This is a genomic window from Bartonella sp. AA78NXGY (assembly GCF_042197005.1).
GTDB lineage: Bacteria > Pseudomonadota > Alphaproteobacteria > Rhizobiales > Rhizobiaceae > Bartonella.
The window spans coordinates 1-57,671 of record NZ_JBHIRI010000002.1 but is presented as its reverse complement, the minus strand read 5'-3'; the positions used below and the strand labels follow the sequence as shown (position 1 = coordinate 57,671).

At 36.7% G+C, this 57,671-nt stretch carries 45 protein-coding genes and 7 pseudogenes (1 of these 52 running past the window's edge); 18 read left to right on the top strand and 34 right to left on the bottom strand.

Annotated elements, in window-relative coordinates; genetic code table 11:
• Positions 1 to 452 carry the 3' portion of a superoxide dismutase gene (locus tag ACFINL_RS01500; RefSeq protein ID WP_375628283.1) on the top strand. The gene continues 151 nt to the left of window position 1, outside the view, so only the last 452 of its 603 coding nucleotides appear in the window; the start codon falls outside the window, past its left edge; the stop codon is at positions 450 to 452.
• An 82-nt stretch (positions 453 to 534) separates the two neighbouring features.
• Here ACFINL_RS01500 and ACFINL_RS01495 read toward each other — a convergent pair whose 3' ends face one another.
• Positions 535 to 2,628, bottom strand: coding sequence for a S9 family peptidase (locus tag ACFINL_RS01495; RefSeq protein WP_375649323.1), 2,094 nt, complete (start codon positions 2,626 to 2,628; stop codon positions 535 to 537).
• A gap of 855 nt (positions 2,629 to 3,483) precedes the next feature.
• Here ACFINL_RS01495 and ACFINL_RS01490 point away from each other — a divergent pair.
• Positions 3,484 to 3,921, top strand: a complete 438-nt coding sequence (locus ACFINL_RS01490; protein WP_012754848.1) for a MucR family transcriptional regulator — start codon at positions 3,484 to 3,486, stop codon at positions 3,919 to 3,921.
• Positions 3,922 to 4,019: 98 nt separating this feature from the next.
• Here ACFINL_RS01490 and ACFINL_RS01485 read toward each other — a convergent pair whose 3' ends face one another.
• Together ACFINL_RS01485 and ACFINL_RS01480 are read right to left on the bottom strand one after the other, a co-directional pair.
• The gene (locus ACFINL_RS01485; RefSeq protein WP_375645521.1) at positions 4,020 to 4,430 is read right to left on the bottom strand and encodes a SufE family protein; all 411 of its coding nucleotides are present in this window, start codon (positions 4,428 to 4,430) and stop codon (positions 4,020 to 4,022) included.
• A gap of 108 nt (positions 4,431 to 4,538) precedes the next feature.
• Positions 4,539 to 4,912: pseudogene (locus tag ACFINL_RS01480) on the bottom strand (DUF5330 domain-containing protein).
• Positions 4,913 to 5,962: 1,050 nt separating this feature from the next.
• On the opposite strand from ACFINL_RS01480, the gene ACFINL_RS01475 reads away from it, so the two are divergent.
• The gene (locus ACFINL_RS01475; protein ID WP_375649318.1) at positions 5,963 to 6,796 is read left to right on the top strand and encodes a peptidoglycan-binding domain-containing protein; all 834 of its coding nucleotides are present in this window, start codon (positions 5,963 to 5,965) and stop codon (positions 6,794 to 6,796) included.
• Between the two features lie 1,753 nt (positions 6,797 to 8,549).
• Here ACFINL_RS01475 and ppdK read toward each other — a convergent pair.
• The 3 genes from ppdK to ACFINL_RS01460 form a co-directional block, all read right to left on the bottom strand.
• Positions 8,550 to 11,216, bottom strand: coding sequence for a pyruvate, phosphate dikinase (gene ppdK / locus ACFINL_RS01470; protein WP_375611144.1), 2,667 nt, complete (start codon positions 11,214 to 11,216; stop codon positions 8,550 to 8,552).
• A 174-nt stretch (positions 11,217 to 11,390) separates the two neighbouring features.
• Complete coding sequence (locus ACFINL_RS01465; RefSeq protein WP_375611143.1) at positions 11,391 to 12,047, bottom strand: DsbA family protein; 657 nt, start codon at positions 12,045 to 12,047, stop codon at positions 11,391 to 11,393.
• A gap of 82 nt (positions 12,048 to 12,129) precedes the next feature.
• Positions 12,130 to 12,630 (bottom strand): DUF721 domain-containing protein, encoded by a 501-nt coding sequence (locus tag ACFINL_RS01460; protein ID WP_375649312.1) that lies wholly within the window; start codon positions 12,628 to 12,630, stop codon positions 12,130 to 12,132.
• 203 nt (positions 12,631 to 12,833) lie between these two features.
• Between ACFINL_RS01460 and mutY the strand changes: the two genes are divergently transcribed.
• Complete coding sequence (gene mutY, locus ACFINL_RS01455) at positions 12,834 to 13,892, top strand: A/G-specific adenine glycosylase (RefSeq protein ID WP_375620664.1); 1,059 nt, start codon at positions 12,834 to 12,836, stop codon at positions 13,890 to 13,892.
• A 756-nt stretch (positions 13,893 to 14,648) separates the two neighbouring features.
• On the opposite strand, the gene ACFINL_RS01450 is transcribed toward mutY, so the two are convergent.
• Complete coding sequence (locus tag ACFINL_RS01450) at positions 14,649 to 15,737, bottom strand: site-specific DNA-methyltransferase (protein WP_375613050.1); 1,089 nt, start codon at positions 15,735 to 15,737, stop codon at positions 14,649 to 14,651.
• A 370-nt stretch (positions 15,738 to 16,107) separates the two neighbouring features.
• On the opposite strand from ACFINL_RS01450, the gene ACFINL_RS01445 reads away from it, so the two are divergent.
• The 7 genes from ACFINL_RS01445 to ACFINL_RS01415 all read left to right on the top strand — a co-directional run bounded on the left by ACFINL_RS01445 (position 16,108) and on the right by ACFINL_RS01415 (position 26,944).
• Positions 16,108 to 16,803: an HAD family hydrolase gene (locus ACFINL_RS01445; RefSeq protein WP_375649303.1), complete on the top strand. Its 696-nt coding sequence runs from the start codon at positions 16,108 to 16,110 to the stop codon at positions 16,801 to 16,803.
• Positions 16,804 to 18,785: 1,982 nt separating this feature from the next.
• The gene (locus ACFINL_RS01440; protein WP_375611139.1) at positions 18,786 to 19,142 is read left to right on the top strand and encodes a hypothetical protein; all 357 of its coding nucleotides are present in this window, start codon (positions 18,786 to 18,788) and stop codon (positions 19,140 to 19,142) included.
• 188 nt (positions 19,143 to 19,330) lie between these two features.
• Positions 19,331 to 19,696 (top strand): hypothetical protein, encoded by a 366-nt coding sequence (locus ACFINL_RS01435; RefSeq protein WP_375611138.1) that lies wholly within the window; start codon positions 19,331 to 19,333, stop codon positions 19,694 to 19,696.
• A gap of 209 nt (positions 19,697 to 19,905) precedes the next feature.
• On the top strand, positions 19,906 to 20,268 hold the full coding sequence (locus ACFINL_RS01430; protein ID WP_375611137.1) for a hypothetical protein: 363 nt from the start codon (positions 19,906 to 19,908) through the stop codon (positions 20,266 to 20,268).
• A gap of 637 nt (positions 20,269 to 20,905) precedes the next feature.
• On the top strand, positions 20,906 to 22,303 hold the full coding sequence (thrC, locus tag ACFINL_RS01425; RefSeq protein ID WP_375611136.1) for a threonine synthase: 1,398 nt from the start codon (positions 20,906 to 20,908) through the stop codon (positions 22,301 to 22,303).
• A gap of 83 nt (positions 22,304 to 22,386) precedes the next feature.
• Positions 22,387 to 23,661, top strand: coding sequence for a M16 family metallopeptidase (locus ACFINL_RS01420; protein ID WP_375611135.1), 1,275 nt, complete (start codon positions 22,387 to 22,389; stop codon positions 23,659 to 23,661).
• A 397-nt stretch (positions 23,662 to 24,058) separates the two neighbouring features.
• A complete protein-coding gene (locus tag ACFINL_RS01415) occupies positions 24,059 to 26,944 on the top strand; it encodes an EAL domain-containing protein (protein ID WP_375606401.1) in 2,886 nt (961 codons plus the stop codon).
• Positions 26,945 to 26,986: 42 nt separating this feature from the next.
• Here the strand turns inward: ACFINL_RS01415 and ACFINL_RS01410 are convergent, their stop codons facing one another.
• Positions 26,987 to 27,571, bottom strand: a complete 585-nt coding sequence (locus tag ACFINL_RS01410; protein WP_375611134.1) for a YqgE/AlgH family protein — start codon at positions 27,569 to 27,571, stop codon at positions 26,987 to 26,989.
• Positions 27,572 to 27,642: 71 nt separating this feature from the next.
• Between ACFINL_RS01410 and ACFINL_RS01405 the strand changes: the two genes are divergently transcribed.
• Positions 27,643 to 28,521 (top strand): protein-disulfide reductase DsbD domain-containing protein, encoded by an 879-nt coding sequence (locus ACFINL_RS01405; protein ID WP_375611133.1) that lies wholly within the window; start codon positions 27,643 to 27,645, stop codon positions 28,519 to 28,521.
• Positions 28,522 to 28,547: 26 nt separating this feature from the next.
• Here the strand turns inward: ACFINL_RS01405 and rnhA are convergent, their stop codons facing one another.
• The 4 genes from rnhA to cyoE all read right to left on the bottom strand — a co-directional run bounded on the left by rnhA (position 28,548) and on the right by cyoE (position 32,153).
• Complete coding sequence (rnhA, locus tag ACFINL_RS01400; protein ID WP_375611132.1) at positions 28,548 to 29,015, bottom strand: ribonuclease HI; 468 nt, start codon at positions 29,013 to 29,015, stop codon at positions 28,548 to 28,550.
• Positions 29,016 to 29,020: 5 nt separating this feature from the next.
• Positions 29,021 to 29,980 (bottom strand): homoserine kinase, encoded by a 960-nt coding sequence (locus ACFINL_RS01395; RefSeq protein WP_375611131.1) that lies wholly within the window; start codon positions 29,978 to 29,980, stop codon positions 29,021 to 29,023.
• Positions 29,980 to 31,035, bottom strand: coding sequence for a 4-hydroxy-3-methylbut-2-enyl diphosphate reductase (gene ispH, locus ACFINL_RS01390; protein ID WP_375611130.1), 1,056 nt, complete (start codon positions 31,033 to 31,035; stop codon positions 29,980 to 29,982). Before ispH ends, ACFINL_RS01395 begins: the two co-directional genes overlap by 1 nt.
• Before the next feature lie 182 nt (positions 31,036 to 31,217).
• On the bottom strand, positions 31,218 to 32,153 hold the full coding sequence (gene cyoE, locus ACFINL_RS01385) for a heme o synthase (RefSeq protein ID WP_375611129.1): 936 nt from the start codon (positions 32,151 to 32,153) through the stop codon (positions 31,218 to 31,220).
• A gap of 343 nt (positions 32,154 to 32,496) precedes the next feature.
• Between cyoE and ACFINL_RS01380 the strand changes: the two genes are divergently transcribed.
• Together ACFINL_RS01380 and tldD are read left to right on the top strand one after the other, a co-directional pair.
• Positions 32,497 to 33,036, top strand: a complete 540-nt coding sequence (locus ACFINL_RS01380) for an invasion associated locus B family protein (RefSeq protein ID WP_375649296.1) — start codon at positions 32,497 to 32,499, stop codon at positions 33,034 to 33,036.
• A 110-nt stretch (positions 33,037 to 33,146) separates the two neighbouring features.
• Positions 33,147 to 34,571, top strand: coding sequence for a metalloprotease TldD (tldD, locus tag ACFINL_RS01375; protein ID WP_375611127.1), 1,425 nt, complete (start codon positions 33,147 to 33,149; stop codon positions 34,569 to 34,571).
• Positions 34,572 to 35,129: 558 nt separating this feature from the next.
• Here tldD and ACFINL_RS01370 read toward each other — a convergent pair.
• The 8 genes from ACFINL_RS01370 to ACFINL_RS01335 form a co-directional block, all read right to left on the bottom strand.
• Positions 35,130 to 36,383, bottom strand: coding sequence for a class I SAM-dependent RNA methyltransferase (locus ACFINL_RS01370; protein WP_375638051.1), 1,254 nt, complete (start codon positions 36,381 to 36,383; stop codon positions 35,130 to 35,132).
• On the bottom strand, positions 36,380 to 37,123 hold the full coding sequence (locus ACFINL_RS01365; protein ID WP_375613026.1) for a TlyA family RNA methyltransferase: 744 nt from the start codon (positions 37,121 to 37,123) through the stop codon (positions 36,380 to 36,382). Before ACFINL_RS01365 ends, ACFINL_RS01370 begins: the two co-directional genes overlap by 4 nt.
• 16 nt (positions 37,124 to 37,139) lie before the next feature.
• Positions 37,140 to 39,047 carry a 1-deoxy-D-xylulose-5-phosphate synthase gene (gene dxs, locus ACFINL_RS01360; RefSeq protein WP_375649291.1) on the bottom strand — a complete coding sequence of 636 codons (1,908 nt, stop codon included), beginning with the start codon at positions 39,045 to 39,047 and terminating at the stop codon, positions 37,140 to 37,142.
• 239 nt (positions 39,048 to 39,286) lie between these two features.
• Positions 39,287 to 39,541: an exodeoxyribonuclease VII small subunit gene (locus ACFINL_RS01355; protein ID WP_375611123.1), complete on the bottom strand. Its 255-nt coding sequence runs from the start codon at positions 39,539 to 39,541 to the stop codon at positions 39,287 to 39,289.
• Between the two features lie 7 nt (positions 39,542 to 39,548).
• The gene (ribB, locus tag ACFINL_RS01350) at positions 39,549 to 40,652 is read right to left on the bottom strand and encodes a 3,4-dihydroxy-2-butanone-4-phosphate synthase (RefSeq protein ID WP_375638049.1); all 1,104 of its coding nucleotides are present in this window, start codon (positions 40,650 to 40,652) and stop codon (positions 39,549 to 39,551) included.
• Between the two features lie 15 nt (positions 40,653 to 40,667).
• On the bottom strand, positions 40,668 to 41,756 hold the full coding sequence (gene aroC, locus ACFINL_RS01345) for a chorismate synthase (protein ID WP_375611121.1): 1,089 nt from the start codon (positions 41,754 to 41,756) through the stop codon (positions 40,668 to 40,670).
• A gap of 148 nt (positions 41,757 to 41,904) precedes the next feature.
• Entirely contained in the window at positions 41,905 to 42,723 is an 819-nt protein-coding gene (gene fabI, locus ACFINL_RS01340; RefSeq protein WP_273787904.1) for an enoyl-ACP reductase FabI, read from the bottom strand.
• 127 nt (positions 42,724 to 42,850) lie between these two features.
• Positions 42,851 to 43,756: a DnaJ C-terminal domain-containing protein gene (locus ACFINL_RS01335; protein ID WP_375620646.1), complete on the bottom strand. Its 906-nt coding sequence runs from the start codon at positions 43,754 to 43,756 to the stop codon at positions 42,851 to 42,853.
• A 325-nt stretch (positions 43,757 to 44,081) separates the two neighbouring features.
• On the opposite strand from ACFINL_RS01335, the gene pdxH reads away from it, so the two are divergent.
• Positions 44,082 to 44,705, top strand: coding sequence for a pyridoxamine 5'-phosphate oxidase (gene pdxH / locus ACFINL_RS01330; RefSeq protein ID WP_375628318.1), 624 nt, complete (start codon positions 44,082 to 44,084; stop codon positions 44,703 to 44,705).
• A 239-nt stretch (positions 44,706 to 44,944) separates the two neighbouring features.
• On the opposite strand, the gene ubiA is transcribed toward pdxH, so the two are convergent.
• Complete coding sequence (gene ubiA, locus ACFINL_RS01325) at positions 44,945 to 45,949, bottom strand: 4-hydroxybenzoate octaprenyltransferase (RefSeq protein ID WP_375628320.1); 1,005 nt, start codon at positions 45,947 to 45,949, stop codon at positions 44,945 to 44,947.
• Between the two features lie 90 nt (positions 45,950 to 46,039).
• Between ubiA and purD the strand changes: the two genes are divergently transcribed.
• Positions 46,040 to 47,314: a phosphoribosylamine--glycine ligase gene (gene purD, locus ACFINL_RS01320; protein WP_375638048.1), complete on the top strand. Its 1,275-nt coding sequence runs from the start codon at positions 46,040 to 46,042 to the stop codon at positions 47,312 to 47,314.
• Positions 47,315 to 48,399: 1,085 nt separating this feature from the next.
• On the opposite strand, the gene ACFINL_RS01315 is transcribed toward purD, so the two are convergent.
• The 3 genes from ACFINL_RS01315 to ACFINL_RS01305 form a co-directional block, all read right to left on the bottom strand.
• Positions 48,400 to 48,927 carry a DUF6101 family protein gene (locus tag ACFINL_RS01315; RefSeq protein WP_375638047.1) on the bottom strand — a complete coding sequence of 176 codons (528 nt, stop codon included), beginning with the start codon at positions 48,925 to 48,927 and terminating at the stop codon, positions 48,400 to 48,402.
• Between the two features lie 144 nt (positions 48,928 to 49,071).
• Complete coding sequence (locus ACFINL_RS01310) at positions 49,072 to 50,481, bottom strand: FAD-binding oxidoreductase (RefSeq protein WP_375611115.1); 1,410 nt, start codon at positions 50,479 to 50,481, stop codon at positions 49,072 to 49,074.
• Between the two features lie 2 nt (positions 50,482 to 50,483).
• The gene (locus tag ACFINL_RS01305; protein ID WP_375613034.1) at positions 50,484 to 51,446 is read right to left on the bottom strand and encodes an L-threonylcarbamoyladenylate synthase; all 963 of its coding nucleotides are present in this window, start codon (positions 51,444 to 51,446) and stop codon (positions 50,484 to 50,486) included.
• Between the two features lie 278 nt (positions 51,447 to 51,724).
• On the opposite strand from ACFINL_RS01305, the pseudogene ACFINL_RS01300 reads away from it, so the two are divergent.
• Positions 51,725 to 52,005, top strand: a pseudogene (locus ACFINL_RS01300) (type II toxin-antitoxin system RelB/DinJ family antitoxin).
• 9 nt (positions 52,006 to 52,014) lie between these two features.
• On the top strand, positions 52,015 to 52,287 hold the full coding sequence (locus ACFINL_RS01295) for a type II toxin-antitoxin system YafQ family toxin (protein WP_375640341.1): 273 nt from the start codon (positions 52,015 to 52,017) through the stop codon (positions 52,285 to 52,287).
• 61 nt (positions 52,288 to 52,348) lie between these two features.
• On the opposite strand, the gene ACFINL_RS01290 is transcribed toward ACFINL_RS01295, so the two are convergent.
• The 10 genes and pseudogenes from ACFINL_RS01290 to ACFINL_RS01245 form a co-directional block, all read right to left on the bottom strand.
• Positions 52,349 to 52,567, bottom strand: coding sequence for a hypothetical protein (locus ACFINL_RS01290; RefSeq protein ID WP_375611113.1), 219 nt, complete (start codon positions 52,565 to 52,567; stop codon positions 52,349 to 52,351).
• Positions 52,560 to 52,766 (bottom strand): hypothetical protein, encoded by a 207-nt coding sequence (locus ACFINL_RS01285; protein WP_375611112.1) that lies wholly within the window; start codon positions 52,764 to 52,766, stop codon positions 52,560 to 52,562. The genes ACFINL_RS01290 and ACFINL_RS01285 overlap by 8 nt, the downstream gene beginning before the upstream one ends.
• Positions 52,699 to 52,925: pseudogene (locus tag ACFINL_RS01280) on the bottom strand (hypothetical protein). Before ACFINL_RS01280 ends, ACFINL_RS01285 begins: the two are co-directional and overlap by 68 nt.
• Positions 52,922 to 53,277 (bottom strand): annotated as a pseudogene (locus ACFINL_RS01275) (lysozyme); the annotation flags it as partial. The pseudogenes ACFINL_RS01275 and ACFINL_RS01280, both read right to left, overlap by 4 nt.
• Positions 53,272 to 54,284 (bottom strand): annotated as a pseudogene (locus tag ACFINL_RS01270) (hypothetical protein); the annotation flags it as partial. The pseudogenes ACFINL_RS01275 and ACFINL_RS01270, both read right to left, overlap by 6 nt.
• A 755-nt stretch (positions 54,285 to 55,039) precedes the next feature.
• Positions 55,040 to 55,489 (bottom strand): hypothetical protein, encoded by a 450-nt coding sequence (locus ACFINL_RS01265; RefSeq protein WP_375649282.1) that lies wholly within the window; start codon positions 55,487 to 55,489, stop codon positions 55,040 to 55,042.
• 180 nt (positions 55,490 to 55,669) lie between these two features.
• Positions 55,670 to 56,071, bottom strand: coding sequence for a hypothetical protein (locus tag ACFINL_RS01260; RefSeq protein ID WP_375649274.1), 402 nt, complete (start codon positions 56,069 to 56,071; stop codon positions 55,670 to 55,672).
• A pseudogene (locus ACFINL_RS01255) lies at positions 56,068 to 56,787 on the bottom strand (filamentous hemagglutinin); the annotation flags it as partial. The gene ACFINL_RS01260 and the pseudogene ACFINL_RS01255, both read right to left, overlap by 4 nt.
• A gap of 63 nt (positions 56,788 to 56,850) precedes the next feature.
• A complete protein-coding gene (locus ACFINL_RS01250) occupies positions 56,851 to 57,255 on the bottom strand; it encodes a hypothetical protein (RefSeq protein WP_375637312.1) in 405 nt (134 codons plus the stop codon).
• Positions 57,252 to 57,671 (bottom strand): annotated as a pseudogene (locus ACFINL_RS01245) (filamentous hemagglutinin); the annotation flags it as partial. The gene ACFINL_RS01250 and the pseudogene ACFINL_RS01245, both read right to left, overlap by 4 nt.

Below are 57,671 nucleotides of genomic sequence, written 5' to 3'. Positions count from 1 at the left end.
AAAGCCTTGAAGATATTGTTAAAAAAAGTTTTGGAAAAAATATTGGTTTGTTTAATAATGCAGCGCAGTATTACAATCATAACCACTTTTGGCTTTGGATGAAAAAAAATGGTGGTGGCCAAAAACTTCCTGAAAAGTTAGCAAAAGCTATTGACGCTGATCTAGGTGGTTACGACAAATTCCGCGCTGATTTTATTGCTGCTGCTAGTGCCCAATTTGGTTCTGGATGGGCGTGGGTTGCTGTTAAAGATGGCAAGCTTGAAATTATGAAAACGCCTAATGGCGAAAATCCCTTAATTCACAATGCTCACCCTATTTTGGGTGTCGATGTGTGGGAACATTCCTATTACATTGATTATCGCAATACTCGACCGAAGTACCTCGAAGCCTTTGTAGACCATTTAATTAATTGGGACTATGTTTTGAAACTTTATGAAGAATGTGAATTTTAAACTGTCTCAATAATTTTTTAGTGTATGAAAGTCCCTATAATCCAATAAATTATCGGAGACTTTCATACCAAAATATTATGGATTAGCAAAAGTCTTTTCCTGCTATCTTTAGAATATATGCATAGATATAGGCAACTTCTTCTAGCTTTGAAAAACGTCCAGCTGCACCAGCGTGCCCTGAATCCATATTAATACGTAATAAAATTGCATTATCGTCTGTTTTTAGGTCTCGTAATTTTGCCACCCATTTTGCAGGCTCCCAGTAAGTTACACGAGGATCTGTTAATCCTGCCATCACAAGTATAGGGGGATAGTTTTGAGCTTTGACATTATCGTAAGGTGAATAGGAAGCAATAAGCTTATAATCTTCTTCTGATTCAAGAGGATTCCCCCATTCGGCCCATTCTGGAGGAGTGAGTGGCAATGAAGCATCTAACATTGTCGCTAAGACATCAACAAAAGGCACATTTGCTACGATCCCAGCAAAATCCTGTGGAGCTATATTGGCAATGGCTCCCATCAACATCCCCCCTGCTGAACCACCATGAGCAATCAGCCGGTCGTGAGAAGTGAATTTATTGTTTACAAGGTAACGCCCACAAGCAATAAAATCTGTAAATGTATTGTGCTTAAAGAGATGTTTTCCTTTCTCATACCATTCTACTCCCTTTTCTTTTCCTCCGCGAATATGAGCAATAGCGTAAATAAAACCTCTGTTTACTAGAGAAAGTACATTACTATTGAAACTGGCAGGTATAGAGATCCCATAAGCACCATAACCGTAAAGCAGACAAGGCGCACCACCATCAAGGGGAGTATTTTTGTGATAAAAAAGTGAAATAGGAATCTTCTCACCATCGTCTGCTATTGCTGTAATACGTCGTGTTACATATGCATCTTTATTATGCCCAGAGGGAATTATTTGCGTTTTTAAAAGCATTCGTTTACAATTTTTCATCTCATAATCAAACACTTGATCAGGTGTTGTCATAGACGAATAGGAAAAACGAATAGTTGGACTGTTATATTCTGCAACTCCTTGCAGACCTAAAGAATAAGCCTCTTCAGTAAAAGCAATGGAATTAACTTGTTTAGTGGTACGTTCCATTACTTTTATACGTGGAAGCCCCTCAAAACGTTCGATCCAGACAAGAAAATCTTGATAAGCATCATGGGATAATATTAGGCACCCAAGCTGATGTGGAACAAACTCAGACCAATTTTCTGATTGTGGAGATGTATATGGCGCTACCATAATTTTGAAATCTTTTGCATTATCTAAATTGGTCAGAATATAAAAGACATCACCACCTTCTGTAAGTGAATATTCAATACCTTTTTGTCGTTTCCGTACACATTGGGGAATAGTAAAAGGCGCCTCAGCAGGAATTAACCAGATCTCGGATGTTTCATGATCATGAATATTAATATAAATAACATCATTAAGCTTAGAACCGCTTACATCTAAGAAAAAACCTGGATTGTCTTCACGAAAAATAAGCTTATCTTGTGATTGATCTGTGTTTAATTGGTGATAATAGAGCTCTGAAGGTCGGTGGTTTTTATCCATCTTAGTATAGAAAAAACCTTCAGATCTAGCATCCCATACAATTTGACCAGATGTATCAGTAATTGTGTCCATACAGTCAGACAATGTCTCAAAATTACGAATTTTAGCTGTATAGAATTCTGATCCTTTGTCATCATAGGTCCATACCACATGTGTATGGTCAGGAGATTCTTGAACTGAACCAAATTTGAAATATTCTTTGCCTTCTGCCAAGACATCACCATTAAGGTACACGTTTTTTTCTCCGCCATTCCTTGGTGTCCGAAAATAATGTGGTTGTTGGCCTCCGGTAACATAAGAGAATCCGTAAGCAAAAGGACCATGTTTTATAGGAACAGAACTATCATTCTCTTGGATCCTGTTTTTCATTTCGATAAAAAGCAAATCTCGTAATGGTTTTGTATCAGCCATTTGAGCTGATTGATAAGCATTTTCTTTTTCAAGATAATGTCGAATATTGGGATCAAGACAGTTAGGATCTTTAAAAACATCTTGCCAGTTAGACGCACGTAGCCAATGATAGGGATCATCACGAAAAATACCATGATATATTTCCTTATGAGTGATTCTAGATGCTTTGGGAGGAATTGCAAAAGTGCGAGTCATACACAATCCTATATTAAAATATGTTAATAGCTTCGTTTATATGTTAGAATCACAATGATTGATGCAAGTGTAAAAATCTATAAGTTCTATTCACTTGCAAAAATAGCACCATGATAATTTTTAAAACTAATACCTTTCTGTTCATTACATATCACAGCTATTGTTTTCTAGGGATATAACACCACTTTTATAATGAAAGTGACTGGTAAAACAATTAAACTATTAGAAAAAGAATTGATTTTTTTTGAAACAGTATAATCGCATAATTTTACAGAGATGAATAAATATATCTAAAATATTATTATTGCTGTATAAAAAATAAAAATATCCTACCTCCTTTTAATGAATAGTTTTATATTAAAAATAATACTATTATGTCATTTTTATAATATAGTATGTTTTTTATTATTAAATTTTGTAAATATAAAAAATAAAAACAAATTTAAAACTTATTAAAAATAAATTTACTAAACTATAATTATTCAAAATAAAATATAATAATTTATATATTATATTTTTATAATTAGTAATTTTATTTTTACGTTCTCAAAAAAAATAAATAAATTTTATCATATATTTTTTTATATTTGTGATGTATTATATATTATGTATGATATGTTATAGGATAAAAATATATTTTAGCATGTAATAATTTCGTTTTTCTTATTGTATATTATGACAAAAAATGGGTTTTTATTTGATTTTTTTGTGTTTTGGCAATTTTATAGAATAATTGAATTGACAAAAAAGATTTTTGTACAATATGAAACTCATGTGCATGAGATCTTTATATCATGAGTATATGCACTATATCTCGATTTTGAATTACTCAATTTTAAATTAAAGGAAACAAGAATGGAACATCGTGCAGTCTTAGAGACTGAAAGCAATTTAGTTATTACATTGGTTGCTGATATTGTTGCTGCCTACGTGAGTAATAATTCTATTCGACCGACTGAAGTGCCAAGTTTAATTGCTGATGTCCATGCTGCTTTTCGTAAAGCAGGGAATCTAGAGTTAACAGAAGTCGAAGTTGAAAAACAAAGGCCTGCCGTTAATCCGAAGCGTTCAGTATTTCCTGATTATCTCATTTGCCTTGAAGATGGAAAGAAGTTTAAATCTCTAAAGCGTCATCTCATGACACATTATGGAATGTTGCCAGAAGAATATCGTGAAAAATGGCAGTTAGATAGTTCTTATCCTATGGTGGCGCCTAATTATGCAAAAACACGATCGGCTTTGGCCAAAGAAATGGGGCTTGGACGCAAAAGCAAACGGAAAAAAACTAAATAATCTTATTTTGCGAAAAAATGGTTTCGTGTATAAAGTTGATTTTAGTATACATGTTTTGTGTGAAGCTTTTGTATATATAGCAATTTCTACCAAGGGGATTACATATAGCTTTCGTTACGAATCCGTTTAATCATTGATTTCAAACCATTTGATCGTTGTGGTGTAAGATTTTCATTTAAACCAAGTTTTTCAAAGAGCTCTTGAGCATCAGAATTGCGAATTTCAGAAGCTTTTTTGCCTGAATAAAAAGCAAGAAGTATGTAAATGAGTCCACGCACAATATGAGCATCGGAATCACCTTGAAACGTCAATATTGGATCTTTTGAGTTATTACGTGAAGATAAAAGCCACACTTGGCTAACACAACCAGGAACTTTGTGAGCATCATTTCGAGCGCTTTCTGGAAAAGGTGGCAATTCATAGCCAAGCTCGATGACATAACGATAACGATCTTCCCAATTATCCAAAAGCGAAAAGTTCTCTATAATATTACCGATTTTTTCCGCCATTATTTTAGTCCTGTTTCGTTTGAATAATCATTCTTGAATACACTTATAAAAAATAAATATTTATTCTTCCTAACATAAATAACACGAAGAACGTTAAAAATCCTTATTTCAAGATAACATTGCATAGTTTTGTAAGAACTCTTGTATTTCGATTTTGTAAGAAACATTAGGGGAAGTCTCTGATATCATTTTTTTCCTAATATGTTCCCTAAATATTCATAAGCAGCTCTTGCACCGTAATATGCGCGCTCGCCAAGTGAACTTAAAAAGGATTTTCCTACTCTGCAGGTTTTTATATTACGGTCACAAAATGCGCCTAAGTCATTTAAGGCTTCCTTAAAAGCAATAATCACATCGCTCGTTGTTGTCTCATTATTTTGGGGGCTAGAAGAATGGTTACTGCTTGGATCTGCTACAAAAAATGAAATAATGACAAAAATAAAAAATAAAAAAAATGATAATTTGATTAAAAAACGTATCATGGACAATCAATGTACCGCAGTGGTAAATACAATAAAAGGGGCATTTTATACACTGTTGCTTTATAAACAATTTATAAAATGTGTTTTTTATAAAATTGAGTATTCATGTATTGGATCTATATCATTGGCTTTTTTATAAATATGGCACAATTCCGCTGTATAAAATGGGATACATTGTCTATTCAGTAAAAAAATAACATCAAAATTATACACTTACAAGCTGGTCATGTTAATGAACATACTATGATAAAAAATGAGAGAGATAATCATGTTGTGTACATAATTATTTTAAATAATAGTCCACCATCTTAGCTTAGTTGAAAAGGCTAAAAAGAGTAAACTCTGTTATTCTGACTCTAGTGTCGATAAAATATTTATATTATCTATAAAATTTTTACTGAAATGTTATGAAAATGGTCAACCTGTCGATAAAAACATCAAAAAACAATTGCATCTCTTACGATTACATCTCAAGCCAGTTTTTTCTATAACATTGTAAACATCAATTTAATTAATACTTATGAAAATTATTTAATAGAAGGAATTTATACCAAAATATAATAATATTAAGAGATAATTATTATTACCAAACCGTTTATGGATAAGTAACCATCTATATGTAAATTATAAAGAATAGATAATGATTGTCATCTTTTTAGCGTTATAGGCAAATATTTTCAATTTTATTTTAAATAATAGGCAAACATATGCCCCAAAATGAAGAATAACGTGGCATTATTGTTTAGATAATTATATGTGATAATGTAGTTTGCAAACACCAAAATGATCTTGAATGCTAATCATTTGGTGCTCTCTTTATACACATTAAAGATTTGTATAAAATAAAATGAATAAACGTTGATAAGAACTCTTGTTGATTTATCAACTTATAAATTGATATAATGAAGCTGCTCGTTCTAGGAGTTTGAAAGGAAAAATCAATAATGTCAATGCACTTCTCTCTGGCTGGAAGTAAAAACTGATTCATATTCGTTTCCTAATTTATATTTGTTTCTTTGTAAAAAATAAACGCAACTGAAAATAAAAGTAATGGCAACAAAACGAAAGACCTACCGAAAAAAAACTGTAAAACACCGTAAATACTATAGTAGTATTGTTATAACACTTCTTCTTATAATTTTTCATTTTATTTTTTGGAGTGCAAAAACTATTTATTTCTATACACGAAAAAATACTTTATTTTTTGTTGGATCTTTTCTTTTTAGCATTAGTTTTTTATTTATTTCATTTAATGCTTTATTTTCGCAAATGACAACGCATCAAAATATTTTAACTCAAATGAAATTTTCCTCTGTTCAAAGTATAGGTAAGAGCTCTACTTTATCGGAAAAAGAAGAAAAATCACAAGAACTCTCCCGTGTAACTTCTGTACATTCTCAAAGTCATAAGTACACAAATTCACCTTTACCCTCTCAATCAGCAAGCATGCTGGAAAAGCAAAAAGAACTAGCAAAATTAGGACTTTATGATGGACCATTAGATGGACTGGAAGGACCTAAAACACGCCGAGCCATCACTTTGTGGAAACAGCAAACTGCTCAGAGAATGCAAAAGAATGTTCTATCTAATCCCGCAGCAGATGAAATCGCGATATTAATTAAGCAAAGCGAAATAGAAACAAACAATACAAAAAATATGACACACTTAAAAGAAGCTATTTTAGAGCCTTCTGTTGAAGATATTATACAAGTGCAAAAAGCTTTACATATTTTTGGGAATGAGGAGGTTATTGTCACAGGAATAGAAGATCAAAAGACGATAGAAGCCTTAAAACAGTTTCAAAAAATATTTGATCTTCCTGTAACAGGTAAAATTAATCACACAATTTTAATGAAAATGCGTGAAATTGGTTTATTAAATTGAAGCTAATCATAATAATCTCTTAATTTATAATGATAATTCATCTTTCGTTTGTTTAATGCTCCCCTCAAACATTCCTTCATCTCAAGCCCTCTTATTTTCAATCAATCAGAATGGTTTTCTTACACATTACATATTGAGCCGTATAATTTGCTTCAAAAAAACCACAACCGATTGCAGAAAAAAGAATATTACAAAATAGCAAACGCGCTTGTTCTAGCATTTTTATTGCCTCTGATGATAAAAGGACACGAAATTTTTGTAGTATCACGTAAACCTTTCATATTATCGAACCACGAATTGTCCATATATTATCGTCAATTTGATCTTTATAAATATGATGCAAAGAATTTGTGCAAACACCTGTAAGGATAAGTAGACGTAAAGCTAATTGTGTTATGGTTGTTGTTTTGCAAAGTGTCTGATAAAAAACCGGCCTTCTCTCTAATCTATTGCTGGAAAGTTATGTGTTTTATGACATTGTCTTCTTAAGAGAGCGTGTGCGTTTAGTATTGTCTATAAATCAACATCCAAACTTACCGCAGCAGTATGTTTGAAAAAAATGTTAAGACAGTTTAGTACTTCTCTCAGCTGTTATAGCTTTTATATGCCAAATGGAGGCAAGAATATTGCGCATCTCTGTTTGTATAATCTCTTAAAACAGGAAAACAGCCTAATTTGGGAAGAATATGAAATTTTAAGGTAAACACCATTTTTCATCTTTGCCATTTCCTTTTAATTCAGCTTTACGCCTTTCAAAGACATCTAAAGCAATATCTTTAAAATAACGGAAATTACCTATTGCCTCATGCTCTTACTTTATCACATGTCTTTTTGGTCTCACTCCCCCTCACCTAAAACAAAATGTCCCAAACGGAATATACTTGGATTGCCATTCACGGGCTTTCTTAAAAAACATCTCTAAAGCACCCAAAACCACTTCGCAACAACACCCGTGAATAATAATAGCAAGGCCCCCCCCCCCCACAACAACTGCGCGACAGCGCACATCATCTTTACGCTTGTGAAGAAGCAAGCCGGCACCATTACACACTGTACCTACCTTCAATTTGTGATAGCTCTCACTTGAGACGTTTCATAAGAGGCATATCCTTGCTTTATTTTTTTACCTACAGACGCTCATCCCGCCTGTAACATACAAAAAACATGGTTTTGATTGATTCATTATAAAAGAAGTCGAAATAAGAAGATCTTATGATATTTACAGCTTTCATTCAATATGAGAAATAAAAAATTATCTTTATAAATCAATAGATTGTGTAACTTTGATATTCCTTTATAAATGTAAAGATGGGAGTGCATAATGGAGTTTATAAATTTGGGAAGATTTTTATAAACTTACGGGGAGTTTTACATAATCCCCATTCCACGAATATCAATGTGAAATGGGGCATCACTGAGAAATGTCTATCTCAAACAGCATGATGCGCAAAAAAATGCATTTGTTTGCAGTATTCTACTTTGCGTGAGGAGCTCATTCCCCTATAAAAAAGCAAACGCGTAAATTGACTGCACAATAACACGTTTCTCTCTATCAAGAGGTTCGCCAATAAAAAGTGCATTAATAATACATCTTTGTCTATCCTGTGCTTTATATTTTCTCTCATAAACCTCTAACGCGTAACACAACTTATCGTGCATTTTGGAAGCATTTTTATTCCCTTTATTAAAGAAAATAAAAGAATATATAAAAATTTATTTCAGTAATAACGATACAACAAAAAATATTAACCCATTACATCCTTTTTGCTATTGCGGCCTGAGCTGCTGCTAAACGAGCAATTGGCACTCGAAAAGGAGAACACGAAACATAATCTAGGTTATTTTCTTCGCATAAAGCAATAGAGGCAGGATCGCCTCCATGTTCACCGCAAATTCCCAATTTTATTTTTGCACGCTTTGAGCGTCCACGCTGTGCAGCAATGGTAATAAGTTCCCCTACTCCATCACGGTCAATAGACACAAAAGGATCTTGCTCTAAAAGACCTTTTTGAAAATAGGTTGCCAAAAAAGGAGCTGCATCATCACGGGAAATCCCAAAAGTAGTTTGTGTCAAATCGTTTGTTCCAAATGAAAAAAATTCAGCAGTTTCAGCAATTTCATCTGCTCGAAGCGCCGCTCTTGGAAGTTCAATCATCGTCCCAACCATATATTGAATAGTGCTTCCCTTTTCTTTCATCACTTCCTCAGCAACCTGATCAATACGCGCTTTCACAAAATCGAGTTCAGATTTAAGCGCAACCAGTGGCACCATAATTTCAAGCATAACAGGAGATCCAGATTTTTGGGCAGCTTCTGCTGCTGCTTCAAAAATCGCCCGCGCTTGCATTTCTGCAATTTCAGGATAAGTAATAGCTAAACGGCATCCTCGTAATCCAAGCATAGGATTAAATTCGTGCAACTGCTGAGTGCGTTCAGCAAGCACTTCAGCAGAAACACCCATAGCTGTTGCAACATCAAGAATTTCTGCTTTCGTTTTAGGCAAAAATTCATGTAATGGTGGATCTAGCAAGCGGATAGTAACAGGTAAACCACACATAATTTCAAATAATTCACTAAAATCTGAACGCTGCATTGGCAAAAGCTTATCTAGTGCTTTACGACGACCACTTTCATCATGACTTAAAATCATTTCACGCATGGCAACGATACGTTCATCAGAAAAAAACATATGCTCCGTACGGCAAAGACCTATACCTTCAGCCCCAAAAGAGCGCCCCATACGGGCATCAGATGGTGTATCAGCATTAGCGCGAACTCTTATACGTCGCATCCCATCAGCCCATTCCATTAATTTTGCAAAGTCTCCGCAAAGCTGAGGCTGCAACATTGCAACTTTCCCTTTGAAAATTTCTCCACTTCCACCATCAATTGTGATAACATCACCTTTTTTTAGGCTTTCTCCTGAGGCAAACAACGTATTTGTGTTATAATCAATCCGCACACTGCCAGCACCAGAAATACATGGTTTTCCCATCCCCCGCGCAACAACAGCAGCATGACTTGTCATACCGCCACGCGTTGTTAAAATTCCTTCTGCAGCATGCATACCATGAATATCTTCTGGGCTTGTTTCTACTCGGACCAAAATAACTTTGCGACCTTCCGCCGACACAGTTTCTGCCTCTTCTGAAGTAAAAACAATTTCACCAGTTGCGGCTCCAGGAGAAGCAGGTAAACCACGTCCTATAACAAAACGTTCTGCTTTGGGATCAAGTGTTGGATGCAAAAGTTGGTCAAGCGACTTTGCATCAATACGCATCACAGCCTCTTCACGGTTTATTAACCCCTCCTCAACCATTTCAATCGCCATCTTGAGAGCCGCACGAGCCGTGCGTTTTCCTGAACGAGTCTGAAGCATCCATAATTTACCTTTTTCAATGGTAAATTCGAGATCTTGCATATCCCGATAATGCTGCTCAAGATTCTGCGCAATCTGACATAATTTCAAAAAAGCCTCAGGCATAATTTTTTCTAACGACGGTCTATTTGAACCAGCAACAATACGCGCATTTTCTGTAATATTTTGAGGTGTTCGAATGCCCGCCACAACATCTTCCCCTTGCGCATTAACTAAAAACTCACCATAAAGTTCTTTTTTCCCTGTCGATGGATTTCGTGTAAAAGCAACGCCCGTTGCCGAATCTTCTCCCATGTTACCAAAAACCATAGCTTGCACATTAACTGCCGTTCCCCAACTTTCAGGAATGCTATGTAAACGGCGATAAGTAACTGCACGTGCTGTCATCCAACTTGAAAAAACAGCTCCAATCGCCCCCCATAACTGTTGTTCAGGATCTTGTGGAAAAGGGGTTCCTAATTTTTCTTCAACATAGGCTTTATAAGAAATAATAACATTCTTCCAATCATCTGCTGTCATTTCTGTATCAATAGTGTAACCATTGCATGCTTTTACTTCATCAAGAATCTCTTCAAAATACGAATGGTCTAGCCCCAAAACAACGTTAGAATACATTTGGATAAAACGCCGATAACTATCATAAGCAAAACGTTCATTATTGGCTTGTAAAGCAATTGCTTTTACAGTTTTATCATTCATGCCAAGGTTTAGCACTGTATCCATCATCCCTGGCATAGAAGCCCTAGCCCCTGAACGAACAGACAGCAAAAGTGGTCTTTGTTCATTCCCAAATTCACGTCCTGTTTGTTCAGCAACGTATCTTAGTGCTTGCTTAACAGATTCCTGTAGCTCTTCTGGATATGATTTGTCATGGGCATAATAAAAATTACAAACTTCTGTTGTCAGGGTAAATCCGGGTGGTACGGGCAAACCAAGATTACTCATTTCTGCCAAATTAGCCCCTTTACCTCCAAGAAGGTTACGCTCACTTGCACTTCCTTCTGCCTTTCCATCTCCAAAACTATAAACCCATTTTTTCACTGTACAAATCCTCCCATATCAGCTTCAAAACATCATTCAACCCAGGCTCACTTAAAAGCAATTATTTGATTCAAAATTGGCTCAACGATATCGCTTCATAAATGCATAATATTAATCCTTCCAAAAGAGATAATGACCAAAAGTATCACTATCCATCTTCTGGAAGATTAAGATTCAGTTTTTTAGAAAACTATCAATCACCGAAAAAAATTCTTCTACTTTCATGGCACCTTCATATTTACTACCATTAATAAAGAAAGTAGGTGTTGCTGTGACACCAAGCTCTTTACCGCGTTCAAAAGATGCATTTACTTCATCTAAAATGGACTGATTTTTCAAACACGCAGTAAAACTTTCATCTGTAAAACCAGCCATTAAGCCAATTTTCTTCAATGGTGTTAGAGCATTTTTTCCGAAAGCCCATTCATTTTGTTTTTGAAATAAAACTTCTATCAAAGGAAAATAGCGATCTTCCGGTGCACACCGTGCCAACATAAAACCTGCTGTTGCCCGAGGATCAAAAGCATATTCTCGGAAAATAAGTTTTACTTTTCCTGTTTTGATATATTTTTTACGAATTTGGGGAAGTATATCATTATAAAAATGCGCACAATGGGTACATGTCAACGAAGCATACTCAACAATGACGACTGGTGCATCCGCCTCTCCCTCAAAGCGATCCTTTACTTTACCCGATTGGAGAAGCTCTGCCATATCAACAGTTGCCACTGATTTGGGATCACGCGCTAAAGCAACTGTTACACTGTTTTGTACAATCGTTATGAAGAGAAAAATTATCCCGAAAGATAAAAAAGAACGATATTTTACCATAAATAATACTTTTCTGTTGTTATTAACGAATAGGAATCCAATGCTTTCTCATATATTAAAGAAAAATATATAAAATATCTTTCTATTTATTATTTTTTTCCCAAAAAATGCAACAGCCAAGTTGGTAAAGTGCTTGGTGCAAACTTTTATCTTCAATTCCTTCAAGCATTTTTTCCACGTATTTTTTGTCTTGTTCACTCAAAGGCGGTTTTAGAGGCAAGTGATTCATAAAAACCGACATACTCCTTTGCTCAATCTTGATGCGATCAATAGCAATATAGCCAAAAAATCCGTTAATTCTATGAAGTAATTCCTCTGTTTCATGCATCAATTTTAACGCAGCAAATCCTTCACATGCGACAACAAGTGTTGCTGGCTGAAAAACTTCATCTTGATCTGCACGACGTTTCCAAATAATTTTAAGCGGCATTGTATGTTCACTGATATCATAGCCTGCAATCTGTGGCCAATGTTCTATAAGCGCTACATTAAGCCCTGTCCGTTTGCGTAAAACTGGATCAAGTATTTTGTATACCGCCTCAGAAAGAGAATAAAAGATACGTTTTTTAAGTTGTTTTCTCATTTTTAGATCATTGTTCAAGCGCTTACTAAATTAAAATCATTTGTTTCATCTAAAAATTGTTGCCTCCTCAATTTATGAAATATCAACAAAATAAAAAGCCTTTTCTCACCAGAGCCTTGACAATAAAAGAGCAAAAAACATGAATTACAAAATAAATAATTTTTTCTTTTGCATTTTATATCTCCCTATGCTTGAAAGCAATCATGTATGAAATTTCTTCGCACCTCCTTGCTTGGTACGATCAAAATCACAGACATCTTCCATGGCGGATTACCCCCGAAAAGCAAAAACAAGGTATCCGTCCTGATCCTTATCAAGTTTGGCTTTCTGAAATCATGCTTCAACAAACAACCGTTGAAACAGTTAAGCCTTATTTTAAAAAGTTTCTAAAACTATGGCCTGATCTTTCCTCTTTAGCAAAAGCCTCCCAAGATGATATCATGAAAGCATGGGCTGGACTTGGTTATTATTCACGCGCACGTAATCTTAAAAAATGTGCGCGACAGCTTGTTGAAAACTACGCGGGACAATTTCCACAATCTGTAAAAGAATTGCGAACTCTAGCCGGTATTGGAGATTATACTGCCGCAGCCATTGCTGCGATTGCTTTTAACCACCCTGTAGCAGTGGTTGATGGTAATGTTGAACGTGTGGTAGCGCGACTTTTTGCTATCACTTCAATACTGCAAAAAGCAAAAGTTGAAATTAAAGAAAAAACACAAAAAATTACTGCTTTAAATCGTCCTGGTGACTTTGCTCAAGCAATGATGGATTTGGGAGCAACAATTTGTACTCCACGCAAACCATCTTGTTATACCTGCCCTCTTCAATGTTTATGCAAAGCAGAAAAGATGCAACAACCGGAGTCTTTTCCAGTTAAAGCCCCTAAAAAAGAACGCCCTTCAAAAACAGGTATTGCTTTTGTGGTCCTTAATAAAAAGAAACAAATTTATTTGGAAAAACGACAGACGCAAAAGCTCCTTGGTGGAATGACCCAAATTCCTAACAATATTGGCATAAACAACGAAAATGGACTACAAAACGCACCCTTTACTGCCAATTGGCAATTCAAAGGACAAATTACGCATGTTTTTACTCACTTTTCTCTAAAACTTGATGTTTACTATACCGAAGATGTTCATGAAATGAATTGTGAAAATGGTTGGTGGTGTAACATTCAACATCTTGCCGAAGAAGCATTACCTACTGTTATGAAAAAAGCCATTTCCGTAGCACTTCCCAATTCTTTTAGATTTAAATAACCTTCCCTATTCATAAAAATGTTTTCTAATGGAGACTTTTGTATCTCTAGCGATCATTTACTAATCTGTAAAAGAAAAATTTTAAAAAATGAAATAACCAATTTTTTCTACAGACAAAAATTAAGGAGGGATAGAAACGCTTAGAAGCTTTAGATTTAAATTTCAGGATCTATCCTTTTTTCGCTTATGACGGAGCAAGTTAGCACCATCGTTATATTTACCAGCCCCCTCAACATCCCTTGATACGTGAAACGGATTATAAGAGGTACTTTTAGTTCTTTCGTTAACAATTTTTATTCACACGCCAACCCCGTTTATGACATGCAAGAAAGTAATTTTCATCGATTCAATATGGAACAAATTTGAAATAAGAAAACTTGACGATATTCCGAGGGCAATTCGATATGAGTTGCGCTAAATTATATTTATAATCAATATATTATATGCACTTTACAGATGTACGTATTCAAAAAAGCACTTAATTTTGAACTTCTGAATGAACCTTTTAATTCTGATATTTCATTTTTATAAGCTTATATTGAAATTTTACTGTTTTGGAACTAAAACGAGAACATAGAGTGAAAATTTCTCATTTTAATTTCTTCTAAAAGAAGCATAAAAATACTCGCTTGTCGCTTACAAGCGAGATTAGTGTGTCAATAAAAAACATCTAATAAAGGCATAAAACGCCCTCACGTCCATCTCAATCAAGATCAGGTACATTGGTGGTCAATAGAATGAAGCGATCAGCTTAGTTCATAAAACACCCGTTTTTAACATTTGTGAACGTATGATCATTCTTAAATGATCTATGGACTTCAACCGTCCATTTTCCTCATAATACCAAAAGGTCCAACCATTACAACTCTGCGAATCTTGAGCCTTTCTTCCCATTGCGTGAATTGAGCCCGCTTCACCACCATGCATAATCGTACCATCAGCTCTTACAATAGCAGATACTTGCTTCTTACGATCATACAGAACTTCTCCAGGATAGAGTAAACCTGCTTCAAGCAAACTGTTGAATGCTACGCGCGGTTCTGCTTTTTTTCTATCCAAAATCGCTAGTTCTGGTTGCGCTAAAGGTTGAACCGCCGCAATTCTCTCACATGCTGCATCGATGTAATCTTGCTCGCGTTCAATCCCAACAAAATCACGCCCTAAAAGCTTGGCAACAGCACCTGTTGTTCCCGAACCAAAAAACGGATCGAGAATAACATCACCAGGTTTACTAGAAGCCATAATAATACGCGCTAATAACGCTTGCGGTTTTTGTGTTGGATGTAATTTACGCCCCGAATCATCCTTTAAACGTTCAGCTCCAGTGCAGAGAGGGAAAAGCCAATCTGAACGCATTTGTAGATCTTCATTTGCCGCTTTTAAGGCATCATAATTAAATGTGTACTTTTTATCTTTTTGATCTCGCACGGCCCAAATAAGCGTCTCATGAGCATTTTGAAAACGGCGCCCTCGAAAATTAGGCATCGGATTATTCTTGCGCCAAATAATATCATTAAGCATCCAAAAACCTAAATCTTGTAATGCCGTCCCAACCCGAAAAATATTATGGTAAGATCCGATAACCCAAAGTGTTCCGTTGGGTTTTAATACACGACGACAAGCAAGCAACCATGCACGAGTAAAAGCATCATAAGCAGCAAAACTCTCAAACTGATCCCATGCATCATCAACCGCATCAACAAGCGAATGATCTGGACGGTATAAAGCTCCATCCAATTGCAAATTATAGGGTGGATCCGCAAAAATCATATCAACAGAATGTTTTGGAAGTTTTTCTAAAACGGAAACACAATCTCCTTTAAAAATTTTATTGCGCCATGGCATTTGTGAGGGAGTACGAAGGAAATCTTTTTGAAGCTGAATAACTGTCATGAAAAACCCAACAAAATTAACTGAATTTGCCCTATAATCAACCAAAATAGTTTATAGGCCCGCATTACCAATCTATATTTACAAAATAGCGTAAACGTATCGTTAAAGTTCTACAAAATTGATAATTGTTTTTGTTTTTTTAGTAAAAAAACTTTCATATGAATGAAACCTTAATTTTCTTTTTTTCAATGTACTGTTCCCATATCTTTTATTTCGTAAAAGAATTAAGAATCATTTTCAAAGCGTATTTTTATGAAATAAGATCTTCTCAATATCGTTTTCATGAAAGTTGTCCATCTCGTAACATGTAAAGGAATATCTTATGCCTCAGATAGATCTTATTATTTTTGATTGTGACGGAGTTCTCGTCGACTCTGAATATCTTGCAGCAAAAATTGGATCTCAATTGCTCAAACAAACAGGATATGAAATATCACCCGAAGAATTGAGTGAGCGTTTTGCAGGGCTTATCTTTCGCGATATTCTTAAACACGTTGAACAGGAAACAGAAAAACCTATTTCTGCTCATCTCATAGATCAAATGACTAATATTTTTCGTACACAAATAAAAACTAAATTACGGGCGATTGATGATGTAAGAGAAGCTGTAGAAATTATCCAAACACGCTATCCCTACTGTATCTGCTCTAATGCAAAAAGCGTAGATATAAAAGAGATGCTCACCACGGTTGATCTCTATGACCTTTTTGAAGGTAAAATATTTTCAGCACCTGAATTTGGAACAAAAAGAACGAAACCGGCCCCTGATGTTTTCCTTTTTGCCGCACAACAATTACAGGCAGAGCCCCAAAACACTATCGTTATAGAAGATTCACTTCATGGTGTACACGCAGCCATAGCAGCAGGTATGCGTGTCATCGGCTTTACGGGAGGATCACATAGCTATCTTGGCCACTCTAATGCACTTGCAGAAGCTGGTGCAGAAACAGTTATTGCAAAACATGCTCATTTAGGAGAAGTCTTAGAAGCAATGGCAGTATGGCGAGATCTATTATAAAAAATCTCTTGAATATATCAATTTGTAAACTCTTGTAAGAAGCATTTTTATTCAAATGTCCTGCTCTTCTCGCTGCTCCTTTTATAATAACTTCAATAAATGCGCAATTCACGACACGGGTGAATTGCATCTCAATGTGAAGGAAAAATATAGCACCTCATTGAGATCATAAGTCTGTTAACCATTGCACGTACTTAAAAAAAAGCAAAAAACAGGGGTGCAAACTCATAAAAATTAAACCCTGCTTATCTATCTCAAATCCAATATCCCACTCCCAACCACAGCAGCCTATCCTGATAAATTATTATTTTGTCAAAAAAGAAATATTACGATGCCTTGCTCGATAAGATGTGAAAATTGCTAACCTCTTTCATCTGATCAAAAAAACACACACTATGGTAAAATTGTAAAGGATGTGCATATTGATCATGGAAAAAATATTAAAATTCGCGGAATCTATGGAACACAAGACTTTATTGAAAATGACAAATGCGTCCTTGTTGAGTTACAAAGGCTTATATTTACTCAATCCAAATCTCATAAACTTGTTGAAGGCTTATTTACTTTGCTGCTTAAATAGTATTTTAACAGCATCAATTGGTACAACCTCCCTAAGATTACAAAAAACAAAAAGAATACACTCTTATGAAGATGTGCATTTTATAAAAAACATTTCATACCAAGTAATTTACAGACAATATATTGATTTATAATCATAATTTATCATTATTCAAATTAAGCAAAAAAACCGAATATTGTAAGATTCTCTCATTTCAAACCTAGATATGCTGAATTAAATAAATAAAGAAATAAAAATGCCTTTTAATGAATCATCTCAAAAGGCAAAAATTGTAGCAACATTAGGAGCGAGAAAAGTGTATGGCAATGCCATCTTTCTTCTTTATAAACGTCAAAAATTCTGATGCCCTAAGAATTTTATATTATGGGGGCTTTATCATCATATCTATCATTGCAAAATAGGCTTGAGTACCTTGAGAACGGTTTCTTTAAAAAAGCACATAAATATGAAACATATAATCATGTTAAACAAGCGACAGAGATACCAATAGTTGCTTAAAATTTTCCGAAAGCACTTAATAGACTTTTTAAATAAGCAATGAAATCAGATCTTTTCAAAAGTAATCCACTTTCTAAAAATAAAAGCGGCTTTTCAGTTTGGAAAGAAGAAAGTGTTGAAAATATTATCTAATGCTGATCTTTCGGCACTCATAAATATGTCTAAATTATATTCTTCTATACACTGCCTTGCATCATAGTAATATGCCGTTCACATTAGCGATAAAAAGATAATATCATTTATCTCTATCCAATTCGAGCTCTACTTTACACTATGAGAAAATTGTACATTTTTTAGTATCTATAACATATTATTATCTATAAGATAAATGTATATATTTAATAGTAAATTAAGAATTATTATTCTGCTATCACGATGCAATTAAATAACCATTGAATAATATCTATATAACACACATTATACAATAATGACTATCTATAATAAATACTATAAATAATAAAATTTTATCGTGTCCATTCATATTTTAATTGTTAATAATATTTTTATAACTACATCATAATTTTCATGTTTTCTATTATACTATCGATAATAAATAAATTTTTATATATTTAATAATTAAAAATTTTGATCAATTTTATTATCTATAAATGTATTTAAAAAATATATTAATATCGTTTTATAAAAATTATACGATAAACATATGTTGCTTTATATATAACACATAATAAAATATTGTATAAATTTTTTAAAAATATAATTTGTAATTATTACTGTTACTTTTTTACAATAAGGTTTATAAAAAAATTATAGGTATATTTTTATATGTATTTTTATTATTGACTAAAAATACATATTGAACTATATGACTTGTATATAGTGTGAGATACATAAACATTATGTATATTTATTACATATATAAATTAAAAATATTTGAGGTAAAGTTATGGTAAAAATATTTAAAAATTATATTTTAAGCATTTTTATAGCGAGCACTTTTTTTATTTCACAAACTGTAAATGTTAATGCAAACTATTTGAAAAACGATACTCCAAAAGAGGAACTTTCTGTTTTCCCAATGGAACAAGTAAAATATGCGAAATCCGATGTAGTTTCTACGACTGCTTTCTATGCTCCGTCTGTAAATTATCAAACAGAACATAGAACAATAGGTGAAGGAAAATTAGAAAAGGTCTTTGAGCCTATGACTGTAAGAGGGGGACTATTGTACGCTGGATATGCAATAAGTTTTATAGGATCGATAATAAATTGGATAAATGACATAGTATTGATGTTCAAGTAATTCAATCTATTGTAGAAATATAGAATACATAGCTTCATTATGTTATTATTAATTATTATAAATTTATTAAATAATGAAGCTTCTATTACTATAATTATAAATTCTGTAAATTACATCCAAAAATCCAAAGTATAATTTATATACACACACATATATATATATTGAATACTATAAAGTATTTGAGGTAAATGATGATTAATTTTTTTAACAATAATATGTTAATTATTTCTATGATATCTGTTTTTTACATTTCACAGACTGTAAGTGTACATGCCAACTATTTGCAAAACAATATTCATCGTGAGAATATTTTTATTTCTGTAACAGAACAGAACAGAAAGGATGCAATCAGTACGATTGCTCTCTATACACAAAATCTAAATCGTTGTATGGAAAATGAAATTACCGTCGAAGGAAAATTTGAAAAGGTTGTTGAACCTCTTACACTCGGGGCTTTTGGTATGGGGATGGCACTTGGATATGCATCAAGTACGATAGGCATGTTTTTAGGATGGCTAATAAGTAAAATAATATTGTATTTTAAATCTCGTTAAAATTGAACTTTCATCAGAATAAGACCTTCTCATATGAAATATAAACTATGAACATATTCTGTGTTTATCCATTGTTGATGATAAAAACTAATGAATTATCACACTAAGAGTGAAAAAAGCTTTAAATGCTTCTGTTTCTCTCAATGTGCACTAATTCTGCCGATGCATCTATTCAATTCAGATTAAAATAAAAGTATTGGTGGTAAACTATGATTAAAGTATTGAAAACTTACATATTAAATATTTTTATAGCAGTTGCTTTTTTGCTTTCACAAGTTATAAATGTTCATGCCAATCATTTGAAAAATGATACTCAATGGGAAACTGTCTCTCTAATAGAACAAGGAAAGAAAAAAGCTATCGATATAGCTGCTCTTTATGTCCCAAGTTTCACTCATAGAGCAAAAAGTGAATCTGCCTTTGAAGGAAAATTTGAGAAAGTGTTTGAACCAATTACGCTAGGAGTTTTTTCTACAGTAGGAGCTTTGGGTTTTGGATTCTTGACTGGATCTGTTATGGCCATATTTAGTGGGATAATCGGATGGGCAATAGGAAAAATTAAAGGCAAATAATTCAAAGATACTTAGTTATTTTTTTCTATTTAAAATGAAAATACTTTACAGCCTGCTTCCCATCATTTAGCAGGCTGTTGTATGTTTTCTATGGATAACCTTTAGGTTACCATACTGTATAGCACAAATATAATATCTATTATTATACAAAGTAATAAATTAAGCTAAAAAAGATTATTCAAAGTATAGATTTGCGCACGAAATGCCATAAAATTACCTTATAAATCTTCCAATGTGAGTCTTGGGATGTATCATTTTAACATTTCGTTTAGCAGATTTAATTTTTACAGAGTATTAAGAGTATAAAATAACTATGAATGATTGATTTTTATACAAAAGTTCTTCAGTAAATACTATTCTATCTATTTAATTTTATTATTTAAGAAGGTGTACAAGTGAAGATACGTTTTAAAATCTAAGTGAATGAATAATAGAGAGAAATTTTTGACTGTAACAGATTTTCTGTGAACATTTGGCGTTTATATCTCAAAAATAAAAATGCTTAAGGCTATTTCCTTTCATTATTGAGTTAAAAAGAAGAAAAGAAGCTCTATCCATTTAATAATTTAAATATTATGAAAAACGTGAAATAAATAACTTCACCAATTTGCCAGAAATAAAAAAAAGGATAAGACTTATGGAATATATCAGCACGAGAGGTGAAGCTCCTGCTTTAAGCTTTACGGAAACAATCATGACAGGGTTGGCAAGTGATGGGGGACTTTATTTGCCAGATAAATTTCCTCAGCTATCATTTGATGCGTTACGAGCACTTCGTGGTCAGTCCTATACAACAATTGCTAAAACTATTCTGTGGCCCTTTGTGAATAACGAAATCGAATATACAGCTTTTGAAAATATGATCGCTGAATCTTATGCAACCTTTCACCATCCAGCAATCTGTCCGTTACGACAAACTGGAGCAGATGAATTTATCCTTGAACTCTTTCATGGTCCTACTTTAGCTTTTAAAGATGTAGCAATGCAGTTTCTTTCTCGACTGATGGATTATGTTTTGACTGAAAAAAATAGATGTGCAACGATTATTGCTGCAACATCAGGTGATACAGGAGGAGCTGCGATACAAGCTTTTGCTGGAAAAGAACACTCAGATATTTTTATTTTATTTCCTAAAGGACGTGTATCGCCTGTTCAACAACGGCAAATGACAACCAATCATTGTTCCAATGTTCATGCCATTGCCATTGAAGGAAATTTTGATGATTGCCAAGCTCTTGTCAAAGCAATGTTTAATGACCACAATTTTCGTAAAAAAAGAGCACTTTCAGGTGTTAATTCTATAAATTGGGCGCGTATCATGGCGCAAATTGTTTACTATTTTTCATCTGCACTTTCTTTAGGAGCACCTGATAGAGCTGTTTCATTTACTGTTCCTACTGGAAATTTTGGTGATATTTTTGCAGGTTATGTCGCAGCCCGTATGGGATTACCCATTGCTCAACTGGTCATCGCAACGAATGATAACGACATCCTTGTACGTACATTGACCAGTGGTACTTACGAAACACAACCAATAGTCCATACAACATCACCTTCTATGGATATTCAGGTCTCTTCTAATTTTGAACGTTTGCTCTTTGAAAGTGGCAATCGTGATCCAATGTGGATTCGCAATGCAATGGAAAACTTGAAAAAAACGGGGCTCTTTACTCTTGATGAAAAGCAACTCAAAAATATTCGTTCCCTATTTTCCGCTGGAAAAAGCAACATGGCTGCAACAGCTCAAACAATTGATAGTGTCTATAAGGAAAGTGGCTATCTTGTTGATCCACATACAGCGGTCGCTCTTCAAGTAGCGCGTGAAAACAAAAAACCGCATATTCCAATGATCGTTCTTGCCACGGCTCATCCAGCTAAATTTCCTGATACTATTAAAAGCGCTTGTGGCCTTCATGCTCCATGGCCATCTCATCTCAATGATGTAATGAAACACGAAGAACATTTTATAAATCTTGCTAATGATGAAAAAATAGTCAAAGATTATATTTCTTTAAAATCGCGTGCATCTTATTAAAGTTAGCTGCATTAATTTAAATCAAGAATATTCTGATACCCTTACAATGAGGTGTTTAGCTTATTTAATGGAGTTGTAGATACATGGATGTAGATATATGTCGCCTTAGTAATGGTTTGACTATCGCCACACATACAATGCAACAAATTGATAGTGTTGCCCTCGGAATATGGGTTAAAGTGGGCTCACGCAATGAAACCTCCACACAGCATGGTATTGCTCATCTTCTTGAGCATATGGCTTTTAAAGGAACCGAAAACCGTACTGCTTTTCAAATTGCAACCGATATTGAAGATGTTGGCGGTGAAATCAATGCTACAACCAGTATTGAAACAACAGCTTACTTTGCACGTGTACTTAAAAGCGATATCCCACTTGCTATAGACATTTTAGCCGATATTTTAATGCATTCAAAATTTGACGACGATGAACTAGAACGAGAAAAACAAGTAATCTTTCAGGAAATTGGTGCTGCCCATGACACTCCTGATGATATTGTTTTTGATCACTTTACAGAAACAGCCTTTCGTCATCAATCCCTTGGACGCTCTATTTTAGGAACAGCTAAAACTATTCAATCATTTACATCTACTGATCTCCATGATTTCATCAATAAACAATATAGTGCAGATCGTATGATTGTCGTTGCTGCAGGAGCTGTAAAGCACGAAAGTTTCTTGCGAGAAGTTGAAAGTCGTCTTGGTACTTTTCGCTCCCATTCAACCGCACCTCTTACTAATCTTGCAAATTATGTCGGTGGCGACTTTCGTGAATATCGCGATTTAATGGATACACAAGTTGTTCTAGGGTTTGAAGGGCGTGCTTATCACGCGCGTGATTTTTATGCAGCTCAAATTCTTTCAATCATTCTTGGTGGTGGTATGTCTTCACGTCTTTTTCAAGAGGTAAGAGAGAAACGTGGATTATGCTATTCTATTTATGCTTTTCATTGGGGATTTTCAGATACTGGGCTTTTTGGTGTTCACGCAGCTACCGGACAAGAAGGGCTCAAAGAACTCATTCCTGTGATTCTTGATGAACTTTCCAAGGTCAGCAAAAATATTCACGCCAACGAACTGCAACGAGCACAAACGCAATATCGTGCAAATCTGACAATGTCACAGGAAAATCCCTCTAGTCAAGCACATCTCATTGCTCGCCAAATACTCCTTTATGGTCGACCAATTCCAATATCGGAAACAATTGAACGCCTCAATCTCATCACTCCTAAAAGATTAACTGATTTAGCACATCGTCTTTTTACAAACTCCACTCCAACACTAACTGCTGTCGGACCTGTAGGACCCCTTATAAATTTTGATGATTTAACGTCAACTCTTTCATACAAGCTAAAGTAAAAACTTCTTTTCAATGCAACATCACAATAACGTCACATATTTTATCATAAAATTTACCACAAAAGCTCTCCTCATTAAATAAGTTTTGGAAATATTGGGCAAATAGGCGTACAAAACTACCCAATTCATACTTCATGTGATAAAGATTCTAATAAGTGAAGGTATATCCGTGAAATCTGAAAATTCATGGTTTAACTTTGCCCTTTTAAAATATAAAACTTCATTCGCTTCAGGTTCCATTGAAGCAAATGGGTGTATGGTCTATTTGTATATAAAATCACATAACTTAAGAAAAGTGATAACAATTTATTATGTAAATAAATTATAAAAGGTGGACGTTTTTTCTCAAAAGTCGAAATGAAAATTAAACATCCTAAAATATTGAGAGTGGGACATTGTGAAGAGTTTGCGTAAAATAATTGACATCATTTTCATTGTAGTCGTTAGTTCTTTTGTCCATCTTACATCAGCACAAGCAATTGAACCAGTTAAAATTTCTTCTCAAGATGCTGCTCTTGATCTCTCAAAAGCAATTGAAATTCACCATACAAACAACTCTATTTTTCAAACAAGTACAGCACCAGGACCAGATGGTATTGTATGGCGTATTGAAGTGCAGGCAAAAAATGAAAAATTTTCCGGAAATTGGGCAGTTTTTTCTCTTGCAAATCCAACAGATGAACAAGTTGATCGTCTCATCGTTGCCCCCCATTACCGCATGGCACGTTCTGGATTTTTTTGGCCAGACCTTGGATCATCAAGGATTCAATCCATAACGCCAAGCGAAGGTTTTTCCCTCGATCGTCAACTTAGTGCAAACTCTGATATCTTTCGTATTACCCTTAACCCTGGTGCTGTTATTACATTTGTGGCCGAACTTAACTCTGCAAATCTACCGCAAATCTATTTATGGCAACCTGAAGCTTATAAAGATGCAATTAATTCTTATACGCTTTATCATGGTATTCTTCTTGGGATATCAGGTCTCTTAGCGCTTTTGTTAACTGTTCTCTTCGTCGTCCGTGGAACAGGGCTGTTTCCTGCAACAGCGGCAGTTGCTTGGGCAGTGCTTTTTTATATTGGTATTGACTTCAACTTTTTAAATAAATTCTTTGCAGTTACACTCACAACCCAACCAATCTGGCGTGCTGGTACAGAAGTAGCACTTACTGCTACACTCTTCATTTTTCTTTTTACCTATCTCAGCCTTAACCGCTGGCATTATCATTTTAGTTACGGTGCTATCGCTTGGACCATTGCGTTTTGCAGTCTAGGAGCCTTTGCTATTTATGATCCCATCAGAGCAGCTGGAATTGCGCGTTTGTCTTTTGGCCTTACCGCTGTGCTTGGTATAATATTAATCATCTATTTCTCAATCAGAAGCTATGACCGCGCCATTATGCTTATTCCAACATGGTTGCTCATTAGCTTTTGGTGTGTTGGAGCCTATGCCTGCATAGCTGGACATTTAAACAATGATATTATCCAGCCAGCATTAGCGGGAGGATTAGTGCTCATTGTTCTTCTCATTAGCTTTACTGTCCTGCAACAAACTTTTTCTAATGACGCTTTCCATGAAGGAATATTTTCCGACCTTGAACAACAAGTACTCGCAGCAAAGGGAGCTGGAAATATTATTTGGGATTGGAATATTGAGCGTGACCGTATTGTTGTACATCCAAACATGGCAACCCTTTTTGGTACTGAAATTCATAACCTCAATGGACCTATGCGCAACTGGATTTCAGCCTTGCACCATGATGATCGTGAACGCTTTCAAGCCGTATTAGATATCATTCTTAAAAATAAAAAAGGGCGCATTGATCAAATTTTTCGGCTTTCTTCCGGTGGTGGTTATTATCATTGGTTTTCTCTTCGTGCACGTCCGGCTATGCAAAAAGATGGAAAAATCACACGTGTCATTGGAACCATTGTCAATATTACTAACCATAAAAAATCCGAAGAACGCTTATTGCATGATGCAATCCACGACAGCTTAACTGGACTTCCTAACCAACAAATTTTCTTTGATAGACTACAAAATTATACCTCTTTAGCGAAAGCAAATATCAAAATTAGACCGACTGTCTTTATGATTGATTTTGACAATTTTCGCCAAATTAATCGCAAATTAGGCATAGCAGTTGGGGATACTGTACTGCTTATAATCGCACGTCGTTTAAATCGTCTCATTAACTTTCAAGACACCTTATCGCGTCTTTCAGCAGACCGCTTTGCAATTATTTTACTCAGTGAAACCGAACCACAAAAAATTGCAGCATTTGCAGATCATTTGCACAAAACAATTTCAGCACCTATTTCACTTTCAGAAAATAAAATAATCCTTTCAACCTCTATCGGATTGGTTACATGGAGTGAAAGCCGATCGACGGCTAAAGATATTTTTAATGATAGTGAGTTAGCGATGATTCGCGCAAAACAAATGGGTGGGAACCATATTGAACCTTTTCGTCCTAATTTTCGCACTTTGGGTCTCGAACATAATACTCTGGAGAAAGATGTTCATTATGCCATAAAACGTAATGAGATGAAAATCCTCTACCATCCTATTCTTAATTTATCAGACGGACATATTATTGGTTTTGAAACAATTGTAGAATGGCATCATCCCACTTATGGAAATTTAAATGTCTCTGATTTCATAAAAATCGTAGAAAATGAACAAATTGTTATGGATTTGTCACAATTTATCATTGATAATGCCATTATCGATCTTATAAATGTACAAGAAAAGTTTTCCCAACAATCTTTCTTTATTTCAATTAATTTACCAAGCGCAGAAATGATTCATCCTCGTTTTATCAGTCAATTGCGTGCCGCTTTGCTTCGGCATCCGCTCCACAAAGGACGCTTAATGATTGAAATATCTGAATTTGTCTTAAGAAATAATCCTGAACAATCAGCGCACTTTCTTGAACAAATTAAAACACTTGGAATGAATCTCGCACTCGATAATTTTGGAACAGGTTATTCGTCTCTGACCTATCTCGTACGTTATCCATTTGATATGGTTAAACTTGATCGTTCACTTATCTCAATCGACTCTCTTAAGAAGAAAATTGTTCTCAAGTCTATCATTAATATGGCAACAGATCTTAATTTGCAAATTATCGCAGAAGGTGTTGAAAATGAAAAAGAAGCAATCTTCCTCCGTCAAGAAGGTTGTAAATATGTTCAAAGTACACTTGTGACGAAACCGATTGCCATAGAAGAATTAATTACGCTCGTTCAGAGCCATTTCCCTTATAAGATAAAAACATAAGGGATAAAATAACGTGTAAAGTTAAAAAGCTTAGAAAAAACTCTACGCGTGTCCCATTTCAGAAGCAAGATAAGTTGGATCGATACCCATGCGTGTTAAACTTTTATCATACTTGCAGCTTAAATCGCTTTCAAAAAGAAAACTAGGTGATGTAGAACTGATTAGCCACCCATTTGTAGAAATTTCTGCCTCAAGTTGCCCCGCTTTCCATCCAGCATAGCCTAATGCGACCAGTGCATGTTGCGGACCTTGTTCGCAACTGATCGCTTTTAATATATCAATTGTCGCAGTAAAACAGATCTTATCTGCAATAAAAACAGTTTCTTCACAAGCATAATCATCTGAATGAAGGACAAAACCACGCGAAGGATCAACAGGACCACCATAGCGAACTGGAAACTGTTTTATTGGTTCAGAAAGACTTTTTTTTTGGCCACTGTCTATGACTCCCAAATGAAGCAAAAGCTCTGGAAAATCAATATGATGCAATTGATTAAGAATGATGCCCATCGCACCGGCATCAGAATGCGCACAAATATAAATAACAGAACGAATAAAGCGTTTGTCATTCATCCCAGGCATTGCTATGAGTAATTGTCCACCTAAAAAGCCATTACACCGCTTCATTAATCTGTTATTCTCCATAATTTACATGATAAAAGTTTGTTCATTTAGCACACTAGGAAAATAAAACTCCAATGAAAAAAAGTCGTATATTTACAAATTTACAAAATATCGCAACTTTCTTTTATAAAAAGCTTTTAGTTACTTTAAGCTTAACATTCATAGTTTTAGAATTACTTAACATTCCTGTAAATGCTCAAACAGAACAAAAACTCCAGCTTTTCGCAACATCTTGGTATGAATCAGATGGTGGTCGTATCCGATTAGCGATCACTGAACCTTCTCTTTCTGGAATAAGAGAAGGTATTATTGAAATTGTGCTTAAACCAGGATGGAAAACTTACTGGCGTAATCCAGGTAATTCTGGCATGGCACCATTTTTTAATTTCAACCAACAGATTTCTTATGAAATCTTTTATCCTACTCCACAGCTTTTTGAAACAGAAAATGATTGGTCATTAGGTTATAAAGATAAAGTAATATTGCCCTTCAATCTTTCTGGTTCAAGCAAAAATTTAAGTGGTGCTTTCACTCTTGGATTATGTAATAAAATCTGTCTTCCATTTACTGTTAACTTTGATTTTTCGCCATCTGCTCTTAAAAATAAACAGCTTCCTGCTTCCTTCTTAAAAAAGGCGCAAAATTCTTTGCCCCGCATGACCCAGAATGCACTAAAAATAAGTGCTGAAAAAAATAATAGTACCCTTCTTATAAAAATACAAAATAACAACAAAACCACTCCTTCCTCTCTCTTTTTAGATGGAGGAGAAATGCAAATTGGAGCAGCAAGAAAAGTCAGTGATAACGCAGAATATACACTCTTCAGTGCTCCACTCTATTTCACACCAGAAGAAATAAACCAAAAAATTTTTTATACAGTTGCTTTTAAAGATCACGCCTTAAGTGGAACATTCATATTCCATACGCAGCCAACCCCTCTTGCGTCTCCGTGATAAAAGAAAAAGCTCTCAAAAAGCAATTATGCTGGAAAACGTCCATTTTCACGATATTGAGTAATTGCTTTGCGAGCAAGGGCATCTGCGCGTTCATTTTCTGGATGTCCCGCATGCCCTTTTACCCAGTGCCATCTAACTGTATGACAAGAACTAGCATCCTCAAGAGCTTGCCATAGCTCCATATTTTTAACAGGATTTTTTGATGCAGTGCGCCAATTATTCTTTTTCCAATCTTCAATCCACTTAGATATACCGTTACGTACATAAACTGAGTCTGTATAAAGATCGACCAAACAGGGCTCTTTAAGCGCCTTTAATGCACAAATTGCCGCCATGAGTTCCATTTGATTGTTTGTCGTATGGACCTTACCGCCATAAAGCTCCCGTTCATGACCATTCCAGCGTAAAATTGCTCCCCATCCTCCAACTCCAGGATTCCCTGAGCAAGCACCATCTGTATAAATTTCAACGACTTTTTGTTGAGTTGCCATAAAATTTAAAAACCTAATTCACTTAGCGAATTTACATTACTGAAAAAACAAAGCTTGTGCCAATACTCCCATGGATCTTTCTTAATAACAAAGCTATTAGGCGGTGTATTAAACCAATCATATAGACGTGTGAGTAAGAAACGTAGAGATGCACCACGAGCTAATAAGACCATCTTGTCCAATTCTAAAGGGATCAATGGTCTTATTTTTTGATAATTTTCCAATAACTTACGTGCTTTGGTAAGATTATAGGAATGATCAGGCTCAAAGCACCAAGCATTTAAACAGATCGCTAAATCATAAGCAAAAAAGTCATTACAAGCAAAATAGAAATCTATCATCCCAGAAAGACGATGATTCACAAAAAAAACGTTATCATTAAATAAATCTGCATGAATAATGCCTATTGGTAAATTACATGGCCAATTTTCCTGTAAAAAAGCCAATTCCAACTCAATTTTTTGTCCAAATTCTTTTAACAATGCATCTTCTTTGGTTTGACAACGTTGCCACAATACCTTCCAATCCATAACAGAAAGAGTATTTTTACGACTGAGTGTAAAATCCTGTCCTGCTAAATGTAATTGTGCTAACCCCGTCCCCACTTCGCCACAATGATCTATATTGGGCTGGCGGATCCACTCTCCTTCCAGAAAAGTAATAATAGCAGCAGGACGTCCTGCTAGTTCACAGATCATCATTCCATCATTTTGAATAACAGGTTGAGGACAAGGAACTCCACGCTGTCCTAAATGCTGCATCAAGCGACAAAAAAAAGGTAAATCATCTTTTGAAATACGCTTTTCATAAAGTGTTAAAATAAATCGCCCTTGTGTTGTCTCTAACATAAAATTAGAATTTTCAATCCCCTCTTCTATACCTTGATAAGACAAAAGTGATCCTATTGCATAACGTGTTAAAAACACTTTTAAATCATTTGGGTGAATATCTGTATAAACGGCCATTATTCTGCTTTCGTTGTAGACATGTCTGTATTCTGATTTTCATTTTTTGCATTATTTGCTTGACCATTAACGAAAGCCATATCTTGAGACGTTAAAATGACGTCGCGTAATTCGCGACTCACTAAAAATTTTTCCGTTTCTACCACTGTTTCAGCTAATTCTATTGTGACATCATAACGCTCACGAAATGCTGAAATAATTTCATCAATAATAATTTCAGGAGCCGAAGCCCCTGCTGAAAGACTGACTATAGAAAGAGATTTTAGGTTTTCAAAATTAATTTCATCAGCGCGCTGAACTAAAATAGCTTGCCGCGCACCAGACTTTTCGGCAACCTCTACTAAACGTCGTGAATTAGAAGAGTTTGGTGCTCCAACAATCAAAAACAAATCACTCCCCTTTGCCGCTGCTTTAACCGCATCTTGTCGATTCGTTGTAGCATAGCAAATTGATTCAGCCGCTGGTGCTGCTAATGTAGGAAAACGTTGTTGTAATATATCGATAATTCCTGCAGTATCTTCAACAGAAAGCGTTGTTTGTGTAACAAATCCTAATTTATCTGGATCATTGGGTTGATAATGCAAAGCATCTTCTATCGTTTCAATAAGCGTTACAACCCCTTCTTCAAGCTGTCCCATTGTCCCTATCACCTCAGGATGACCAGCATGACCAATCAATATAACATGACGACCATGACGTTGATGTCGTATCGCTTGTTTATGAACTTTCGAGACCAACGGACATGTTGCGTCGAGATAAAACAAATTATAGTATCGTGCTTCTTCTGAAACAGATTTTGGTACACCATGAGCAGAAAAAACAACTGGTTGATTGCGATGTTCTTCTGGAATCTCATTAAGTTCTTCGACAAAAACAGCACCCCGTTGCTGTAATCCCTCAACTACGTAGCGGTTGTGTACAATTTCATGACGAACATATACTGGAACACCATATTTTTTTAATGCAAGCAGAACAATCTGGATAGCACGATCAACCCCTGCACAAAATCCACGTGGACCACAAAGACGTATCGTTAAAGGGGGAAGTCCAGACATAAATCATCCTTAATCTCTATAGTTTTAGCTATATATTCAAACAACCTATTATTATACATGAATAAGCAATGTAAAAAAACGTGCAATATCATCTTTTGCATAAGAACACACTCTATCGTGTTTTCTTACAGCATTTTCTTGAAGAAAAGCTCTTTTAAAATTTGCTCTTTCATTTTACGCAACTAAAGAGCGATAAAATACCAAACAAGAGATTCAATCAAAAGAATTCCAAAGATAGCTGCCAAATAAAGTAACGAAAAGAAAAACGTTTTTTTGGCCATCAAAATAGTTTCATTATGTGTATCAGCTTTCCATAAACGATAGGCAAAATGAATAAAGATAATGCTTAAAATTGTTGAAAAAATACCATAAAAAATTCCGCCAAGACCAGTAAAGCAAGGAGCAGCAGCACACAATGCCATCAAAACAGTATAAAATAAAATCTGTTTTTTTGTTGAATGTTCACCTCGTACATTAGGCATCATAGGGATACCTGCAGCCTCATAATCAAGAGATGAAAATAAAGAAAGAGCCCAAAAGTGAGGGGGGGTCCACATAAAAATGATTAAAAATAATAAAAAGCTATCAATACTCACTGTCCCTGTTGTCACAGCCCATCCAATCATTGGTGGAAAAGCCCCAGAAGCACCACCAATAACAATATTTTGTGGTGTGATACGCTTTAACCAAATTGTATAGATAACGACATAAAAGAAAATCGTAAACGCAAGAAAAAATGCCGCAAACCAATTAATGAAGCTCCCCATAACCAATACCGAGAGCATAGAAAGAACCATGCCAAAAATAAATGCCTTTTGGGAGCTGATTTTACCCATGGGAATAGGACGCTTTTTAGTCCGTTCCATCACAGCATCAATGTCAGCATCATACCACATGTTCAGTGCTCCCGCACCACCGCCACCAGCAGCAATACATAAAATTGCTAAAAAACCATACCACGGATTGATAGGAACAGGCGATACAAGCAAACCAACCAGAGCCGTAAAGACCACAAGAGACATAACACGTGGCTTTAATAATGTGATGTAATCACCAATACCGGATTTTGGTGGCGTTGATTTACCATTCACAACCGATAACTCTTCTGAAACTGACATTCCACTCAAAGCCCTTTTCCATTTCTGTCATTCACAAACCCAATATTATCTGACAAATATTATCTAGCGTATGGAAATAACCCATTAAGACCAATCGTATTTTTGAGAAAATATGAAATATCTCTTTCGCACGTATCCCCTAAAAGTAAATGGAAATATTGGCAATAAAAATACATTTTTTCAATCAACGTTCTCTCCACATTACAAATGTATCATAAAAATATATCATATGAATTAATATATTTGGGTAAATACTGATTTTGTGTTATAGTTTTTTATGGGGAATTCATTTTTTATGTAAATCTATGCACGGTTGTGGGTGTTGAGTCGGATAGGATGTTCTGTGATACTTTATAAATTACTCAAAAAAACTTTTTTTATTGGTGCTGTTCTTTACACACTTTATAGTAGTTTTATCAGTCATGCATTTGCACAAACACCCTATGCACAAGATATCCCTGCTCCGCAAACCTATGGTGCATGGACAAAAGTGTGTTCTCTACCACCAGGTACACCTAACATGCAGTGTGAAGTTGTACAAAACGTTCACACACAAGGGCGTCAAGATATTACCTTGCGCGTTACATTTTATAAACTTCCTCAAAAGCAAGGTGCTTTGATGCGTGTTTTTGTTCCGATTCGCGTTGAATTACGTCCTGGCGTTGGAATTAAAATTGACGATAAAAATATGGGCAGAATGGAATATCGTCGTTGTCTTGGTGATAATTGTGTTGCTGAAGCCTTTCTTAAAGAAGACATATTGCAGCTCTTTTTAAAAGGAAAAATGGCAACCTATTTTATCTTTACAACTCCTGAACAAGGGATTGGAGGTTTTGTTGACCTTCATGGTCTTGGCGACGCCTATGCAACCTTACCGACATGAATGAAATCAATACATTTTAAACAATCAAAATCTCATCGTATATTTTGAAAGATTCTTAAAATTAGATTGATAAAAATCTTCTGAGCCCCCATAAAAATAGGATAATTCTTATGAAATCGCTGATTGATCATTTTGATATTGCTTCCTCTAAAGTGCAATCACTTATACAGGAAACACTTCATCATGCTGATGATGGTGAGCTTTACCTTGAGTACACAGAAAGCGAAGCTCTTTTATTTGATAATGGACAGCTTAAAAACGGCTCATTTCATCAAGATATGGGATTTGGACTACGCGTTGTTGCTGGAGAGGCTACTGGATATGCTCACTCTAGTGAGTTATCAGCTGCTGCACTCAAACGTGCCAGTGAAGCTGCTAAAGCTGTTACCTATAATAATCATGCAGGGACTTATAGCATAGCACCTCAACAAACAAACAAAAGGCTTTATCAACCGCATAATCCCCTTGATGCTCCATCATTTGAAGAAAAAAGTGCTCTTTTGCAAAAAATTGATGCCTATTTACGTGCTAAAAATGATAAATTGCATCAGGTGACTGTTTCTCTTTCCGGCTCGCTACAACATGTTGAAATTTTACGTGCAGATGGTTATTTGGTTCGTGATATTCGTCCCCTTGTGCGACTTTCTATATCTGTGGTCGCAGCTGAAGGCAATCGTCGTGAAAATGGTTTTTATGGATGTGGAGGGAGACAAGCATTTAACCAATTTATTCATGAAGACAATTGGAAAAAAGCCGCGGATGAAGCCTTACGTATGGCTTTAACAAATTTAGAAGCAGAAGCAGCACCTGCTGGATCTTTTGATGTTGTCTTAGCTAACGGATGGCCTGGTGTTATGCTCCATGAAGCCGTAGGTCATGGTTTAGAAGGTGACTTTAACCGTAAAAAAACATCGGCTTTTGCTGGACTTTTAGGACAACAAGTTGCAGCAAAAGGTGTTACAGTTGTTGATGATGGAACAATTCCACAATGCCGTGGCTCTCTCACTGTCGATGATGAGGGGACCCCTTCAGGATATAACGTTCTCATTGAAGATGGAAAACTCGTTGGTTTTATGCAAGACAGACTTAATGCACGGCTTATGGGAGGTAAATCAACTGGAAATGGACGGCGTGAATCTTATGCTTATGCACCAATGCCACGAATGACCAATACAATCATGCTAGGAGGAGATAAAACACCTGAAGAAATCCTTTCTTCACTTAAAAGTGGTATCTATGCTGTTTCATTTGGTGGAGGACAAGTTGATATTACTTCCGGAAAATTCGTCTTTGAATGTACTGAAGCATACCGAGTAGAAAATGGCAAAATTTGTGCACCAATCAAAGGTGCAACTCTTATTGGAAATGGACCGGATGCTATGAAACGTATCACAATGATTGGTAATGATAGTAAACTAGATAATGGTATTGGTATGTGCGGAAAAGCAGGGCAAAATGTCCCTGTTGGTGTTGGTCAACCTCATCTTCGAATCAATAATATGACAATCGGTGGAACTGCGCTTATAGAGGAATAAGCTTGCTCATTCCTTCCCAGTATTGCCTCCTTCTCGTCTATTATGACCATTTTGTGAGGGGGAGATTACAATGAATTGATTTATAAAGATAATCTAGCGTTATTCATATTGTATTAGAACCTTGAATACCGCAAGATTCTCTCATTTTAAATCTGTGTCTGTTGGATCAATCAAAATCATTCGTTTATACGTTACAGGCGGGGAGAGTTATATGGATAAAAACTGTACAAGAAAAGACTAAAGATTCCTCTTATGGGCCGTCTCAAGTACCAAGAGTTTTAAGAAACATTAGGGGATGGCAAATATAACGACGGCACAGGCTTATTCAGACACATCTTTTTCGTAAGATATTAGTCTTTTGTGTGGTTTTTTTGTGTGGGGTAACTTGTCTTTTATATTTCATAATAAAAAAGCTTAAAAGAAAAAAGCACTTTCTACATTCAGTGCTCTTAGCTCAACGAGAAAAAGGTTATTATTATAGATAAATTTTGGAGAAATTTTATAATAATACACAGGTCAACTTTTAAAAAATCTTCATAGTATTAAAAAACTTTCAGGCTAAAGTTTCCAACCTTTCTTTTTTTTCTTTTTGCTCAAAACAGCAACAACTTCGACATGTGGTGACCATAAAAATTGATCAATCGGTATGATTTTTTCTACTGTATACCCCCCTGCAACAAGAAGAGATAAATCACGAGCAAATGTAGTAGGATTACAAGAAATTGCCACAACACGTGATACTGTTGTCTTCGCTAATTCACGTACTTGTTGCTCTGCACCAGCACGGGGAGGATCAAAAACAACACTCTCAAAACATTCAAGTTCCTTTACAGAAAGGGGATGTCGGAAAAGATCACGTTTTTCACAAGTGACCGTTTTTAAACCAGTCGCAAAACGTGCTGCTGTATTTAGATTTCTTAATGCATCTTCATTATTTTCTACTGCATGAACATTCATCTTTTTTGCCATACGCAAGGTAAATGTTCCTACCCCTGAAAACAAATCAACAGCATTCTTTGCTTTTTTTAAATGAGTCAAAATAATATTGCCCATTATATTTTCAGCTTCACAAGTTGCTTGCAGAAAACCACCAGAAGGAAATTCAACACGGACATCTCCAAAGTAAATCTCTGGTTTTTCTCGTTCAACCAAAACTTCACCGTCAACAGATAAACGTATAATCCCATATGAAAGAGCAGCACTGATCATTCTCTGACGAAGTGATTCATGGTGTATAATGCAACCGCTTAAAGCAACATCTAAACCATTTTCAACACATGTTATCGTAACATGAAACCGTTTGGCAGAGCTCTTTAGAAAAGCACAGAGCTCTCTGATATTATGCAACTGAGAAATAAGCTCTGGACGGCTTACTGGGCATTCCTCAAGAGCTACAATCTCATGAGAGAGATAACGGTTAAAACCAACTTTTTGCCCCTGTGGGGTCATGGATGCTGTTAGAGTAATCCGCCGTCGGCTATAAGGTTTACATTCTATTAAAGGCGCAACAACATTATTAAGTCCATACTTTTTAAGCGCCTCAACAACCAATTGTTGTTTCCATACGCGATAAGCATCCATATGCCAATGCTGAAGAGTACACCCTCCACATTCTCCAAAATGCTGACAAAGAGTATCAATGCGTTCTGATGATTTTTCTTTTAATGTTATATATGTTGCATATTTTCCATGAACAGTAATTTCAGCACACTCTCCTGGTAAAGTAAAAGGAACAGAAACGAAGCCGTGAGACGTCTTAGCAATACCATAACCATTTGCTCCGATATGATCGATTATGACATTGTCATTCACTCTTGTTTTTCTCCGAATAGTAAATATTCCACGTTGCCATCACCACCTGTAATAGGGGAAGAAATTAAACCTTTTGCACTCCACCCTGTTTGTGTATTTAACCAAACAAAAAGCGCCTCAGCAGTTTCTTTAGCACTTGATGGACTTAATATTCCTCCCTTACTAAAGTGTTTACGACCAACCTCAAACTGAGGCTTTACCAGTAAAACAGCTTGGGCACCCTTCTTGGCTAAAGACAACACGGGAGGCAACGCAAGTTTGAGCGAAATAAAGCTAACATCTGAAACGATAAGATCAATTTCTCGCCCACCTAAATGTTCCTGTTTAAAATCTCTGACATTCAAGCCTTCTAATAACGTTATAGCACTGTTGCCCAATAAACGTTTATCAAATTGATGATGCCCAACATCAACGGCAATGACATGATCTGCTCCACGCTCTAAGAGAACTTGCGTAAAACCACCTGTTGATGCACCAACATCAATGGCTGTCACTTTGTCCGTTACAATTGGAAATGCATCAAGTGCAGCAATCAATTTTAACGCTGCCCGAGAAACATAATTCTGCGCTGGATCACAAACGGTAATCTCTGCATCATCAAAAACGATTTGCCCAGCTTTAAAAACGATTTCTCCGTTAACTTTAACAGTTTGGCGCATAATTGCATCACGTGCGCGTGAACGTGTCGTAAAAAAGTTTTTTTCAACTAAAAAAATATCGAGTCTTTTTCTGGAAGCCATCTCATACTCGAATTTTCTATCCTGTTCGAATCTCGCGTCCCAAAACAGCAAAAACCGTGTTTAAAATACCCATAGCGTCAAGTCCGACACGTGAAAGAACTTTTTCTAGTGAACCATGATTCAAATATTCATCAGGAAATTTTAGTGTACGAACTTTCAAACCATGCTCTAAGAGCCCTTCTTGCGCTAAAAATTGTAATATGTGCGCTCCAAATCCACCGATTGCCCCTTCTTCAATTGTCACCAATACCTCATGCTCACGTGCCAAACGACGCATCAAATCTTTATCTAAAGGTTTTGCAAACCGTGCATCTGCAACCGTTGTAGACAATTCTTCAGCCTCCAACGCATCAGCAGCTTGCAACACTTCTGACATCCGCGTTCCAAAACAAACCAAAGCGATTCTATTTCCTTCACGCAGAACGCGCCCTTTTCCAATTTCTAATAACTCACCACGTTGCGGTAAATCTATACCAATCCCCTCACCACGCGGATAACGAAAAGAAATTGGTCCCTGATCATAAGCTGCAGCTGTACGCACCATATGCATCAGTTCAAGCTCATCAGAAGGTGCCATAACAACAAACTCAGGAAGAGTGGCCAAAAAAACAATATCAAAACTTCCAGCATGTGTTGCACCATCTGCCCCCACAAAACCTGCTCGGTCAATAGCAAAACGTACCGGTAATTTTTGAATTGATACATCATGAATAATTTGATCATAAGCACGCTGTAAAAAAGTAGAATAAATTGCAACAAAAGGCTTATACCCTTCACAAGCAAGTCCTGCCGCAAAAGTTACGGCATGTTGCTCAGCGATACCAACATCAAACATTTTTTCAGGAAATTTTTTCGCAAAAGAATCAAGGCCTGTCCCTGTTGGCATCGCTGCTGTTATGCCAACAATCTTATCATCATGGCGAGCTTCTTCTATTAAAGCTTTAGAAAATACCTTGGTATAGGGTAGAATATTACTTGATGCTTTTACCTGTTTTCCTGTCGTGACATCAAAACGATTAACACCATGATATTTATCAGACGAGGCCTCTGCAGGTGGATATCCCTTTCCCTTATGGGTTACAACATGCACCAAAACAGGACCATTAGGATATTCACGAACATTTTTAAAAACAGGCAATAAATGCCCCAAATTGTGCCCATCTATGGGGCCAACATAATAAAAGCCAAGCTCATCAAATAAAGTTCCCCCAACCAAAAGGCCACGCGCAAATTCCTCTGAACGACGAGCTTTATCCAAAAAAAACTTTGGCAATTTTTCGCTCAACATCTTTACGCGTTCACGCAAATGACGATAAGAAGGACGAGACACTAATCGTGCAAGATGTGCACTCATAGCACCTGTAGGTGGTGCTATAGACATATCGTTATCATTAAGAACAACAATCAAGCGTGCATTCAAAGCACCAGCGTTGTTCATTGCTTCATAAGCCATGCCCGCAGACATTGCACCATCACCAATGACAGTTATGATATTGCGTCTTGTCTCTGCTTTCAAAGCACTTGCCACTGCCATACCAAGCCCCGCTGAAATAGAAGTAGACGAATGCCCCGCCCCAAATGGATCATACACACTTTCTGAACGTTTTGTAAAACCAGATAATCCGCCCTCTTGACGTAATGTGCGAATTTTTTCTCTACGCCCCGTTAAAATCTTGTGTGGATAGGTTTGATGACCAACATCCCAAATAATCCTATCCTCTGGTGTATCAAAAATATAATGTAATGCAACAGTGAGCTCAACAACACCAAGTCCCGCCCCAAGATGACCACCTGTTACAGAAACCGCATCAATTGTTGCGGTCCGCAACTCATCAGCCAACTGTACCAAATCAGACTCAGGTAATGCCCGCAAATCTTGCGGAAAACAAACACGGTCAAGCAATGGTGTTAAGACCTGAGACAAAAAAAATCCTTTCTATTATCTTAACTCAAGAAAACACAATGATAAAAATATATCTTCTCTACTCTTTTATTTACAGTTTTGCATCTTTTTTACTGAAAAATGCTCTTTTCTATTTGAGATGAGCTATAATTTCCTCATTTAACTTATTTTATAAAAAAGAAATCAATAAAACTTTCTGTTTATAAACTAAGGTTATTGCTTCTCTTAAGTCCCACAATAAATATCCAAAAAGATTTAAATTATTTAGCATCAAGTGGTTCCACTCCTTCTGGAAAACCTTCTTCTGAAAGCTGGATTTTTTCAACTTTAGCTTCAGCAACTCTTAAGAGTTTTTCACAATGCTTTTTAAGCGCTTCACCGCGTTCATAAATATCAATGGATTGTTCCAAAGGCACATCGCCACGTTCCAAATTTTCGACAATAACTTCAAGTTGCTTAAGCGCTTGCTCAAAGCTTAAGGTCGTAATATCCCCCTCTTGTATCTCTTTTTTCATATGAACCTCAAAAAATATCTGTTCTGGATATACGAACTCCAAAACCTTCCAAACCTACATAATGATGCTCTTTAGAAGCATAAACAATAACAGAGCCTATCCCTAAATATTTTAAAATTTGTGATCCTAAACCAATTTTGCGCCATTCTTCTTCGCGTTCAATCGCCTGCACATGGTTTTCTGAACTGTTTCTTGTCATGTTTTGAATACCAACAGTTGATTGTATAACAGATCCTTCACGCAAATAAATAAATACGCCACGTTTTTCTTTTTCCATCATACGCCGCATCATCACCATAATATCTGAAGTTTGACAAAAAACGTCACTTATAATGTTTTCATGATGTAAATGCACAGGAATATTCTCACCCTCACGGACATCACCAAAAACAATTGCAATATGCTGAACGACTTCCCAAGGGAGTTGATAACTTTGAACAATAGCGGGACCTACGAATGTTTCAATAGGCATTTCTCCAACATGCTTGATCAATATTTCCTTACGTTGGCGGTAAGCAATTAAATCTGCAACCGTTATAATATGCAACCGATGTTCTTGCGCAAATTTCATAATCTGATCGCCATGTTTAACGCTTCCATCATCATTAACTAACTCACCGATAACACCAACCGGCGGCAAATTAGCTAATTTACATAAATCAACAGCAGCCTCCGTGTGACCTGAACGCATGAGCACTCCCCCTTCATGCGCAATTAAAGGAAAAACATGCCCTGGACGAACAAAATCATCCGCACTTGCATTTGAATTCGCAAGATTACGTACAGCTAATGTACGGTCATGCGCTGAAATTCCTGTTGTTATGCCGTGTTTAAAATCAACAGTAACCGTAAATTGCGTCCCATGTGCAGAGTTATTATCTGGTATCATAGGAGAAAGATTAAACCGTTTTGCTTCTTTTTTTGGCATAGGTGTGCACACAATACCTGTTGTGTGACGAAGAATAAACGCCATCTTTTCTTCTGTACAATGCGCTGCAGCAACAGTTAAATCACCCTCATTTTCACGGTCATCATCATCTGTCACCACAACAATTTCACCGCGTTCAAAAGCTTTAAGTGCAGAAACAATTTTTTTTTCATCATACGCCATTGTTCACCTTTTCAATCACCCAACTTGACCGCGATGTCTTAGATAATGGTCAGCAATAGCACAAGCAACCATCGCTTCACCAACAGGAACGGCACGAATCCCAACACATGGATCATGACGTCCCTTTGTTATAACGTCTATATCATGACCATCAACATCAATGGAACGACGAGGTGTTAAAATTGATGAAGTAGGCTTTACAGCAAAACGCGCAACAATTGGCTGTCCACTCGATATTCCCCCTAAAATACCACCAGCATGATTGGATAAAAAAAGCGGTTTTCCATCATTTCCCATTCGCATTTCATCGGCATTTTCTTCTCCCCTCAAGCGGGCTGCCGCAAAACCATCACCAATTTCCACACCTTTTACCGCATTAATCGACATAAGTAACGAGGTAATATCTTGATCAAGCTTTGCGTAAATAGGGGCTCCTAAACCTGCCGGAACATTTTCTGCAACGATCTCAACAACCGCACCAACAGATGTCCCCTCTTTACGGAGTTTACTGATATAGTCACTAAAAATGTGAACCATCTCTGCATCAGCTGTAAAAAAAGGATTATTATTAACCTCTGACCAATCCCAACGATCACGATTAATATTATGAGGACCAATTGCTATCACTGCTCCTCGTACAATCAAACCAGGAACGATTTTACGAGCAAATGCACCTGCTGCAACACGTGCTGCCGTCTCCCGTGCCGAAGTACGTCCCCCGCCTCGAAAATCACGAATGCCATATTTAATATCATAAGTATAATCCGCATGTCCTGGACGATACTGATGAGCAATTGCTCCATAATCTTGAGAGCGTTGATCTGTGTTTCGAATCAACAGAGAAATTGGTGTACCTGTTGTCACCAATGTCGTTCCATCGTCTTGAACAACAACTCCTGAAAGGACCTCTACTTCATCTGGTTCTCGGCGCTGCGTTGTGTATTTTGATTGTCCTGGCTTGCGTTTATCAAGATAAGCTTGAACTTCTGCAAGAGTAAAAATAATTCCAGGTGGACAACCATCAATGACACAACCAAGAGCAGCACCATGACTTTCACCCCATGTTGTTACACGAAACAAATGACCAAATGTATTATGCGACATGAAAAAAGATCCATTTCTCTGTCAAATATATACAACGATAACGTATGTTGTGTGCTATACACAAAACAGCTCTTTTCTCCCAAATACTCTTGGACACCTTAAATTTGGTCAAATTACTGCTGTCTAATAAAATCTTATAAACCAAACTTTATTCTTTAACGACAGAAATGTCTGGGGCATCAACTGCCTTCATACCTATGATATTATAACCCGAATCGACATGATGGACTTCACCGGTAACAGAACGAGACAAATCTGAAAGAAAATAAAGTGCAGAATCACCAACCTCTTCAATTGTTACCGTACGACGTAATGGAGCATTATATTCATTCCATTTTAAAATATAACGAAAATCACCAATACCAGAAGCCGCTAACGTTTTAATTGGTCCAGCAGATATAGCATTAACACGAATATTTTGGGGACCTAAATCTACCGCTAAATATTTCACGCTCGCTTCAAGAGCGGCTTTGGCAACCCCCATTACATTATAATTGGGAACAACCTTTTCTGCACCATAATAGGTTAGTGTCAAGATTGAACCACCATCTGGCATCAATTTTTCTGCACGCTTCGTTAGAGCTGTTAGGGAATAAACGGAAATATTCATGGTCATCATAAAATTTGATTCGCTGATATCAATATAACGACCACTTAATTCATCTTTATCAGAAAAACCAATAGCATGAACTAAAAAATCAAGTTTTCCCCATTTCTTCTCTATTTCTCTAAAGACCGTATCAATAGAGACACTGTCAGAAACATCACAATGTCCACAAACAAATCCCTTTAATTCTTCAGCCAAAGGCTCGACACGCTTTTTCATTGCTTCACCCTGATAGGTAAAAGCAAGCTCTGCCCCTGCGCTACTTGCCGCTTTAGCGATTCCCCAAGCGATGGAGCGATTATTGGCCAACCCCAAAATTAAACCACGCTTACCGTACAATAAACCATTACCCTTAGCCATCAGCACTGCCCCATTGTTACTTAAAATTAGTATTATTCACCTGCCTATGACACAGGTCAACTTTTTCTTCAAGCAATTGGTTTAAAATCAAACAAAAACTACGCTTTTATATATAAAATTTTTAAAATTAATCTTGTTGCATTTGCAAAAACTGTTCTAGTGCGGCGGCATTTTCATCTCCCGGCAACATAATGCGAACATGCACATAAAGATCATCTCTTGTACCATTTTTTAAACGAAGCCCTTTCCCTTTCAACCGTAAAACGCGATCAGAACTTGACCACGCAGGAATCGTTAAAACCACACGCCCCTCCAACGTCTCAACTTCTTCTTTTGCTCCCAAAACAGCATGTTTGAGAGAAACTGGTAAATCAAGATGGAGTGCTCTTCCTTCAACCCGAAAACGAGGATGTTTTTGAATCTGAATGGTTATTAACGCATCTCCTGCTTGCCCGTGAGGTACCTCTTCTCCCTGACCTTTTAAACGAATAGTCTGTCCGTCTTCAATATAATCTGGCAGTTTAATTTTTAACTTTTTTCCATTTGGAAAAACAGCTTCCACCTTTTCTGCGCCAACCATCTGCTCTAATGTTATGGCAAGATTAGCACGAACATGTGCTCCTTGTTGGGGACGGTTATAGTGTGTAGAATTCGAAAAGCTACCTCCTCCTCCAAACAGATCCCGAAAAATATCACTCGCATCAAAACTTGCACCACCTGAAGAGGAAAAATCAAATCCCTTTGCTCTTCCTGAAAAGGGATTTTGTTTATTGCTAAAATTTTCACCAGCACCATAGGCTTGATAAAGCGGTTTTCCTTCCATATCAATTTCACCGCGGTCAAATTGTGCCTTTTTATCTTTATCACCTATAATTTCATAGGCTTGATTAATTTCAGCAAATTTCTCTTTAGCCTTTGTATCATCTTTATTATGGTCTGGATGATATTTCTTCGCTAATCTTCTAAATGCCGATTTAATCTCTTGCGATTTTGCGGTACGTGCCACACCCAGAATCGTGTAGGGATCACGCATATTGCCCTCTTTTCAATTTCTTCGTTTTCAAAATATCAACTGATACGTTGTTCAATATCCCTTATAGCTTCATCAGTCTATTCTAAAGAATAATTTCTTCTTTTCTCTTTATATGTCTATCAATAAACTAAAATACCAGATAAAATGAGATATTTATTTAATATAGCTCCTTGTAGTCTATGCTAAAGTAAAAATAATTAAACTACCATAGAAATACACGATAGCATTGGCTTTTTGAAAATAAGAAAAAATGGTACTGTGACTTCTTGATGATAAAGTAAATGAGAAAATGCCTCACCCATGCTCACTGATATTTGGAGAAACTATGAGCAAAAAAATACCAACAGATGATCATTTTATGCAAATGCAAAAACCTTTTGAACTTTTCGCAAAGTGGCTTGAAGAGGCAACGATAAGTGAAATAAATGATCCGAATGCTATGGCATTAGCAACAGTTGACGAAACAGGACTCCCTAATGTTCGTATGGTTCTCCTCAAAGACTACAGTCCCCAAGGATTCGTCTTCTATACCAATTATGAAAGCTGTAAAGGACAAGAAATTTTAAAATCAATGAAAGCATCCTTAGGTTTTCATTGGAAATCACTCCGTCGTCAAGTCAGAATTAGAGGAATCGTTGAAAAAGTAAGTCAACAGGAAGCCGATGCCTATTTCCAATCGCGACCACGTGGTAGTCGAATTGGTGCATGGGCCTCTAAACAATCTCAACCTTTAGACAATCGTTTTGTGCTCGAAAAAGCAATTGCTCAATATACTGCGCGTTATGCTCTAGGCAATATTCCACGACCACCTTATTGGTCTGGGTTTCGTGTTAAACCCCTTTCTATAGAGTTCTGGTGCGATCGCCCATTTCGTTTACATGATCGTTTGCTTTTTACACGGGATTGTGTTGAACACAGCGATTGGAAAAGACAAAAACTTTATCCCTAATCCTTCAAACTTCATCGTTATGAAGATTTTTTCTTCGCAACAATTAAACAAATATTTTTTATTCGAAAAATTCTAAAAGAAGATGATTTATTTTATTTAAATAGAAGAATTTTATTTTCACTGTAAAGGTTAATTGGTGATATTTTCTACTGTATTGCTTAAAAATAGATTAGCAACAAGCTTATTAAAAAAAAAACATACTGTATTCAGTAGAAACTATGATTTTAGCTAACTTATTTTTAGACCGCAGGATAAAATATCATCCATATACCCCCACATACTAAACCAGCAAAAATCACAAAACCAATAAGCGAATTAGATTTGAAAAGCCTGAGGCATTGTGAACTGTCATCTATATCAATGACTTTAATTTGAATAAACATATGGATACTTGCCACAAAAATCCCCAAAAAACTAAGAACAGGAACTCCAGCTAAATAAAATGCTAGACTAACGAACATCACAAAACCACCATACAAAAATACTAAAGCACGCTTGGTTGCTTTACCAAAAAGAAGAGCCGTAGAACGGACACCAACAGTAATGTCATCTTCTTTATCTTGATGTGCGTAGATTGTATCATATCCTATGGTCCACAAAATTGATCCCACATAAAGCAAGATTGGTGCCCAGCTTAAACTTCCAAAGACAACAGCCCACCCCATTAATGCCCCCCAATTAAATGCAACGCCTAAAAAAAACTGCGGCCAATATGTTACGCGTTTCATAAAAGGATAAAATGCAACAGCTATCAATGACGAAATACCTAGAAAAAAACTAAACCTATTAAATTGTGATAAAACGACTAAACCAACAAAACATTGCACAAGAATAAAAACTCTCGCTTGAAACCGACTCACATGACCTGTTGGCAATGGGCGAGAACGTGTCCTTTCTACCTGAGCATCAATTTTATGGTCAATAAGATCATTCCAAGTACATCCTGCCCCTCGCATAGCAATAGACCCCAGAAAAAAAAGAAAAAGATACCAAACCCAATGAAGAAACATTGATAAAAGAGTATCGTAATGCATGTTATAAGAGAAAAAAGCCATTGTTGTTGACCAAAAACAAGGCCACATCAACAATTGCCAACCGATAGGTCGATCCCAACGCGCCAATTGCGCATAAAACCATAAAGAACGGGGAAGGAAGCTGTAGACCCATTGTTTGGAAGATGCATCCATAACCCGTCCTTGGCTATCATAGGACTGAACATGCGCGATATTTTTATTTTTTTTCATCAAATGATTTACCTTTGGTCTTGCGATAGAGACATTTCATTCTTATGAGAAGGGGATGAGATTAATTATCTTTTATGAGAGGAGCAAGCAATGAATATTCTTCTTATTGGCTCAGGTGGACGAGAACATGCTTTAGCATGGAAAATAGCAGCATCACCACTGCTAACAAAGTTATATTGTGCTCCTGGAAATCCTGCAACAACAGAATTTGGTGAAAATATTAATTTAAACATTGATGACCATCCCCTTGTTATTGATTTTTGTAAGGCACATTCTATTGATCTTGTAATTGTAGGACCAGAAGCACCCTTGGTGGCGGGTATAACAGACTCTCTTAATAGCGCTAACATCTGTGTATTTGGTCCTACTCAAAAAGCTGCTCAACTAGAAGGTTCAAAAGCCTTTACAAAAGATTTATGTCGGAAGAATAACATTCCTACAGGAAGTTACCAATGCTTTAATGATGCCTCTAAAGCTAAAGCTTACATTCAGCAACAAGGTGTTCCCATTGTTATTAAAGCTGATGGCTTAGCAGCTGGCAAAGGTGTCGTGGTTGCAACAACTATGGAAGAAGCGTTTAACGCAGTTGATGCCTGCTTCAAAAGTACATTTGGAGATGCAGGAAACAAAATTGTTGTAGAATCTTTTCTTGAAGGTGAAGAAGCAAGCTTCTTCTGCCTTTGTGATGGTAAAGTTGCTCTTCCTTTTGGATCTGCTCAAGATCATAAACGTGTAGGTGATGGGGATACTGGAGCAAACACCGGTGGTATGGGTGCTTATTCACCAGCGCCCATCATGACCCAAGAAATAGTGAATCGTACTCTCAAAGAAATTGTTGAACCAGCTTTAAAAAGCATGAAAGAAATGGGCGCCCCCTTTAAAGGTATTCTCTTCGTCGGATTAATGATAACGCAAAAAGGACCCGAATTAATTGAATTTAACGTACGATTCGGTGATCCTGAATGTCAAGTTTTAATGATGCGCCTCAAAGATGATATTTTGCCAATTTTTCTTGCTGCATCTCAAGGAAAACTTGAAAATAAGCCTCTTCGGTGGTCTGAAAAAACAGCTCTCACCGTTGTTATGGCTGCTAGTGGTTATCCAGACTCTCCCCAAAAAGGTACTGTTATCCGTAACGTTGATCAAGTAAACACTCTTCCCGATGTGAAAGTTTTTCAAGCTGGTACAGTGTTGCGTGATGGAGAACTCATTGCAAATGGTGGACGTGTACTCAATATAACTGCAACAGGAAAAACGATTACGCATGCACAAAAACGTGCTTATGAAGCTGTTGATTGTATTGATTGGCCAGAAGGTTTTGTTCGTCGAGATATCGGATGGAGAGCCGTTGCGCGAGAAAATTAAATCCTTTGAATATTCTTTTTTTACGATTTTCTTATTTTATATAAGAGCATGATACAAAAATTTTCTCACTGTTTTACGTTGACCATAACTTTGAAAAAATAAGTGTGCTTTCCTTTGAACAATCAAATATTGTAAATAGGATATCTACTCATGATAAAATAGGAAAATTTTCTGAATCTGAAGATGTAATATAAAATAATCATTTTACTGTTGTCTTTACTTTAAACGCATTTTCTCATCATTTTTATAAACACTTTCTTTCTTATAAAATCCTGAGGAAAAACGTATATACTATCATTCCTTTTATTTATCGCGTTTTTAGTGAAATTCCGCTTTTACGAAAAATAAAATGCCCAAAAAAGATAGTTATGTTATTCACATACAAATTCTTAAACAATATCTCTCATGCTTATCATTCCCATTTTACGACACTACCTGCAAATAGTATAAATCCATTCTGCCAGCTTTCTGGAATAAAAATAAAAACCTATACCATCATTGTATTTTCCAATTCTCAATATTACGATAACCCTTTCTATCTAAATGATTTTGATTATAAAAGAGAGATGAAATAAGAATATTCTGCAATATTCAAAGCTTTCATTCAACATGGAGAAATGATTTATAAAAAAAAATTCAAAAACACTTCCAGTAATCTTCTGGTGTTTTTAATAATGTGGCAAAAACCCAAAATTATACCGCAAAAAAACAGTTTCTATTGTTATGAAAACCGTTTTTACCTCTCTGAAAAAAGCGTTTTATATCATCGATTCCTGCTGCCAATGTATGGTGTCAAAAAACTCTCATTTACAATCATTGACTTTCTCTTTGTTTTCAAGAACCAAAAGTCACACCAAATCCCGTCTGTAAAGGTCTGAATTCTCATTAAGCGGGTTCCTCTTGCTTCCCACTCCTATGCTGCACTTACACAAATACCTACAAGCAAACTTAAGAATATTTGCCATATCTTCTAAAACACTTCATGTGTGAAGTTTACACGCCTTATATTACCGCTCCAAACAACGATGTTTTTCAGCACAACAAGATAAATGCTGACGGTAGTACAAAAATGAATACATGTTAATTTACTGGAGTGCAATTCGATTCGCAATCACCAAACGCAAGCCTAACGGATTGCTATAACGAAGTAAAAAATGCTTTTGTTTAGAATGTGCTGTTGTACCAAAAAATCGATGTAAATCAGAACGATCTTTTACAACCAGAATGCGATTATCTTCATTGATCATAAGCATGGGAAGGCCATAAGTATCCGCCCATAACCGCCAATCCAGAAGAACATTATTCAAATCTCTGGAAACCAAAAGCGGTATACAAGCTTCCTCATCGGCATGAAGTAATTCTAATGAAACAGCTCTTTCTCCTGAACGCGTTTTTACGGTACGTGCTGCAATTCCTTGAAAATGATAAGGGGGTATTAAATGCGATAAGCTTGAAGGCATATCCGTTTTAAAAGAAACACCACGCTCATTTAACGAACAAATAACCTGATTACCCGTTTTGGATGAAAAATATGTCGTCGTTTGTGGCAAATGGCACGGATCTAACCGAAATTCAAGCACCGCTTTTGCCTGATTAAAGCATTGATTAGCCATATACATTATCCCAATTTATCTTAAATAACATACACCCTTTAGCAGCTTTTTCTCATTGGATTATTAAAAGTTTGAATAAAAAACAACTGGTTTCTTTTTTGGTTATTAAAATCTAAACAAAAATGCATGATCACCATTCTTGAATTATAATACTTTTCCAGGATTCATTATCCCTAAAGGATCGAGTGTTTTTTTAATCCCTTGCATAATATCCAATGCGACAGGCGATTTAAAAGAACGAAGTTCTTCGCGCTTAAGCTGACCAATTCCATGCTCAGCAGAAAATGCACCTCTATAGTCCACCACTAAACTATGAATGCGATGATTCATTGTTGACCATAACTGCAAAAACACTGTCGTATCAGCTCCTACAGGTTGTGTAATATTATAATGTAAATTTCCATCGCCCATGTGTCCAAAACAAATCACCTGTGCTCCTGGAGCAATATCTTCAACAATGAGCGCTGCCTCAGCAATAAAATCAGGAATAGAAGCAAGTGGGATTGCAATATCATGCTTAATGGACCCTCCTGCTAACTTTTGTGCTGATGATATACTTTCTCGTAATTGCCAAAAAAAATCTTGCTGTTTTAAAGATTGCGCAACAACTGCATCTTCTATCACCGCGTTCTTTAAAGCTTCTTCTAAAATAGTACTCAATACCGATAACGCCTCATCATTGCCTTGCAACGATGAAATGTTCATTAATACATACCATTCATGTTTCCGCTGAAGAGGAGGCTTCTCACACATCTTATAATCTAAAGCCATTTGCAAACTGGGATTTCCCATGAGCTCAAAACCTGTCAACATCCCTCCTCCATATTCTTGAGCCAGAGATAAAAACTCTAAGGCCTTCGCCGGACTATATAATCCCACCAAAGCAACAGCTTTTCCTTTTATTTTTGGAAACATCTTCAAAACGGCTGCGGTTATAACTCCCAATGTGCCTTCTGCACCAATAAAAAGATCTTTTAAATCATAACCGCTATTGTCTTTTTTAACAAAACGCAAATCATCTAAAATACGCCCATCCGGTAAAACAACTTCTAAACCAAGACAAAGATCACGCATATTGCCATAAGCTAAAACAGCTGTCCCTCCAGCATTCGACGAAAGATTTCCTCCTACTTGGCAAGAACCTTCAGATGCCAAAGAAAGAGGGAAAAAACGACCTGATTCATCCACTTTTTTCTGTAAATCCTGTAAAATAACACCAGCCTCTACAACAACAAAATTTCCCTCAAGATTTATAGCTCTAATCTTATTTAATCGCTCCATGGATAAAAGAACGCTCCCTCCTCCTTCATCTGGTTGTTGTCCCCCCACAAGCCCTGTATTTCCACCCTGTGGCACAATCGGTGTGCGCGTTTTGCTCGCTAACTGCATAATCGATGAGACCTCTGCGCAAGAAGATGGACGTAAAAGTAAAGGTGTTTTTCCATGAAAAAGCCCACGCTCTTCAAGCAAATACGGTGCAATCAAAGCTTGATCCGTTATAGCATGCTTAGCACCAACAATTTCCCTAAACCCTTCAATTAATTCCTGCTCCATGTTCATTTCTCCTTTGGAGCCGCAGCCCGTATAAGACGATCATTGATAGCCTCTCCTAATCCGTATGATGGAATAGGTTCTACTGCGATACATCTCACTTTAAATGAATCTAATTCCTTCATATATTGAAATAAATGAGAGGCTGCCTCTTCCAACTTTCCATCTTCGCTAAGGTTTAAAATAGAAACGGCATTTTCAGCCCCCATAACACGCTTTGAACCAAATGCTAAAAGCGCTTCACCATTTTCCACCTTTTCTACATTCAAACGAACCGTAGCATTGGGAGCATAATGTGATTTTAACATCCCAGGAGCTTCAATCGCCGCCCTTTGATCTATCCGTTTTAAAGGCTTCCCCACAACCTCTTCAATTTCATCAGCCGCAAGCCCCCCTGGACGCAAAAGATAAATATTTTCACCACAAATTTTAATAATCGTTGATTCCAGCCCTATTTTAGCAGGCCCTCCGTCCAATATCAAAGGAACAGATTCCCCCAAAGATGCAAAAACAGCCTCAGCTGAAGTAGGGCTAAGACGTCCCGATTGATTCGCACTAGGAGCAGCAAGTGGACGGCCAAAATGTTGTACCACTTCCGCAAAACGACTGTCTGGAAAACGAACAGCCAAGGTATTCAAACCAGAGGTTGTTAAAGGATGGATATTATGCTGTTCCTTTAAAGGCAAAACCAATGTCAAAGGCCCTGGCCAAAATTCCTCTATTAATTGGCGTGAAAGAAAGTCAATTTTAACATAACGTTCCGCCATTTCGATGCCGCTAACATGCGCAATAAGAGGATTAATTTGTGGACGACCCTTTGTAGAGTAAATAGAAGAAATTGCCCTCCCATTGGTTGCATCGCCCGCTAATCCATAAACAGTTTCTGTTGGTAACGCTACTAACTTCCCTTGTTCAAGAAGCGCTATTGCCTCTCTTATCGAAGCACTATCGAGTGGTAGAATCGTCATGACACATCATTTCTATAACACTCTTTTAGTGATATTATGCTCTTTTTTATTCATATATCACATTGATTTATATGTTTTTTTAAAGTATGGGGTTCATAAATAAAGGTTAGGGAATAGGATTTTCCAATATTCTTCTACAAAACATATCTTATTCTTCTAACTTTCTCTAATAATTTTTTGAATTTTGCTAAGTTCTCTTGTGAAAAGCTATTGTTGAAACTCTTGACATAGACTTAACGTGCAGTACATTGTACTACAATTGAATAGGGGATTTAGAAATGGGAAAAATTCAAGCCCGCATACCTGATCAAGTTCAAGAAATTGCAAGTGCAGTTATTAAGTCTACGGGTTTAACTGTATCGGATGCAGTACGCATGTTTATGACCCGCATTGCTAGAGATCGAACATTACCGCTTGGATCTTTCAACCAAATCCGGAAACATTACGAGCTATCGAGGATGCCGAAATGGGATGCGTCGAACGTACATCATTAGACAGCTTAAGGACCATGATACGCGAAGATAGAACCGAAATGCGTAAATCTGAAAAGAAAACCTAAGCTTGCTATATTGTCTATACGCGTTCATTCCGGTCTGACCTTAAACGTGAAAGCAAAGGTAGGTATGCTAATACACTAGAGAAGGATTTGCTGCTTGTGGTCAAAGCGTTAGCGGAGAATGAACCGCTAAAAGCGCATTGGAGAGATCATGCGCTAACAGGTCAATGGCGCAATTGTCGTGATTGTCATATCAAGCCAGATTTAGTTTTGATCTATCGAAAGCCGAATACCAAAACACTAGGGCTCTTACGACTTGGTTTGCATTCTGAACTACGCTTATGATTGGATCTCCAATTCATAGTAAAAAGAATTTTTCGAAGTTTTTGCTTGTATGACAGTTTTTCTAATTCTTTGAGAACCACTGCTTCAAATGAGCGAAGATGTTGTCTATCGCATCCATGAGGCGTGCAAAATCAAGAATAAGCAAAAAAAGAAAAAATGCTATCCACTTCATCAAGCGAGACATCATTTTCACGCTTTGATAGGTGATAATCATTTCTTGAAGCATTTCTTTTTCTGATTCTGTAAGCTCTGTGTGTTTTTTGGATTTTTTTCTAACCATGTTTCCACCCACACAAGCGTTCACCTAGATTATTGTGCTTTAAGATCTCTCTTGCTAAATTGGAACTGATGGCGTTCAGATCTTTCTTGTCTAAATAAATTGGCAACCAGCCAACACAAGAAGAAGCATATTTATTTGTCGTGCAACCAGTCAGAGAGAGCAGCACGCATATCAGCATCACTTTTTTGATTAACTTCACTTTCCACCTCCAGCCGTGTTGTGGCTGCTTTTAAAGCTTTTTCTGTTTGCTTTTGTTGCTCTGCTTTTTTCCCAAAAGTAAAAGCTCTTGCTAAGGTAATAAAAAAGCCGCTAAAGCCGCACCTGTTACCATCAAGTTTCTTTTCATCCATAAGATCATAGGCGGTACTCCTGAAAGCGTTTAGCTACAAAGAAAATACCAGTACATGCGGCTAAAACCATAATGGCGGCTAAAGCCCATTGAATGGGGCCATTGCCCACTAAAAATCCACCAAGCCCAGAAAAAGAACCAATAATCGGTGCCAATGCTTCTGCTTTGAAAACCCCCGTTGGTGCTTGCGTTTCTACTGTTTGATAATTGGAAGAAACATAAGCCCCTTTCGCCCATAGCCCTGCCTCTTCTACACGCCGGTGTACAAGACCTTGTAAACGTTTGCCTCCCGCTTTGGTCCATTTCTGCAATTCGGTTGGTACAGATTCATAATCCCCCGATTAAGCCTTTTAAGTAGTGTTCTATAGCCTTCTTGAGAGCTTAACGTGCTGCCTATGATTTTCATGGCAAGATCTGGATATTGCGTGAGTGCTTGTGCATCTTCATCGCTATACCCTTTAGAGCGTAAAAATTGCAAAGTTTGTTTATGTTGTGCGCGTTCCTTGTTGCCCTGCCGCATAAGGATAGATGCATTTGAAAAACTTTCTTGTGGTGTCTTTCCTAACGCAAGCCCTGCAAAAAAATCCATTAAATGCTCGGAAAATTCTGATTTTCTAAAACGCTCCCATAAGCTACTTGGATTTGCTCCTGTCTGAACAAAGTTATCAAGTGACTTGATATAATCTGTTTTTTGTTCAAGATCACCACTTGCTTTTAAATGCTCCTCTTCTGGTAAGTGTGCATTCAAATGTTTTTCTTCTCCTATAGGTGCATCAAAAAGCTTTTCCTCATCATTTCCAGAATCGTTTTTCAAAGAGTTTTCCGCTATAGATTTCTCATTAAGTTGAGCAATATAATCCATCACATCTTTTTGCTGTCGCCCAGCTTCATCCCCACTAGACTGATCAATGTTCCCAACAAGTGGAGATTGAGGAATCATTGATGCAACACCTCTCTGCTCTGAAAAGTCATGTTTTTGTTGCTCTGGTACCTCTTGTATCTTAACAGTATCCTTTGAAACATCCGGCAATGGAGGCATTTGGCGTTTTAAATCATCCATAGACATAATCAATTCTGCTGGCGTTTTTTCCCAGCTTGTTCTGTCCCTGCTTGAGAACCGCGAATAAGCTCTGTAAGACTCAATTTTTGCGGAGTATTATCCCCATTGCTCGCATCAAAAGGGTCTGTGCGACAAGCAGCCCGTTCTAAAAAACTTGGCTTGTATCGTCCTTCCAACGGCGTGCTTGGAGGCATCGAGCGTTATTGCAATAAATATCTAGGTAACTGCGGTATAACCTGATACATTAAAGGACGCAAAAATTTTGGATCAAACAACTTTAAAAGAGAATTTGTGTTTTCTTGTTCCATCACTGCACCCTTTCCATCTCACAGCCACGCTTGCTATAATCTACATGCAAAAAACCTATCGCCTTATGCAAGAAAACAGCTTCAGGTTTTGACTTCAAAACATCTTGTGCCATCACCCCGCGATAATGCTCTGGATAGCCCCTGTAGTTATACTCATAGAGTTTGTATCCATCTCGCTGCCCTACTCGTACGATATTTTCTTTCGCTCTGATGTTGCTAAGCCCAGCAAAAGTACCAAGGATAGTTCCAACATTTCCAACAATCTCCTACGGATTAGTTTTTTTTATATAACAAAATATTGATTTATAATAATAATCTAGCGTTATTTATATTGAATTAGCCTCCCGAATAACGTAGGATTCTCTCATTTCAAATCTGTTTATCTTGAATCAATCAAAATCACTTGCTTGCACATCATAAGCGGGGCTGATGTGTGGGTAAAAACTATAGAAGAAAGGAGTAAAAATGATTCTTATGAATCGTCTTAAGAGCCAAGGGCTGTAGCAACACCCACGAGCTGGTTTTGTACACTTTCAAAAATGATATCTTTACCTTCTCCCAAGGTGATATTCCCGCTCTGCTCACCATTTGCATAAACAGGATTGGTCCCAGCGATAATATCAGCGCCAACACCATGAATGCTGCCTTATTTAAAGTGCCACCCGCTTGAATAAAGAAGGAGACGGCTTTGATCCCCTACTTCATTCGTGATTTTATCCAACGACCTTTTAACGATGGGGAGGACGCTTTGGTGATCACTTTTGTAAAGCTTTTTGCTTTTGCTGACGTTTTCTTTCATCCTCAAAATGCGTTAGTAAAGCCCGTTCCTGTTTCGTTTTGTTGGTCACACCAAAGGTGTCATTGTCCATAAATTGCTGATATCCTGCTATCATTAAATTGCTTAGGAATGAGCCACTTTTGGGAGGTTGTGTAAAATAGAGCCCTTTTGAATCTTGCAATTTATACCGGAAACCTGCTTTTTTCATGCACTCATAAACTGAGGCAAATTCACTCGCATACGAATTCATATCACTAGAAGAAGCATAAACCGGTTTCCAACCACATTTTGATAAGGATTGTTGGATCATCGCTTTATCGACACCTGGTTTTTCCCATAATGCTAAAGTTGATGGAGGAGGTTGGTTAACACATCCAGCTGTATTTAAGAGAGCTATGCAACTCAATAGTTTTAAGATTTTCTTCATTTTTCCCCTCTTTCAATGGATTTATTTACTATAAAAAAGCTCATAAGCCTGTTGATATTTTCTGTCACCGCTGCTTAAAACAACGGTGAACAATATTGAGATGTTAGATTGAGAAAACAATCGCGCCATTCCAAGCAAAGGCAAGGATGGCAGATTGTTGATCATCACAAACAGCAAAACTTAAGGATAGCATTCATATTGTTCTGGATGCTTTTTACAAAACGGGCTGTTCAAGCGCTTCTTGACACTGCGCTGTGGTATGACAGCACCTGGACGACAAATGGGAAGATCCTCGGCTTTATGATTTACACACCAAGTTCCCCCTCCCACTTTATCACGAAAACCTGATTGAATCATACAAGCTTCTATGGTTGCTATTGCATTGTAGCTGAGCTTTCTGCTTTCTGGATCAGTATCATAAGGGGTTGGCATTCCACATTCTAATAATGCTTTTCCTATTTCAGTAAAATCTGCTCCTGGCTTCTCCCAAGCAGTCAAGTATCCTGAAGGAGGCTTATTAAACTGACATCCAGCGATACTGAATAGAGTTACAGCACTTAATAATTTTAAGGTTTGTTTCATTTTTTACTCCATGATTTACTTGAAGGAACTTGTTCACGATGAGATGAGCCATAACGCACGTTACACTTATCGCCCGCGTCTCCAAGACAGGTATGGGGATTTATGGGATCTGAGAACATATTCCATGTTTCTTTCCACCAGTTACTACCAGCAGGTATTGTCTCGTAAGTATAAGTATAGCCATTGCCGCCAATCCATCGGCTTACAAAGTCATATCTATTCCCATCAAAACCAATAGTGGTTTGTTTGCCATCACTCACATAACCTAACAGACCGGATGCAACTAAAGCATTAAAGGCGGGTCCATAGAAATTGATATTCGTGTTGTCGGCTATACCGTGCACACCTTCTTGTTTGAAAGAATTCAGCATATTCCCCAATGTCATGGTACCACGGCTATGTCCATAAAGTTCTAACCCTGTAATACCATGGCTATACACCAAATCTTTTGCTTCTTGTGTTGAATTGGTCAAACCCCAAAAGTTATTTTCCATAAACTTCTGATAGCCCGCGACCAAAAGTTCTGAGATAGCAGAATCGGCTTCTGGGAACACCACAAAATAAAGCGGTGCATTTTTATCCTTCGCATGTTGAACCGCATAAACAGCGGCTTCCTCTGGTGGAGTAAAGATGCCATTAAAGGACACATGCACCTTGCCATCAGCACCTTTTTGTAAATGCTGCTTTTCTTCATCCGTTAAATAATGTGCGTGAGGAAACAATCGCGCCATTCCAAGCGAAGGCAAGGATGGCGGATTTTTGATCATCACTAGCAAGACTTAAGGTTTGCATTCAGGTGCATTTTTATATTTTTTACAAAAAGGGCTGTTTAAGCGCTTCTTGACACTGCGCTGTGGAACAACAGCGCCTGGACGACAAATGGGCAAGTTTTCGGCTTTATGGTTTACACACCACCCCCCCCCCCTTTCATCTTTATAGCGGAATCCTGATTGAACCATACAAGCATGAATTGTTGCTATTGCATTATTACTGAGCTTGCTGCTTTCTGGATCCTTATCATAAGGGGTTGGCATACCACATTCTAACAAGCCTTTTCCTACCTCAGTAAAATCTGCTCCCGGTTTCTCCCAAGCAGTCAAATATCCTGAAGGAGGTTTATTAAACTGACATCCAGCTATACTTAACAAAGTTACAGCACTTAATAATTTTACGATGTGTTTCATTTTTTACTCCATGATTTACTTAAAGGAAATTGTTCACGATGAGATGAACCATAATCATATCTACATTTATAACCTGCATCTCCAAGACAAGTATGGGAACTTATGGGATTCATGATCACTCTCAACCATTCTGTCCAAACGTTACTACCAGCAGGGAGTGTCCCGTAGGTATAGCCATTGCCGCCAATAATTCTGCTGACAAAGTCATATCTATTCCCATCAAAGCCAATAGTGGTTTGTTTGCCATCACTCACATAATCTAACAGACCGGCTGCAACTAAAACATTAAAGGCTGGTCCATAGAGATTGATAGTCGTGTTTTCGTTGGCTATACCGTGAACACCTTCTTGTTTGAAAGAATTCAGCATATTCCCCAATGTCATTGTCCCGCGACTATGTCCATAAAGTTCTAATCC

Excerpts from the sequence above, each read along its gene's own strand:
- ACFINL_RS01495 (WP_375649323.1), bottom strand. The coding sequence starts at position 2,628 with ATGACTCGCACTTTTGCAATTCCTCCCAAAGCATCTAGAATCACTCAT.
- ACFINL_RS01490 (WP_012754848.1), top strand. The coding sequence starts at position 3,484 with ATGGAACATCGTGCAGTCTTAGAGACTGAAAGCAATTTAGTTATTACA.
- ACFINL_RS01485 (WP_375645521.1), bottom strand. The coding sequence starts at position 4,430 with ATGGCGGAAAAAATCGGTAATATTATAGAGAACTTTTCGCTTTTGGAT.
- ACFINL_RS01475 (WP_375649318.1), top strand. The coding sequence starts at position 5,963 with ATGGCAACAAAACGAAAGACCTACCGAAAAAAAACTGTAAAACACCGT.
- ACFINL_RS01465 (WP_375611143.1), bottom strand. The coding sequence starts at position 12,047 with ATGGTAAAATATCGTTCTTTTTTATCTTTCGGGATAATTTTTCTCTTC.
- ACFINL_RS01460 (WP_375649312.1), bottom strand. The coding sequence starts at position 12,630 with ATGAGAAAACAACTTAAAAAACGTATCTTTTATTCTCTTTCTGAGGCG.
- mutY (WP_375620664.1), top strand. The coding sequence starts at position 12,834 with ATGTATGAAATTTCTTCGCACCTCCTTGCTTGGTACGATCAAAATCAC.
- ACFINL_RS01450 (WP_375613050.1), bottom strand. The coding sequence starts at position 15,737 with ATGCCATGGCGCAATAAAATTTTTAAAGGAGATTGTGTTTCCGTTTTA.
- ACFINL_RS01445 (WP_375649303.1), top strand. The coding sequence starts at position 16,108 with ATGCCTCAGATAGATCTTATTATTTTTGATTGTGACGGAGTTCTCGTC.
- ACFINL_RS01440 (WP_375611139.1), top strand. The coding sequence starts at position 18,786 with ATGGTAAAAATATTTAAAAATTATATTTTAAGCATTTTTATAGCGAGC.
- ACFINL_RS01435 (WP_375611138.1), top strand. The coding sequence starts at position 19,331 with ATGATGATTAATTTTTTTAACAATAATATGTTAATTATTTCTATGATA.
- ACFINL_RS01430 (WP_375611137.1), top strand. The coding sequence starts at position 19,906 with ATGATTAAAGTATTGAAAACTTACATATTAAATATTTTTATAGCAGTT.
- thrC (WP_375611136.1), top strand. The coding sequence starts at position 20,906 with ATGGAATATATCAGCACGAGAGGTGAAGCTCCTGCTTTAAGCTTTACG.
- ACFINL_RS01420 (WP_375611135.1), top strand. The coding sequence starts at position 22,387 with ATGGATGTAGATATATGTCGCCTTAGTAATGGTTTGACTATCGCCACA.
- ACFINL_RS01410 (WP_375611134.1), bottom strand. The coding sequence starts at position 27,571 with ATGAAGCGGTGTAATGGCTTTTTAGGTGGACAATTACTCATAGCAATG.
- ACFINL_RS01405 (WP_375611133.1), top strand. The coding sequence starts at position 27,643 with ATGAAAAAAAGTCGTATATTTACAAATTTACAAAATATCGCAACTTTC.
- rnhA (WP_375611132.1), bottom strand. The coding sequence starts at position 29,015 with ATGGCAACTCAACAAAAAGTCGTTGAAATTTATACAGATGGTGCTTGC.
- ACFINL_RS01395 (WP_375611131.1), bottom strand. The coding sequence starts at position 29,980 with ATGGCCGTTTATACAGATATTCACCCAAATGATTTAAAAGTGTTTTTA.
- ispH (WP_375611130.1), bottom strand. The coding sequence starts at position 31,035 with ATGTCTGGACTTCCCCCTTTAACGATACGTCTTTGTGGTCCACGTGGA.
- cyoE (WP_375611129.1), bottom strand. The coding sequence starts at position 32,153 with ATGTCAGTTTCAGAAGAGTTATCGGTTGTGAATGGTAAATCAACGCCA.
- tldD (WP_375611127.1), top strand. The coding sequence starts at position 33,147 with ATGAAATCGCTGATTGATCATTTTGATATTGCTTCCTCTAAAGTGCAA.
- ACFINL_RS01365 (WP_375613026.1), bottom strand. The coding sequence starts at position 37,123 with ATGGCTTCCAGAAAAAGACTCGATATTTTTTTAGTTGAAAAAAACTTT.
- ACFINL_RS01355 (WP_375611123.1), bottom strand. The coding sequence starts at position 39,541 with ATGAAAAAAGAGATACAAGAGGGGGATATTACGACCTTAAGCTTTGAG.
- ribB (WP_375638049.1), bottom strand. The coding sequence starts at position 40,652 with ATGGCGTATGATGAAAAAAAAATTGTTTCTGCACTTAAAGCTTTTGAA.
- aroC (WP_375611121.1), bottom strand. The coding sequence starts at position 41,756 with ATGTCGCATAATACATTTGGTCATTTGTTTCGTGTAACAACATGGGGT.
- fabI (WP_273787904.1), bottom strand. The coding sequence starts at position 42,723 with ATGGCTAAGGGTAATGGTTTATTGTACGGTAAGCGTGGTTTAATTTTG.
- ACFINL_RS01335 (WP_375620646.1), bottom strand. The coding sequence starts at position 43,756 with ATGCGTGATCCCTACACGATTCTGGGTGTGGCACGTACCGCAAAATCG.
- pdxH (WP_375628318.1), top strand. The coding sequence starts at position 44,082 with ATGAGCAAAAAAATACCAACAGATGATCATTTTATGCAAATGCAAAAA.
- ubiA (WP_375628320.1), bottom strand. The coding sequence starts at position 45,949 with ATGAAAAAAAATAAAAATATCGCGCATGTTCAGTCCTATGATAGCCAA.
- purD (WP_375638048.1), top strand. The coding sequence starts at position 46,040 with ATGAATATTCTTCTTATTGGCTCAGGTGGACGAGAACATGCTTTAGCA.
- ACFINL_RS01315 (WP_375638047.1), bottom strand. The coding sequence starts at position 48,927 with ATGGCTAATCAATGCTTTAATCAGGCAAAAGCGGTGCTTGAATTTCGG.
- ACFINL_RS01310 (WP_375611115.1), bottom strand. The coding sequence starts at position 50,481 with ATGGAGCAGGAATTAATTGAAGGGTTTAGGGAAATTGTTGGTGCTAAG.
- ACFINL_RS01305 (WP_375613034.1), bottom strand. The coding sequence starts at position 51,446 with ATGACGATTCTACCACTCGATAGTGCTTCGATAAGAGAGGCAATAGCG.
- ACFINL_RS01290 (WP_375611113.1), bottom strand. The coding sequence starts at position 52,567 with ATGGTTAGAAAAAAATCCAAAAAACACACAGAGCTTACAGAATCAGAA.
- ACFINL_RS01265 (WP_375649282.1), bottom strand. The coding sequence starts at position 55,489 with ATGAAGAAAATCTTAAAACTATTGAGTTGCATAGCTCTCTTAAATACA.
- ACFINL_RS01260 (WP_375649274.1), bottom strand. The coding sequence starts at position 56,071 with ATGAAACAAACCTTAAAATTATTAAGTGCTGTAACTCTATTCAGTATC.
- ACFINL_RS01250 (WP_375637312.1), bottom strand. The coding sequence starts at position 57,255 with ATGAAACACATCGTAAAATTATTAAGTGCTGTAACTTTGTTAAGTATA.